Below are 44,915 nucleotides of genomic sequence, written 5' to 3'. Positions count from 1 at the left end.
GTTGAGGAACGTGCCGCGTGAGTCGCTGAGCGCCCCGCCGAGCATCGTGTGCTGGTACCAGCGGTCCGGGGCGGAGGTCTGTGCGGGTCGCGGCGGAGACGTCAGGTGCCGTCCTCGCCGGTGCGGCGGCGGGAGAAGTGGTACGCCGCCCCGACCGACCCCGCGATCAGCGCGGCACCGAGCCCGATCTCCTTGAGGTCGAACCCGGCGAGGCTGCCGCCCTCACCGGCGTGCACACCCCGGCCGGGGTAGAGCGGCACCGGGGTGGGCCCGACCGGACGCCCGCCGGCGATGGTCAGCCCCGTGGAGCCGCTCACGCCGTCACACGTGAACGTCACCTGGTACACCGCGCCGGGTTTGGCGTCCCAGTCGACGACGGCCGTCGCCTGGCTCTTGCCGGAAGGGATGGTGATGGTGTCGAAGACCGCAGAGGTGACGGTCGCCGAGCCCTTGCAGCCGCCGTTGTCGCGCTCGAGCAACAGCGTCACCTGTCCGCCCGCGGCGATTGTCGAGGGCAGAACGCTGAAGCCGAAGGGCGTGACCTCGCCCTTGGCCACGGCGGCCGGTGCGGAGAAGGCCAGGGCACTGAGGCCCAGCAGTGCGGCCGAAGCGACGCGTATCGCGCGCATGGTGAATCCTCCGGTCCCCGAGGAGCAGCTGCGGACCTTTTCCGCTTGCGCCAAAAATGCACCTCGATGACCGAAACGCTAGGAACAGGTGTACGTCCGCGCGATCGCAGTCGGGCGAATGGGGCACGGGTGTGGGCCGCTCAGGGGACGCCGACGGCGTGTCGGCCGCCGGACGTCCCCCGAACGCCCCCGTGGTGAGACGCCGTCAGCCCTTGGCGCCCGGGAAGAGCGCGAGGAAGGGTTCCGCGGTCGCCGTGATGCCCCGGCTGTAGGGGGCGTCGAAGTCCCAGATCAGGAAGAGCAGGAACGCGATCAGCGCGGAGAACAGCCCGGCGAGGATCAGCTCGCGGGGCGTACGCCTGATCTGGAGGGCGAAGACCATGCCGATCGTGATGACGGCCCCGCCCAGCAGGCCGAACCAGACCACGCCCGGCATGGTCGGCTCGATGGAGTCCGCGCGGGCGTTGCGGGCCTGGTCGACCGCGGCGACCTGGTCGACCAGCGGCTGGTAGGCCTGGGCCTCGAAGTCGCTCTTCGGCTGGTAGGAGGTGACGTCCGTGCGGAGCCGGTCGAGGAGTTCGGTGCCCCGCTCGGTGGTCCGGCCGTGGTCGGCCATCTCCTTCCACTCCACGGTGACGACGTGTCCGACATAGGCGTTGACATCGTCCCGAATGCTGTCACGGACGTCGGCCGGGTAGACCTGGACCCGCTCCGAGATCTCGTGCAGCGCCTGGGCCTCCGCCTGGACGTGGTCCTGGGCGCCGCTGCGCGCCTCCCAGACTCCCGCGATGGCCAGGCCCAGGACGATGGCGTACACCACTCCGATCCACATCGTCATGTACTCGATGACGTCGGGCGTCTCGCTGGGGTCCTCGTCCACGGCCGCCGTCTTGTGGCGGACGAGGGTGATGACCACGACCACGACACATGCGGCCGCCATCGCGAGGATGAGAACAAGCCATTCCGGCAAGGGATGCCTCCAGGATCGGCACTAGCGGGGCCGCAGAGCGGCCACGGCGACCACCGCGGGCGCGGTGATGAGCAGGACGTAGACGACCGGTGAGGTCGTGCTGTGGGTGGGCCGCCGGGGCGGCTGTGCGTGGTGGTAGGCCGGGTAGCTGATCCGGGTCGCGGAGGGGCCCGGGGCGGGCTTCGGCGACGGCTTCGGCTTCGGCGGGGTGGGCGTCGGGGTCGGGGTGGGCGTGGGTGTCGGGGTGGCCGGCGGCAGCGGAGCCGCGGGCCGGGGTGCGGGTGGCGGAGTCGATGGCGGCGGCTCGGGTTCCGGGGTGGGGGTCGGTTTCTTGGGTGGCGGTTTCGGCGTGGGCGTCGGTGTGGGCTCGGGCGTCGGAGTGGGGGTCGGGGTGGGGGTGGGGGTGCACGGAGGTTCGGGCGGCGGTGGGGGTGGTGGCGGAGGCGGTGGTGTCGGTTTCGGGCACACCGGGGGAGTGGGCCAGGTGAGGCTGCCCGCGACGGCCACCGCGACGGTGCCGTCCGGCCCGGTCGACGCGTACGCGCAGGCGTCCGCCGTGGCGACCTCGGCCGGCGCGCCGACGAAGGCCCACGTCAAGGTCAAGAGCGCCAACACCCGTATGGCGGAAGCGGTTTGAGACGATTCAGGACGATGCACGACGGAGATCATGAGGCCTGTCGCGCCGTCCTACGCGCGGGCGCGAAAGGATTGGTCCGAAGGAGGGACAAAGGGCGCCCCGATGTTTGAACCGCGGCCGCCCGCAGGAGTGGCTGGAGGGACGTATGTGCGATCCGGGGCGGGTGATGTCACAGCTCCCGGAAAGAAATTTGCGCCGCGATTGAACACACCCCCCGCTCCGCTGCGTACCCAATGCCGTGCGGCGGCGCAGCAGGGCGCTGCAACATCCTTGGGATTATGGGGAGTTGTTGACGATGAAGACCTCCTGGCGGAGTGCCTCACTCGTGGCGGGCGCCGCGGCGGTGCTGTTGCTGACGACGGCCTGCGGCCAGGAAAGCGGCACCTCGTCGGTGGGCAGCCAGAACGTCGGTGCCACGGCCCCGGCCGGCGGCTACGGCGGAGTCGGCGCCGGTATCGGCACCGGGACCAGCCCGAGCGCGAGTTCGACCGCTGCCGGCGGGTCGAATCTGGGGGCCCAGTCGGCGGCCGCCGGGAAGCTGCAGGTCTCCGAGAGCGCCGAACTGGGTGAGGTGCTGAACGACAGCGGCGGTCTCACCCTCTACCGCTTCGACGAGGACACCGCCGAGCCGCCGAAGTCGAACTGCAACGGCGAGTGCGCGACCACCTGGCCGCCGGTGCCCGCGGACGACGCCTCGGCCGGTGCCGGCATCGACAAGGCGCTCCTCGGCGAGGTGACCCGGGCCGACGGCACCAAGCAGCTGACCGTCGGCGGCTGGCCCGCCTACCGCTACGTGAAGGACACCAAGGCCGGCGACCTCACCGGCCAGGGCGTGGGCGGCAAGTGGTACGCGCTGGCCCCCGACGGCAAGAAGGCCAAGTCGGCCGACCTGGCCGGGCTCTCCACGCGCAACGACCCCACCCTGGGCGAGATCGTCGTCGACAAGAACGGCATGACGGTCTACCGCTTCGTCAAGGACAAGGCGTGGCCCGAGCCGGTCTCCAACTGCAACGGCGCCTGCCTGGAGAAGTGGCCGGTCGTCGCCCCCGTGTCGGCGAACGACACCAAGGGCGTACAGAAGAAGGGCCTGATGAGCTTCACCCGCTCGGACGGTGTCAAGCAGCAGACGGTCAACTGCTCGCCGATCTACACCTTCATCAACGACAAGGAGCCCGGCGACACCAACGGCCAGGGCGTGGGCGGCACGTGGTACGCCGTCCGTCCCAACGGCGACCTGGTGGGCGCGCCCAACAAGTAGCCCTACCAGCAGGCTCCGGCCGCCACGATCCACCGGTCCGACCCCTCCACGCCGCACGGAGGGGTCGGACCGGTTTGCCGTCATTCCCCCCGACTCGCACAACGGCACGTGCCGCGGGCAGTGACCGGGAACGGATGGTCAATTTCCGTTTCTGCTCGCTCCTTTGGCGGGCGATCAGTAGCCTCAGCTCGAACACCGGATCGTCTACGCCTTGGAGAGATAGATGGAGCGTCCCGCCTGGGCTCCCCGGAGCATCGACATCTCGGTGCCGAGCGTCGCGCGCATCTACGACTTCTACCTGGGCGGTTCGCACAACTTCGAGGCCGACCGGGCGGCGGCCCGCAAGGCGATGGAGTTCGCGCCGGGGCTGCCGAAGATCATGCAGGCGAACCGGGCGTTCATGAGGCGGGCGGTACGGTTCGCGGCCGCCGAGGGCATCACCCAGTTCCTCGACATCGGCTCCGGCATCCCCACCTTCGGCAACGTCCACGAGGTCGCCCAGAGCGCGAGCCCCGGGGCCCGCGTCGTCTACGTCGACCACGATCCGGTGGCCGTCGCGCACAGCCAGGCGGTCATCGCGGACAACCCGGACGCGGGCGTCGTCGCGGCCGACCTTCGCAAGCCCGAGGAGATCCTCGCGAGCCCCGAGGTCCAGCGACTGATCGACCTGAAGCGGCCGGTGGCGCTGCTCCTCGTTGCCATACTGCACTTCGTGGAAGACGCGGACGACCCCTGTGGTGCGGTGGCGCGGCTGCGCGACGCGCTCGCGCCCGGCAGCCTGCTGGTGCTGACGCATGCCGCGTACGAGGGAATCCCGCTGTCGCAGGAGCAGGTTCAGGGCGCGATGGACGTGTACGAGGACATCCGCAACCCGCTGATCATGCGCTCACGCGACGAGATCGCACGGTTCTTCGAGGGGTACGACATGGTGGAACCCGGACTGGTGGCGATGCCGCGGTGGCGGCCGGAGTCGGAGAACTGGGACCCCGACGACGAGGACCCGTGGGCCTTCTCCCAGTTCGCCGGCGTGGGGCGTACCGCGTGATCGCCGAGCCGGACGGGCCGGAGGACAGACTGCGCCGGTTCGCGACGATCTGGAGCCGGGCTGTCTTCCCGGTCACGTCGACCTCCTCCACCCGGCCGGAGTTCGAGGAGCAACTGCTGCCGCTGGCCCGCCGGTTGAGCGAGGCCCTCAGGGCCAGGACCCTCGACGCGGACGAGGGCCGGGCGGTGGGCGCCGCCCTGGTCGCCGCGCACTGCACCGACCCGGACGCCCTGACCCGCTCCCTGGACTGCGTCGACGCCTACCTGGTCCTGTACTGCGGCCAGGACGGCGACCCGGAGGACCTGCGCAGCCGGTCGGCGCGGCTCCAGCACGCCATGGCGGCCGGTTTCGCCGGAGCGCTGCGCGAGCGGACCCTGGCCGAGCAGGAGGCCATCGCCCAGGCCGCGCTCCAGGCCCAGGGCGTGGTCGCGCAGGCGCTGCACGCCAGCGAGGCCCGCTTCCGCGCGGTCTTCGAGGGCGCCGCCATAGGGATCGGGATGGCCGACCTGGAGGGCAACATCCTCCAGGTCAACGGCGCGCTGCTGCGGATGTTCGGGATCTCCGAGCAGACCATGCAGAGCCGGAACGTCCGGGAGTGGACGCACCCCGAGGACGCGCCCCAGACCTGGACGCTCTACGACGAGCTGGTGCGCGGCGAGCGCGAGCACTACCACCTGGAGAAGGCGTTCTACCGCCCCGACGGAACGGTCCTGTGGACCAACCTGACGGTCTCCCTGCTGCGCGACGCCGACGGCAACCCGCAGTACCAGCTGGCCCTCATGGAGGACACCACCGAGCGCCGCCTGCTCAACCTCCGGCTGCGCTACGAGGCCACGCACGACGCGCTCACCGGCCTGCCCAACCGCACCTTCTTCTTCGAGCGCCTGGAGAAGGCGCTCGGCGCGGGCGCGGGCCAGCGCTTCGGCCTGTGCTACCTCGACCTCGACGGCTTCAAGACCGTCAACGACAGCCTCGGCCACGCGGCCGGCGACCGGCTGCTCGTCGAGGTCGCCGACCGGCTCCAGGGCTGCGCGACGGCCCCCGGCGAGATGGTCGCGCGGCTCGGCGGCGACGAGTTCGTGGCCCTCACCACCGGCCCGGAGACCGAACGCGACGTCGACGAGCTGGCCTCCCGCATCATGAACGCCCTCATCGCGCCGATCAGCATCGACGGGCGCGAACTGACCGTGCGCGGCTCCATCGGCATCGTCGAGGGGCCGGCCGGGGAACGCAGTCCGGCGGAGGTGCTGCGCAGCGCCGACATCACGATGTACCGGGCCAAGTCGGCGGGCGGCAACCGCTTCGAGCTCGCCGACGAGGAGGCTGACGCCCGCGCCATCACCCGGCACGGCCTGACCACGGCGCTGCCGGCGGCGCTGGAGCGGAACGAGTTCTTCATCGAGTACCAGCCGCTGGTCCACCTCGGCGACGGCACCGTGCGCGGCGCCGAGGCGCTGGTGCGCTGGCTCCACCCGCAGCACGGCGTCCTCGGGCCCGACCGGTTCATCCCGCTCGCCGAGCACACCGGACTGATCGTGCCGCTCGGCCGCTGGGTCCTGGAGCAGTCGGTCCGCCAGGCCCGCGAGTGGCGAGAACGCTACGGCGATGCCGTGCCCCTGCGGATCAACGTCAACCTCTCGCCGTGCCAGCTCACCCACCCGGGACTGGTCCAGGAGACCGTCGACATCCTGGAGCGGGCGGGTGTCGCGCCGGAGACCCTCTGCCTGGAGGTCACCGAGTCGGCCCTCATCGGCGCCGACGACGACCTGCTCAAGCCGCTGCGCCGGCTCGCCGAGATGGGCGTCGACATCGCCCTGGACGACTTCGGCACCGGTTACTCGAACCTCGCGAACCTGCGCCGCCTGCCGGTCAGCATCCTCAAGCTGGACCGCTCCTTCACCCAGAGCATGCAGCAGTTCCCGGCCGACCCCGTGGACCTCAAGATCGTCGAGGGAATCGTCTCCCTCGCCCACAGCCTGAACCTCGCGGTGACGGTGGAGGGCGTGGAAACAGGGGCCCAGGCCGAGCAGCTGCGGATACTGGGCTGCGACACGGCCCAGGGCTGGTACTACGCCCGCCCGGGCCCGCCGGAGAAACTGCACGAGCTGGCACTGGTGGACGCGACGGGGTGACCTTCCCGGTGGGATGACCTCCCCGGTGGGGTGACCTCATCGTTCCAACAGCATCCGCTGCAGCTCCCTGGCCGCCCGCGGCGGAGCCACGTCGCTGCGGTGGGCCAGGGCGATCGTGCGGTGCAGGCCGGGGCGGGCCAGTGGCGTGACGTGGAGGTCCCGGCCCGACCGGGAGGCGACCATCCGGGGAACGACCGCGACACCGAGCCCCGCCCGCACAAACCCCAACACCGCGTCCATCTCACCGCCCTCCACAGCGAAGTCCGGCTCGAATCCCTCCGCGCGACAGGCGGCGACCGTCAGTTCCCGCAGGTCGTACCCGTGCCGGAACATCACCAGCCGCTCCCCCTCCAGGTCGGCGATCCGCACGGTGTGCGCCGCCCGCCCAGGCCGGGGCGCATCCGGCGAGGACACCACCACCAGGTCCTCCCGCAACAGCTCCACCGTGGTGAGCGCCGGCGACGGCGTGGGCAGCGGCAGCACCACCAGCGCCAGATCCAGCGCACCGCGCGCGAGCCCCCGTACGAGATCGTGGGAGCCGCCCTCCTCGATCAGCAGCCGGATCCCGGGATAGCGGTCGTGGAACGCGCGCAGCACGTCCGGCAGCAGCCCCGTGCACAGGCTCGGTGTCGCCCCCAGCCGGATCCGTCCGCTGCGCAGATTCACCAGCTCCAGCACCTCGTGCCGGGCCGTGTCCGCGTCCGCGAGGATGCGCCGGGCCAGCGGCAACAGCGCCTCCCCGGCGTCGGTGAGCGTGATGTTCCCCCGCGCCCGCAGAAACAGATCGGCCCCCAACTCCCGCTCCAGCGCCCGAATCTGCTGCGACAACGACGGCTGCGCGACATGCACCGTCTCGGCGGCACGGGTGAAGTGCCGGGTCTCGGCCACCGCCACGAAGTACTGGAGCTGCTGGAACTGCATCGCCCCAGCATAGGCTACGGCTATGGAAACGAGCCGGATCATGTCTTGGACCAATCAGGCGGTACGGCCGTAGCGTCTTGAACCATGGCTCTGGCAACGCGGACGGACCGACGGCCGTCCATGGCACGCACCGTGTGGGACAGCACCGTCGGCAAGAAGACGGTCATGGCCGTCAGCGGGCTGATCATGCTGCTCTACCTGGTCGTCCACATGATCGGGAACCTGAAGATCTTCTTCGGGCCGGGGGAGTTCAACCACTACGCGCACTGGCTGCGGACCGTCGGCGAGCCCTTCATGCACTACGAGTGGACGCTCTGGCTGATCCGGATCGCGCTGGTCGTCGCCGTGGTCGCGCACGCCACCTCCGCCTACCAGCTCAGCCGCCGCGACATCAGGGCGCGGCCCAGCAAGTACGTGCACAGGAAGCCGCGATCGAGCTACGCCACGCGCACCATGCGCTGGGGCGGGATCATCCTCGGCCTGTTCATCGTCTGGCACATCCTGGACCTGACCACCGGCACCGTGCACTCCGGCGGCTTCCAGGAGGGCCACCCGTACCAGAACGTCGTGGACACCTTCTCCACCTGGTACGGCAACGTCATCTACATCGTCGCGATGCTCGCCCTCGGCCTGCACGTCCGGCACGGCTTCTGGAGCGCCGCCCAGACCCTCGGCGTCGGCAGCCGCACCCGCGACCGAGCCCTCAAGGCCACGGCGAACGTCCTCGCGCTGCTGCTCACGGCCGGCTTCATCGCCGTACCCGTGGGCGTCATGACCGGAGTGGTGAGCTGAACATGACCTCATACGCGGACTACGCGACCGGGACGCCCGTCGAAGACGACAAGGCGCCCTCCGGACCCGTCAACGAGCGCTGGGACACACGCCGGTTCGAGGCCAAACTCGTCAACCCCGCCAACCGGCGCAAGCACACGGTGATCGTCGTCGGCACCGGCCTCGCCGGCGGCTCCGCGGGCGCCACACTCGCCGAACAGGGCTACCACGTCGTCCAGTTCTGCTACCAGGACTCCCCGCGCCGCGCCCACTCCATCGCCGCGCAGGGCGGTATCAACGCGGCCAAGAACTACCGCAACGACGGCGACTCCATCCACCGGCTCTTCTACGACACCGTCAAGGGCGGCGACTTCAGGGCCCGCGAGTCCAACGTCCACCGCCTGGCCCAGATCTCGGTCGAGATCATCGACCAGTGCGTGGCGCAGGGCGTGCCCTTCGCGCGGGAGTACGGCGGCCTGCTCGACACCCGGTCCTTCGGCGGGGTGCAGGTGTCCCGGACGTTCTACGCCCGCGGCCAGACGGGTCAGCAGCTGCTGCTGGGTGCGTATCAAGCGCTGTCGAGGCAGATCGCCGCCGGGAACATCGAGATGCACCCGCGCACCGAGATGCTCGACCTGATCGTCGTGGACGGGCGGGCGCGCGGGATCGTGGCCCGGGACCTGATCACCGGTCGCATCGACACCTACTTCGCGGACGCCGTCGTACTGGCGAGCGGCGGCTACGGCAACGTCTTCTACCTGTCGACGAACGCCATGAACTCCAACGCCACCGCCATCTGGCGGGCCCACCGGCGCGGTGCCTACTTCGCCAACCCCTGCTTCACGCAGATCCATCCGACCTGCATCCCGCGCACCGGCGACCACCAGTCCAAGCTCACCCTGATGAGCGAGTCGCTGCGCAACGACGGCCGGATCTGGGTGCCCAAGGCGCACGGGGACACGCGTCCGCCGGACAAGATCCCCGAGGACGAGCGCGACTACTACCTGGAGCGGATCTACCCGTCCTTCGGCAACCTGGTCCCGCGGGACATCGCCTCCCGCGCCGCGAAGAACGTCTGCGACGAGGGGAGGGGCGTCGGTCCCGGCGGGCAGGGGGTCTACCTCGACTTCGCCGACGCCATCAGGCGCATGGGCCGCAAGGCCGTCGAGGCCAAGTACGGCAACCTCTTCGACATGTACCAGCGGATCACCGACGAGGATCCGTACGAGGTGCCGATGCGGATCTACCCCGCCGTGCACTACACGATGGGCGGGTTGTGGGTCGACTACGACCTCCAGACCACCGTGCCGGGCCTGTTCGCGATCGGGGAGGCCAACTTCTCGGACCACGGCGCCAACCGGCTCGGCGCTTCGGCGCTGATGCAGGGACTCGCCGACGGCTACTTCGTCCTCCCGGCGACCATCAACGACTACCTCGCCCGCAACCCGCACCAGGACGCGGTGACCGACGAACACCCGGTCGTGCAGGAGGTGTTGGCCGAGACCGAGGACCGGATCAACCTGCTCCTCGCCGTCGACGGCGACCGTACGCCCGACTCCTTCCACCGCGAACTCGGTGAACTGATGTGGGAGTTCTGCGGGATGGCCCGTACGGACTCCGGACTGCGCAAGGCGCTGGAGCGCATCCCGCAGATCCGCGAGGAGTTCTGGCGGCGCATCAAGGTGCCCGGCACCGGCGAGGAGTTCAACCAGTCGCTGGAGAAGGCGAACCGCATCGTCGACTACCTGGAGCTCGCCGAGCTGATGTGCCTCGACGCGCTGCACCGCGCCGAGTCCTGCGGCGGCCACTTCCGCGAGGAGTCCCAGACCCCGGACGGCGAAGCGGCGCGCAGGGACGAGGAGTTCGGCTACGCGGCGGCCTGGGAGTTCACAAGTACCGGCTCCGCCCCCGTCCTGCACAAGGAAGACCTGGTCTTCGAGTACGTCCACCCCACCCAGCGGAGCTACGCATGAAGCTCACCCTGCGCGTCTGGCGGCAACGAAACGCCGACGCCGACGGCGCCATGTCCACCTACGAAGTGGACGGCATCTCCCAGGACATGTCGTTCCTCGAAATGCTCGACACCCTCAACGAGGAACTCATCCTGCGCGGTGAGGACCCGGTGGCCTTCGACCACGACTGCCGCGAGGGCATCTGCGGCGCGTGCTCCCTCGTCATCAACGGGGACGCGCACGGCCCGGAGCGGACCACCACCTGCCAGCTGCACATGCGGTCCTTCCAGGACGGCGAAACGATCGACGTCGAACCGTGGCGGGCGTCCGCCTTCCCGGTGATCAAGGACCTGGTGGTGGACCGGTCGGCGTTCGACCGGATCATCCAGGCCGGCGGCTACATCACCGCGCCCACCGGTGCCGCGCCCGAGGCGCACGCCACGCCGGTGCCCAAGCCCGACGCCGACTTCGCCTTCGAGCACGCCGAGTGCATCGGCTGCGGGGCCTGCGTGGCCGCATGCCCCAACGGGGCGGCGATGCTATTCACCTCGGCCAAGGTCAACCACCTGAACGTGCTGCCCCAGGGGGCGCCCGAGCGCGAGACCCGGGTGCTGGACATGGTGGCGCAGATGGACGAAGAGGGCTTCGGGGGCTGCACTTTGGCGGGGGAGTGCGCGACCGCGTGCCCGAAGGGGATCCCGCTGGTCTCCATCACCGGCATGAACAAGGAGTGGCTGCGGGCCACGCGCAAGGTCGCCAAGCGCTGACCACAGACGTTCGCCGTGACGTGCGGACGGGCGGGGCCGGGAGTGGTGCTCCCCGGCCCCGTCTCGTTCTTTCGCCGTCTGTACAGTGCGTCCATGATTTTCGGACGCAAGGGGCGGGAGCGGTTCCTGGAGGCCGTCACAGGTCTCGAGACCGCTGTGCGGGAACGCGACGGGCAGGGGGCTCAGCGCGCGATCCAGCAGATGTACGAGGGCTTCGACAAGGCGGGGGACCACGAACTCCACGCGGCGGGACCGCGGTTGGCCGTGCTGTTGCCGGAGATGCCGGCCGGGCCGCGCGCGATGACGGCCGTGGCGGTCGGCGCCTGCGTCGAGCGCGGGGCGGACGCGAGCCAGTGCGCGTCGTACGTCTTCGACGGGCTCGCCGGTGCGCTGGGCGCCGCCGCGGAGTTCTGCGAGCGCTGGGCGGCGACCGGCGGCGGAGACCTGCCCGACCACGACTCCGGCGACCCCGGGCCCGAGGTCCTCGAACGCGCCGGACAGACCGCGACCGCTGGTTGGTGGCTCCTGCCCCGCTGGGAGATGGCCACCGTCGCGATGCTCAACCGCCCCGAGGTCCGCACCGCACTCGGCTCCGGTCTGCGCACCCGGCTGCTGGAAGCCCTGCGCCCCGTCCAGGAGCTGTCCGGCCACGACTTCAAGTGCCTGCACTACGCCCTGCTCGTCCTGGACGACGAACCCCTCGTCGCCCTGCACCGCCCGACCGGCACCGGATACGCGCTGCGGATGACCGGCATAGGCGACAACTTCCAGCTGCACACCCTGCTCGCCGACGCCCTCGTGGGCGGCGGCCACGTCCCCGGCCACGCGCCCTCCGCCCAGGAGACCGCCGTATGCCGGGACGCGCCCGGCCAGGTGCCGACCACCGGGTCCTTCAACCTCGTGGGTCCGGACGGCGACTGGGTGTGGAACGAGGGCACGCCGTCGGACATCCCGGTCGTCGAAGGCGTACGCCTTCTCGTCCTGGACCCGCCGCCGTACCAGCGCGGCTGGCCCGCCGGACGGTTCTTCCCCGGCATGACCGGATCCCTCGTCCTGGAGCGGGTCCTCGACGCGAACGAGACGCGCGGATGGCTGGAACGCTGCGCTCCGGCGAAATGACGGCCACCTTCTGAGGGTTCGGGACGGGTGCGACAGCCCGGCCCGATCCGTTCAGCAACCGCACATCGGCTCTCCCCGCACCGGTCACGTGCATGTCAGTCGGCATCGGAAGAACAGGGGCGGCAGACCGCACTCCCCACGGTCTGCACCCGCTCCGCCGAACCGGCCCGCGACCAGGAGAGAGCCATGACCGGCGTTTCGACCCTCGACCGTCCCCCGCAGTCCACGGCACCCACCCGCTACACCGTCACCCTGGCCCGCGACGAGGACGACGTACGGGCCGCGCAGCGGCTGCGGCACGACGTGTTCGCCGGTGAGATGGGCGCCCTGCTCGCCAGCCCGGAACCGGGCCTCGACATCGACGGCTTCGACGCCTACTGCGACCACCTGCTGGTCCGCGACACCCTCACCGGCCAGGTCGTCGGCACCTACCGGCTGCTGCCCCCGGAGCGCGCCGCGGTCGCCGGACGCCTGTACTCCGAGGGCGAGTTCGACATCTCCCGGCTCGACGCCATCCGCCCCGGGCTCGTCGAGGTCGGCCGCTCCTGCGTGCACCCCGACCACCGCGACGGCGCGGTCATCGGCCTCATCTGGGCCGGCATCGCCCGCTACATGGTCGACCGCGGCCACGACTGGCTGGCCGGCTGCTGCTCGATCCCGCTCGCCGACGGCGGCGCCCTCGCAGCCGGCACCTGGGAGCGGGTACGGGCCAAGTACCTGGCTCCCGAAGAGTTCCGGGTACGGCCGCTGCTGCCCTGGGAGCCCGCGAACGGGACGCCCGCCGCCCACACGGAGCTGCCCCCGCTGCTCCGCGGCTACCTCCGCCTCGGCGCCTGGGTGTGCGGACAGCCCGCGCACGACCCGGACTTCGGGGTCGCCGACATGTACGTGCTGCTGTCGATGCGCCGGGTCAACGCGCGTTACCTGCGGCACTTCCTCTCGCTCGTCCCGGCCTGATGAGCGTCTGGCTGCCGAGCGCGCCCTGCACCCCCGGGGCCTGCATCGAGCGGACGCGATCCGCCACGGCCGTACCCCTGGCCGTGCTGCGGCTCGTCGCCGTCGTGGTGGTCCTGCTCGCCGGGATCTCCCTGATGCCGGTCGGCCGGTGGGTGCCGGCCGGCGCGGTCAGGTGGTGGTGCCGGGCGACGGTGCGGGCCGCCGGGCTCCGGCTCCGGATGTCCGGCACCGCCTCACCCACGGGCGGGCTGCTGCTGGTCGCCAACCACATCTCCTGGCTGGACATCCCGCTGCTCGCCGCCGTCCGCCCGGCCCGGATGCTCGCCAAGTCCGAGATCCGGGGGTGGCCGGTGGCGGGCGGGCTGACGGCGGGCAGCGGCGCGCTCTTCATCGACCGGGACCGGCTGCGCGCCCTCCCGGACACGGTCGCCCGCATCGCCGACGCTCTGCGCGCCGGCAGCGCGGTCGCGGTCTTCCCCGAGGGCAGCACGTGGTGCGGCCGGGCCCAGGGCCACTTCCGCCGGGCGGTCTTCCAGGCGGCCCTCGACGCGGACGTCCCGGTGCAGCCCGTACGCATCCGCTACCGGGTCGCCGGGGGAGCGGCGAGCACGGCCCCCGCCTTCATCGGCGAGGACTCCCTGCTGGCATCGGTGTGGCGGGTGGTGTCGGCGCGCGGTCTGGTCGCCGAGGTGGAGGTCGCGGAGCCGGTGGCAGCGGGCAGTCACACGGACCGCAGGGCGCTGGCGGCGACGGCGCAGGCACGGGCGTGGGGCGAGGGAGCGGCGGCCATCCACTCGACGGCTGACGCCTACCTGGCCGGGGGCACGGTTCTGACCGTCGGCGCTCATCTGGTCGGGGGCACCGGTGCGATCGCCGGCGCTCACCTGGTCGGGGGTACGGGCCCAGGCGTCGGCGCTCACCTGGCCGAGGGCATCTGCCCAGCCGTTGGCGCCCACCCCGCCGCGGACGCCCACCCGCCTGCCGACTCCCACCCGATCGACCCGCGCCCCGGACAAGGCCCCCGAGACGTCGTCCCTCCGCGTCGGCCGAGCCGCCCCCGGCTGCTCGCCCCTCAGCCGCCCGGCGTCAGCGCCCGTGTCAGATAGGGCGCCGTAGCGCTCCCCGCGACCCCCGCGACCTCCTCCGGCACCCCCGCCGCCACGATCCGTCCGCCCGCGTCCCCGCCGCCCGGCCCCAGGTCGACGACCCAGTCGGCGCCCGCCACGACCGTCATGTCGTGCTCGACGACGATGACGGTGTGGCCGGCGTCGACGAGGCCGTGGAGCTGGCGCAGCAGGACCTCGACGTCGGCCGGGTGGAGGCCGGTGGTGGGTTCGTCGAGGAGGTAGAGGGTGTGGGCGTGCCGCACCCGCTGGAGTTCGCTCGCGAGCTTGATGCGCTGGGCCTCGCCGCCGGACAGCTCCGTGGCGGGCTGGCCGAGTCGCAGATAGCCGAGACCGACATCGAGGAGGGCGGCGAGGCTGCGGGCGACGGACGGGGTGTCCGCGAAGAACTCCGCCGCCGACTCCACCGTCAGGTCGAGCACCTGCGCGATGTTCCGTCCCCGGTACGTCACTTCGAGCGTCTCGGCGTTGTAGCGGGCCCCGCCGCACTCCGGGCACGGCGCGTAGGTGCTCGGCAGGAACAGCAGCTCCACGCTGACGAACCCCTCGCCCTGACAGGTCTCGCAGCGCCCGCCCGCCACGTTGAAGGAGAACCGGCCGACCCCGAAGCCGCGTTCCCGAGCCCCGTCAGTGCCGGCGAACACCTTGCGCACGACGTCGAACAGCCCTGTGTAGGTGGCCAGGTTGGAGCGCGGGGTCCGCCCGATCGGCTTCTGGTCGACCGACACCAGTCGCCCGACGCCCTCCAACTCCTCGGTGATCTCCCCGACCAGCGTCGACTTGCCCGAACCCGACACCCCGGTCACCGCGGTGAACACCCCGAGCGGGAACTCGGCGGTCACTCCGCGCAGGTTGTGCCGGTTGACCGGACCGACCTTCAACTGCCCGCGGGGGGAACGGACGTGTCGTACCGGGGCAGCCGCGCGGTCGAAGAGGAAACGGGCCGTGGCCGACTCCGCCACCGAGGCCAGCCCGGCGACCGGCCCGCTGTACAGCACCCGCCCGCCGTGCTCGCCGGCGAGCGGACCCACGTCCACCAGCCAGTCGGCGCCGCGCACGACGTCAAGGTGGTGCTCGACCACGAACACGGAGTTGCCGGCCGCTTTGAGCCGCTCCAGCACGGTCAGCAGCGCCTCGGTGTCCGCCGGGTGCAGTCCCGCGGAGGGTTCGTCGAGGACGTACACGACGCCGAAGAGCCCGGACCTCAACTGCGTGGCGAGCCGCAGCCGTTGGAGTTCGCCCGCGGAGAGGGTGGGGGTCGCGCGGTCGAGGCTCAGATAGCCGAGGCCGAGGTCGACGACGGGCGCGATACGGGCGGTCAGGTCCTCACTCAGAACGCGTGCCGTCTCGGAACGGGCGTCGCCGTCGAGCAGCGCGGCCAGCTCCACCAGGGGCATCGCGGTCAGTTCGGCGATCGTACGGCCGTCGAAGGTGACCGCCAGCGCCTCGGGCCGCAGCCTGCTGCCGCCGCACACCGCGCAGGGCTCGGAGACCAGGAAGCTCTCCGCCTTCGCCCTGAGGGCCGGGCTCTTGGAGTCGGAGAAGGTCTTCAGCACATAGCGGCGGGCGCTCATGTACGTGCCCTGGTACGGGCGTTGGATGCGGTCCGCGTCCCGCACCGGGTGCACGGTGACCACCGGCTGCTCGTCGGTGAACAGGATCCACTCCCGCTCCTCGGCGGGCAGCTCGCGCCAGGGCCGGTCCACGTCGTACCCGAGCGCGTCCAGGATGTCCCGCAGGTTCTTGCCCTGCCAGGCGCCGGGCCACGCGGCGATCGCGCCCTCCCGGATCGACAGCGACGGGTCGGGGACCAGCGACCGCTCGGTCGTACGGTGGACCCGTCCCAGGCCGTGGCACTCGGGGCAGGCTCCGGCGGCGGTGTTCGCGGAGAAGGAGTCCGAGTCGAGCCGCTCGGCGCCCGGCGGGTAGTCGCCGGCCCGCGAGAAGAGCATCCGGAGTGAGTTGGAGAGATTGGTGACCGTGCCGACGGACGAGCGGGACGTCGGCGACGAGCGGCGCTGCTGGAGTGAGACCGCGGGCGGCAGCCCGGTGATCTCCCCGACCTTCGGCGCCCCGACCTGGTGGATCAGCCGCCGTGCGTAGGGTGCCACCGACTCGAAGTACCGCCGCTGCGCCTCGGCGTAGACCGTCCCGAAGGCGAGCGAGGACTTCCCCGACCCGGAGACGCCTGTGAACACGGTCAACACGTCCCGAGGGATGTCGACGTCCACCCCTTGAAGATTGTGTTCACGGGCATCGCGGACGCGGACGTACGGATCGTGCATGTCAGCGACTCTAGCCGGAGACGATCGCGGCCAGCCTCCGGTAGGAGTCCAGCAGGGCCTCGCGCTCATAGGTGCTGGTGGTGACCAGGATCTCCTGCGCGCCCGTCTCCTTCAGGACCGTCTCCAGCTCGTGGGCGACCTCGGCCTCGGTGCCCGCGATGTGGCCGACGAGCCCGGACTCGTAGAAGCCGCGCTCCTTCGCGGTCATCGTGAGGGTCTCGACGCGCTCCGCGGGCGGGAGGGGCGGGAAGCTGCCGTGGGTGCGGGAGTACGCCATCGACCAGGCCTCCGGGATCAGCAGCCGCCGCGCCTCTTCCTGCGTGGCGGCGACCGCGACCGTGCCCGAGATCACGACGTACGGTTCGGCGGCCCAGGGAGAGGGGCGGAAGTGGGTGCGGTAGTGGTCGATGCCGCGCTGCGTCTTCTCGCGGTTGCGGAGGTCCCCGATGACCATCGGCAGGCCCGCGCGGGCGGCGATCGCGGCGCCCTCGCCCATGGCCAGCACGAACGGCGGCACGGTCAGGCCCTCGGCGGGACGGGCCCGTACTCCCGTCGGCGAGGTGCCCCGGAACCAGCCCAGCAGCTCGTCGAGCTGGCCCGCGAAGTCGTCGGCGTCGTCCTTGCCACGGCCCAGCGCCTTGCGCACCCCGTCCGTGAAGCCGACCGAACGGCCGAGGCCCATGTCGATCCGGCCCGGGAAGAGCGACTCCAGCACGCCGAACTGCTCGGCGACGACCAGGGGTTGGTGGTTCGGCAGCATCACACCGCCGGTGCCGACCCGGATCCGCTCCGTGGCCGAGGCGACGGCCGCGGCCAGCACGGTCGGCGCGGAACCGGCGACGCCGGGCACCCCGTGGTGCTCCGAGACCCACAACCGGTGATAGCCGAGCCCCTCCAGCTCCCGCGCCAGCTCCACGGTGTCCCGCAGCGCCTCCGCGTGCGTGCCGCCCTCGCGGGTGCGGGAGCGGTCCAGGACGGAGAAGCGGGTGGCGGCGATCAGGGAGCTCACATCAGGTTCAACACCTGGCGCGCCCGGACATTCCCGTCGGGGACCGCCCGTCGTGGGTCGCAGAAAACCGGGTGACGGGTATCCGTACAGGTCAGCACAATGGCCGGGTGACCGTCCCGAACATCCTCCTCTCCGGCATCGTCGGCTCGACCGCGTACGGCCTCGCCCGCGAGGGCTCCGACGTGGACCGGCTCGGCATGTTCGCCGCGCCCACCGAGACCCTCCTCGGCCTGCACACGCCGAAGGAGTCCCACGTCACCACCGCGCCCGACCGCACCCTGCACGAGGCGGCGAAGTGGTGCCGGCTGGCCCTTGGCGGCAACCCGACGGTCATGGAGCTGGTGTGGCTGCCGGACGAGCTGTACGAGACGCGCACCCCGCTCGGCGACGAACTCATCGGTATCCGCGGCTCGTTCCTGAGCGCCCAGCGGGTCCGGGACGCCTATCTCGGGTACGCCACCCAGCAGTTCAGGCGACTTGAGGGCCGCGACCGGGACCGGCGCACCGCCAAGCACGCCCGGCACCTCAAGCGCCTGTGCCACCAGGGCCTGGAGCTGTACGCGACCGGCCGGCTCGGCGTGCGGGTCGAGGACCCCGAGGAGTACCACCGCTTCGGGGAGAGCGTCGCCGCCGACCCCACGGTCGCGCGGTCGCTGCTCGCCCACTACGAGACGGTCTTCGCCGAGACCCGGTCCGTGCTCCCGGAGCACCCGGACGAGGCGCCGGCCGAGGCCTGGCTGCGCCGCGTCCGCGCGCATTTCTATGCGACGGCGGCCGCGTGACCGTGCTCCTCGTGGTCGCACGCCTCGTCGATCCCGTACGTGTCCCAGGCCGGGAAAGGATCCTCAGCCGCGAAGCCTTCGCCGTCCCGCAGCAGACAGGCGGTGAGGTCCGCGCGGAGCGTCTCTGCCTCCAACTGCGTCCCGATGAACACCAGTTCCTGGGCGTACGGCGCCTCGGTGTCCCGCGCGGCGGACGGCTCGAAGCGGGCCACCGAACCGGCCTGTGACCACAGCCCGGTCACGTGCGGACGGCTGGCCAGGGTGAAGAACCCCTTCGAGCGCAGGATCCGCCCGTACCGGTCGCTGTCCAGCTCCTCGGTCACGAAGTCCCACAACCGGCCTGGGTGGAAGGGGAGTTCGGAACGGAAGACGGTGGAGGAGACGCCGTACTCCTCCGTCTCGGGGATGTGCTCGCCGTTCAGCTCCTGTACCCAGCCGGGCGCCTGCTGGGCGCGGTCGAGGTCGAACAGGCCGGTCCCCAGGACCTGTTGGAGTGCCACCTTGCCGTGCACGGCCTCGACGATCCGGGCGACCGGGTTGAGCCGGGTGAGAGCCGCCCGCAGCCGGGCGGTCTCCTCCGCGCTCACCAGGTCGAGCTTGTTGAGGACCAGGACGTCGGCGAACTCGATCTGGTCGACGAGGAGATCGCTGACCGTGCGCTCGTCGTCCTCGAAGGGCGCGAGGCCGCGCTCGGCGAGTTCGTCGCCGGACGCCAGCTCGGGAAGGAAGTTGGCCGCGTCCACGACGGTGACCATGGTGTCGAGCCGGGCCACCTCCCCGAGCGTGGCGCCGTCGTCGCGGGCGAAGGCGAACGTGGCGGCCACGGGCAGGGGTTCGGAGATGCCCGAGGACTCGATGAGCAGGTGGTCGAAACGGCCCTCGCGGGCCAGCCGGTCCACCTCCTCCAGGAGGTCGTCGCGCAGGGTGCAGCAGATGCAGCCGTTGGTCATCTCGACCAGGCGTTCCTCGGTCCGCGACAGCGCGGCCTCGCCGCCGCGCACCAGCGCCGCGTCGATGTTGACCTCGCTCATGTCGTTGACGATGACGGCGACCCGCAGGCCCTCGCGGTTGGTGAGGACATGGTTGAGCAGGGTCGTCTTGCCCGCCCCGAGGAAGCCGGAGAGAATGGTGACGGGCAGGCGGTCGTACGGCATCCGGTCCTCAGCCCTCGGGACGCAGCAGGCCGCGCTCGTACGCCTTGACCAGGTGCTGCGGGACGAGATACGGGACGCCGTCGATTGTGACCGGCACCAGCTGCGGGGTGCCGGCCTTCCACTGCGCGCGGCGGTGGCGGGTGTTGCTGCGGGACATCTTCCGCTTGGGGACAGCCATGGGGAGAACCTCCTCGGTGGTGGGCACCGAGGACGCTACATGAAAATGGATCCCATTAACAATTAACGGCGGCGCCGCGAACGCACCCGCTCCTCCCGGGGCGGCTCGATGAACTGCAGCTCCAGCGCGACCGGCGGCTCGGCGACGCCCGGCCCGCCGGCCGCCGCCCACTCCACGATCTCCTCCGTGCAGTCGTCGTCCATGGCGAAGCCGATCCAGGTGGCCCGCCCACCGGCCCGCCGGCCGGTCGCGGAGGGCTGGACGACGATGACGTTCGGCTGGTCGCAGGGGCCGAGGCAGTCCGTCGTCCGTACCTGGAAGCCGCTCTCGGCCGCGGCCGCCCGCAGCCGCTCCAGCTGCCAGGCGTGGTCGAAGCCGGGGTGCTTGCGGGGGTCGCCGCAGCAGCAGCCCCGGCACACCACCAGGGTGCAGGGGCGCTGCCGGGCGGCGCCGATGAGGGTGGAAGACATGGGAGAAGCATGCGGTGCGCAGCGATCGCCGGGTCACACCGGGGCTAGGGTCACGGTGTGACCGACAGCAGCAAGCGCCCGCTCGCCGTGTTCGACCTGGACAACACCCTCGCCGACACGGCCCACCGGCAGCGGTTCCTGGAGCGGAGGCCGCGGGACTGGGACGCGTTCTTCGCCGCCGCCCCGAAGGACCCGCCGATCCCGGAGGGCGTCGCGCTGGCGCGGGCGAGCGCCGAGGAGTGCGAGGTCGTCTACCTCACCGGACGGCCCGAGCGCTGCCGACGCGACACGCTGGCCTGGCTTGCCGCGCAAGGGCTGCCGGAGGGCCCTGTGCACATGCGGCGCAACGACGACCGGCGGCCCGCCCGGCGCACCAAGCTGGAGACCCTCAAGAAGCTCGCCCGCAACCGCGAGATCCGGGTGGTGGTGGACGACGACGAGCTGGTCTGCGCGGACGCCCAACGCGCCGGTTTCACCGTCGTACGGGCGCGCTGGACCGCCCCTTCCGCCGCGCTGAAGGTCGCGCAGGAGCGGGAGGGGCGGACCTGAGGCCGTCAGTCGGACTCGTCCAGGCGGAAGCCCACCTTGAGCCCCACCTGCCAGTGGGCGATGTCCCCGTCCTCGATCTGCCCCCGCACCTGTGTCACCTCGAACCAGTCCAGGTTGTGGAGGGTCTGCGAGGCCCTGCTGATGCCGTTGCGGATCGCCTGGTCGACGCCGTCGGGCGAGGTGCCGACGATCTCGGTCACCCGATAGGTGTGATTCGTCATGGATCCACCGTGCCCCAGGGGACGGCGGAGCGCGAGCCGTCGGTCATCGCGCCATGCTCAGCGACAGCGCGAACCGGCCCGCCTCGTCCGTCCACCAGTGGGCCAACTCCAGACCCGTGGCGGACAGTTCGGAGCGCACTCCCTCCTTGCGGAACTTCGCCGAGATCTCGGTGCGCAGTTCCTCGCCGGGCTCGAAGTCGACGGCCAGGTCGAGTGCCGGGAGCTTCACCGTCTGGTCCGTGCGGGAGCGCAGCCGCATCTCGATCCACTCGTTCTCCCGGTCCCACAGGGCCACGTGGTCGAAGGCGTCCGGGTCGAAGTCGGCGTGGAGTTCGCGGTTGACGACGGTCAGGACGTTCTTGTTGAACTCGGCCGTCACCCCGGCCGCGTCGTCGTACGCCCTCACCAGCACGTCCTCGTCCTTGACCAGGTCGGTGCCGAGGAGCAGCGCGTCGCCGGGGGAGAGCAGGGACCGTACGGAGGTGAGGAACGCGGCGCGTTCGACCGGCAGCAGGTTGCCGATCGTGCCGCCGAGGAACGCCACCAGACGGGGGCCCGGGGTCTCCGGGAGCGTCAGCGCGGCCGTGAAGTCGGCGATCAGCGCGTGCACGCTCAGCCCCGGCCGCTCGGCGATCAGCGCGTGTCCGGCCTGGGTGAGCGCGCTCTCGCTGACGTCCACCGGCACGTACGTGTGCAGTCCGGTGAGCGCGTCGATGAGGTGGCGGGTCTTCTCCGAGGAGCCGGAGCCCAGCTCGACCAGGGTGCGGGCGCCGGTCGCCGCGGCGATCTCGCCGGAGCGGGCGAGGAGGATCTCCCGCTCGGCGCGGGTGGGGTAGTACTCGGGCAACTCGGTGATCTGCTCGAAGAGTTCGCTGCCGTGGGCGTCGTAGAACCACTTCGGCGGCAGCGTCTTGGGCGTGTGGGTCAGGCCCTTGAGGACGTCGGCGCGCAGGGCGGCCTCGGTGGCGTCCTCGGGCAGGGTGCGGGTGAGAAGGAACGGACTCACGTGCGGGGCTCCTTCAGTGGCAGCTCGGCTGGATCCTTGAGCGGGGTGAGCAGGACGTCGGTGCGGCTCGCCGCGAGCAGCGTGCGGTCGGGGACCTCCTGCCAGTGCGGATCGTCGTCGTACGGCTCGGAGGCGACGACCGTGCCGCCGCCGGGCCGGGCGAGGTAGAAGAGGGTGTCTCCCCAGGTGGTCGCGGCGATCGACTCGCCGTTGGTGAGCAGCAGGTTGAGCCGGGAGGCGGGGGCGGCCGCGGCGACCTCCAGGACGGTGTCGGCCAGCGCCTGGCCCTCCTCGTCGCCGTTGCTGAGCCGGTGGAGGACCAGCGCCCACACGAACGCCGAGTCGTTGCGGGCCTCCATCGACAGCAGGTCCGTCGCGGGCAGGGCCGGGGCCAGCGGCGCGAGCGAGCGGGGCCAGCCGGCGACCGCGCCGTTGTGGCTGAACAGCCAGGGACCCGAGGCGTACGGTGCCGCCGCGGCCTCGGCGTCGGCTCCCGCGAGGGTCGCGTCCCGAACGGCGGCCAGGAGGGCCTCCGTTCGCACGACCCGGCCGAGGTCCGCGAAGGACAGGTCCGCCCAGATGGGCCCGGCCCGGCGGTAGCGCGCCGGGACCGGGTCACCCTCGGCGTACCAACCGACCCCGAAACCATCGGCGTTGACCGTGCCGTACTTCTGCCGCCGCGGCGCCCAGGACTGCCGGTACAGGCTGTGCGCGGGCTCCACGAGGAGCCGGCCGAGCGGCTCCTCGGGTCCCAGGTAGGCAAGGTGACGACACATCAGACGGCTCCCGAGCGGGCCGTACGGAAACCGGAGAAGATCTGCCGCCGGATCGGGTAGTCCCAGTTGCGGAAGGTGCCCCGGCAGGCCACCGCGTCCACGGCGAACGAACCGCCGCGCAGCACCTTGTGGTCGGGGCCGAAGAACACCTCGGAGTACTCCTTGTACGGGAACGCCCGGAAGCCCGGGTACGGCTCGAAGTCGCTCGCCGTCCACTCCCACACGTCACCGATCAACTGCCGTACGCCGAGCGGGGATTCGCCCTCCGGGTAGCTGCCCGCCGGGGCCGGGCGCAGATGGCGCTGGCCCAGGTTGGCGTGGACCGGCGCGGGGTCGGCGTCACCCCACGGGTAGCGCGTCGAGCGGCCCGAAGTGGGGTCGTGCCGGGCCGCCTTCTCCCACTCGGCCTCGGTGGGCAGCCGCCGTCCGGCCCAGCGGGCGTACGCGTCGGCCTCGTACCAGCACACGTGCACCACCGGCTCGTCGGGCGGCACGACCTCGGTGACGCCGAAGCGCCGCCGCAGCCACTGCTTGCCGTCCCGGCTCCAGAACAGCGGGGCGGATATGGAGTGTTGGCGGATGTGCGCCCACCCCGCCGGTGCCCACCAGCGCTCCTCGTCGTAGCCGCCGTCCGCGATGAACGCCTGGTACTCGGCGTTGGTGACCGGGGTCGTGTCGATGTAGAAGGCGTCCACCTCGCGCCGGTGCGCGGGGCGTTCGTTGTCCAGCGCCCACGGCTCGTCCGAGGTGCCCATCGTGAACGGGCCGCCGGGGACGAGGACTTCGGACGGACCGGTGAACAGCGGCGCCGGTTCCGGGTCGGGGGCGGTCAGGGCCTGGGGGCCCTTGCGGAGCTGATGGGTGATCAGCATCGTCTCGTCGTGCTGCTGTTCGTGCTGGGCGATCATCCCGAAGGCGAACCCGGCCTCGGTGAGCCGGGTGCCGTGGAAGGCCGCCTTCTCCAGCACGTCCAGGACCCGGCCGCGCACGTCCGCCGCGTACCGGCGGGCCTCGGCGGGCGGCAGCAGGGGCAGGGTGGGGCGCTCCGAGCGGGGGTGCTCGAAGGCGTCGTAGAGACTGTCGATCTCGGGCCGGATCGCCTCCTGCCCGGCGACGGCCCGCAGCAGCCACTGCTCCTCCTGGTTGCCGATGTGCGCGAGGTCCCACACGAGCGGCGACATCAGCGGCGAGTGCTGGGCGGTCAGGTCGGGCTCCTCGACGCAGGAGGTCAGCAGCGTCGTCCGGTCCCGGGCGGTGACCAGGGTGGTCAGGGCCCGCTCGCGGAGCTTGTCGGCGTCGGTCATGCGAGGGAGTCCTTCCTGAGCGGACCGTGTGCCCGGTCCAGCAGGTCGTCGGCGGGGCAGCGGCCCCGCATCACATAGCGGTCCAGGTAGGCGGCGACGGCGTCCGTGACCGCGCGGCCCGCGCCGAGCCGGGGGAGCGCCTCCAGGGCGGCCAGGAAGCACGCGATGGCCGCCTCGTGCAGCTCCGGGTCGCGCAGACCCTGGCGGGCCGCGTCGATCCACAGCGGGTTGTGCGGGGCGGGCAGCCCCAGGGCGCGCTCGGCCAGCGGCTTGGCCGCGCGGTAGGCGGTCTCGGCGGCCTGCGGGTCGTCGAAGAGCGCCGTCGTCACCGCGAGCGGCACGATCCAGCCGTCCTCGCCGGGCTGGGCGTCGATCATGCGCAGCTCCAGGTGGCCGCGCGGTCTGACCGGCGGGAACAGTGTCGAGACGTGGTAGTCGAGATCCTCCCGGGTCGGCTGCCGGGGCACCCCGGAGCGGACCCACTGCCGGAAGGTGAGGTCCTCGGGGACGTCCCAGGGCCCGCTGTCCCGTCGTACGCACATCACCGGAGCGTTCAGGACGTGCCGGGCCCAGGCGCTGCGGGGGTCGGTGTCCAGGGACGGGCCGCCCGCGCGGCCCTTGCCGATCTCCAGCCACAGCAGCTGGCGGGTGGAGAGCCAGCCGGTGGGCTCGCCGCCGGCGAAGGGAGAGTTGGCGAACGCGGCCACCAGGACCGCGCCCAGTTGGTGGGCCAGCCACCAGCGGCGCCCGAGCCCCAGGGGGCCGGGCTCCTCGTACCCGGCGTCCAGGCAGACCTGGACGGAGGCGGAGGTGCACATCATGGCCCGTCCCGCCGGGCCTGTGCGGTCGAGGCAGGCCTCCATGGCGTCGTAACGCGGCTCGTGGAGGAATCTGCGAGGCGGGTGCCAGGGGTCGTTCCCGATGCCGGCGAGGCCGAGTCCGTGCTCGGCGAGGGCCGCCCGGACGGCGGCGAGGTCGGCGGAGACGGTGGCGATGCACTCGGTCAGCGAGTCGGCGGGCTGCGAGCTGAGCTCCAGCTGGCCGCCGGGCTCGACGGTGAGGGCCGAGGCGAGGGGCAGGGTGCGTACCGCGGCGTAGGCGGCCGCGAGTCGTTCATGGGTCACGGGGAGCTGCGGCATCCGCAGCTCGTGTATCAGCCATTCCAGTTCGACGCCGAGACGACGAGGGGGCCCGGTCTTGAAGCAGATCCCGCGGACCAGAGCCTCCAGCTCGGCCTCGGGGACGGATGTGCGGGGCTCCGTACAGTCACTCGGTGTACAGCCACTGGGGGCATCGGACATGTCAGGGTCCTCCTTGGTGGCCCGAGGGCAACTCGTCCCACCCAAAACCCTCGCGTCGTTTCGCACAAGGGGGCACATCACCGCAATAGAGGCCGTGAATCTCCGTTCTCGTGGCGTTCGCGAGGCGTTTTCCGGGCCGGCGCGGCGCCGGAAACCCGGTTGCCCGACACCCCCAGGATCGCCCACGATTCCTTCATGAGCACAACGGGGGAGATCGCGGGGCGTGCGGTCGCGGCGCGTACGGGGGTCGCGCCATGAGCGCACGCCTGCGCGGTGTCGCGCGCGAGACGGAGCGGATCGTGGCGGACGGGGGGTACCGGTCGCCGTCGGGGCGTGACGTGTCCATCGCTACGGCGATACGGGCGGCGCGGGCCGGGACGCGGATGTACGGTCCGGGGCCCGTGGAGGTGGCGCCGGTTGCCGCCGTGGAGACGTTCTTCGAGGTCAGCGGCGAGAGCAGCCTGGAAGCGGCCCGTCGGATCGGCGGTGACGTGGCCGTGCTGAACTTCGCCTCGGCCCGCAACCCCGGTGGCGGATACCTCAACGGCGCCCAGGCCCAGGAAGAGGCCCTGTGCCGGGCCTCCGCACTGCACACCTGCCTGCTGGAGGCACGTGAGTTCTACGACCATCACCGCGCCCACCGCGACGCGTTCTACACGGACCGCGTCATCCACTCACCGGGCGTGCCCGTATTCCGGGACGACCATGCCCGCCTGCTGGACACACCGTTCCTCGTGAGCTTCCTGACCGCCGCCGCGCCGAACGCGGGGGTGGTGGTGCGTACGGCCCCGGAGCGGGCCGGTGAGCTGCCGTCCGCTGTCGCGACGCGGGCCGAGCGGGTCCTGGAGACGGCCGCCGCGCACGGCCACCGGCGCCTGGTGCTGGGTGCCTGGGGCTGCGGGGTCTTCCAGAACGACCCCGCGCAGGTGGCGGGCGCTTTCCGGGCGCTGCTGGGCCCCGGCGGGCGGTTCGCCGGGACCTTCGAGCAGGTGGTGTTCGGGGTGCTGGACCGGACGCCGGGTGCGGTGCTCCGGGAGGCGTTCGTACGGGCTTTTCCGGAGCGAACCCTTCAGCGGTGACCGGAGCCGCGCCGGTCAGCTCCAGCCGTACCGCTCGTGCAGCCGCTGCCTGACCAGGTTGAAGCGGCCCCGGTCCAGCGCGCACGCCTCCCGGCGCATGCCCTCCTCGTGGAGGCGCAGGATGCGGTCGACGTCCACCCAGGAGTCGCGGCCGGTGCGGTCCCAGGGGCCGCTGCCGATCGCCACCCACTCCCGGTCGCCGTCGTGCCGCTTGCTCGACAGCTGTACGGCGAGGAAGGTCCCGGCGGCCTCGCGGGCGACCACGAGCACGGGCCGGTCCTTGCCCCGGCCGTCGTTCTCCTCGAAGGGCACCCAGGTCCACACGATCTCGCCCGGGTCGGGGTCGCCGTCGTGCGCGGGGGAGTACTCGGTACGCACCTTGCCGACCTCGCGCGGGTCGGCCTCGGTGGTGGCGGTGGCGCCGTGGCGGCCGGGAACGTTCTCATCGGTAAACGCAGTCACGTGGGCACCTTAAGGCGTCCGCCGAACCGGGGAGGAGTACGGTCGGTCGGATGAACGAAACGGCGGGCGCGATCACCTTCGTGTGGCTCGGGATGGTGCTGGCGATCTCCTTCCTGGAGGCACCGCTGAAGTTCCGCGCACGGGGGTGACCCTTCAAGTGGGCCTGGGCATCGGGCGGCTGGTCTTCCGGGCCCTGAACCTGGTGGAGAGCGTCCTGGCCGCCGCGGTGGTCGTGCTGGTCGCCCTGGGTGACACATCGGGCGCGGTCATCGCGTGGACCGTCGCCCTGGTTGTGCTGCTCGTCGGTCAACTAGCCGTCGTCCGGCCCCGGTTGAACCGACGCTCCGACCGCGTCCTGGCCGGCGAGGACCTGCCCCGCTCGCGCGGTCACCTCGTCTACATCGCCTTCGAGATCGCGAAGGTAGTTGCCCTGATCGGCCTGGGTGTCGCCCAGCTTTGAACGCGGGCGGTCCGGGGCCCTTTTCTCCAAAGGCCCCGGACCGCTTGCTGTTTACTCCTGCACCGGCACCTTCTGGACGGGCGGCGTGGCCACCCCGTTCAGTGAAGTCCCGTTCGGGGTCTGCCCGTTCTGGTTCATCGACGCCAGCAGCTGACGGGCCAGGCCCAGCCCCGTGCCGCCCATGGTGAGCGCCTTGGCCAGCATGTCCGCCATGCCGTCCGCGCCGTTGAGGACCACCATGTTGTCGACGCTGCCGAACGCGGACGCGCCCGCCTTCACGATCTCCGGCCAGTTCTCGGCGAGTTGCTGGGCGACGACCGCCTCCTGGTTCTCGGCGAGCGCGGCGGCCCGGGCCTTGATGGCCTCCGCCTCCGCGAGCCCCTTCGCCCTGGCCGCCTCGGCCTCCGCGAGACCCTTGGCCTGGGCCGCGGCGGCCTCGGCCTCACCGGTGGCCCGGGTGGAGGCGGCGGTGGCCGCACCCCGTGCCTTGGTCGCCTCGGCCTCGGCACCCGCGGCCGCCTTGACCCGGGTCGCCTCGGCCGCCGCCGCGAGCTCGGTCTCCTTCGCCTTGGCCTCGGCACCGGAGATCCGGGCGTCGCGCTCGGCCTCGGCCAGCGTGCGCTTCTCGTACGCCTTGGCGTCCGCCGGCTTGCGGACGTCCGCCTGGAGCTGCTGCTCCCGCCGGTGCGCCTCGAGTTCGGCGACCCGCGTCTCCTGGACGACGACCTCCTGCCGGGCCCCGGCCTCGGCGAGCGGACCGGCCTGGCGCGCCTTCGCCGCCGCCTTGTCCCGCTCGGCCTGGTAGCCGGCCTGGAGGATCTCGCTGTCCCGGGTGGCCTCGGCCATCCGTGCGAACGACTGCTGCTCGGCCTCCGTGGCCAGCCGGTTCGCCTCGGCCTGCGCGATACGCGCGTCCCGCTGGACGGCCGCCGCGTGCGGCATCGCGAGGTTCTGGATGTAGCCGGTCGGGTCCTCGATCTCGTGGATCTGGAGCGAGTCGACGATCAGGCCGAGCTTCTCCATCTCCGTCCCGCAGGCGGCCCGGGTCTGTCCCGTGAGCTTCTCCCGGTCGCGGATCATGTCCTCGACGGTCAACCCGCCGACGATGGACCGCAGATGACCGGCGAACACGTTGTGCACCCGTTCCGACATCAGCTTCTGCTGGTCGAGGAAGCGACGCCCCGCGTTGGCGATCGACACGAAGTCGTCGCCCACCTTGAAGATGACCACGCCCCGCACCTTGAGCGGGATGCCCTGGTGGGTCACGCAGTCCACATGCAGTTCGGTCTCGTTCAGATCGAGCGAGAGCTTGCGCACCGCCTGGACCCCGGGCAGCACCAAGGTGCCGCGCCCGGTGACGATGCGGAATCCCATCCCCGCTTCGAGCCCCTCCGTCTTGTGGTTGGAGCCCGAGATGATCAGTGCCTCGTTGGGTTCCGCGACACGCCACATCAGTTTGAACAGACCGATCAGAACGGCGATGGCAGCGACTGCCACCCCCGCAACGACGCCGATGACCATCGGCATACGCCCCCTTTGCATGGTGCCCTTTCGGCACCGAACGAAGGGAGTGTGCGCCTCTGGGACGGCGGAATACAGGGACCCGCCAATCCTTGTCGAACTCTTGATACATACCGCTCTCACCTGCGCGTTGGCAGGCTCAGCTGTCGTATGCGGCCTGTACGTAGACGGTCCGCGGCGGCAGATACTCCACCACCATCACCACCGTCCCCCGCTCGATGCGCTCGGTCCCGGTGGCGGGGTAGGCCAGGAAGTGCTCGGCGCCTCCGCGCACCCGGACGATCACCTCACCGACGAGCCCCGGCCCCACCGTCCCCGAGACCCGCCCCATGAGCCCGACCATCGACGCATCGTCCATGGTCACAGGGTACGGGCCGGGATGCTCACACGGCCGGTGAATCCGCGGCGACGAACGGCCCCGGCCACCGCTCGTGCCAGCTCAGCTCCGCCTCCAGCTGCGCCGCGAGCGAGAGCAGCAGCGGCTCGCTGTTCGCCGGCCCGAGCAGCTGGGCCCCGACCGGCAGCCCTTCGCCGACGAACCCGGCGGGCACGTTCACCCCCGGCCAGCCCAGCACGTTCCACGGCCAGGCGTACGGACACGCGGCGATCATCGCGCGGTCCGTGGCGAACCCGCCGAGCTTCAGCATCGACCCGATGCGCGGCGGGGGCGCGGCCGTGGTGGGGGCCAGGATCACGTCGTACGACGAGAAGAACCCTCCGATACGGCGGTGCAGGACCGCCTCCGCGCGCCGGGCCGCCCGCAGCGGGACCCCGCCGAGGAGCCCACCGAGCCGGGCCGCGTCCCGGGTGCGCCGGTCGAGCAGGGCGGGGAAGGGTGCCTCGCGGACGCGTTCGGCGAGGCCGGCCGTGGCGCGCGGGATGAAGGTGAGCCCGATCTGGCCGTACGGCGGATCCGCCTCCTCGACGATGTGCCCCAAGTCGGCGATTCGGGAGGCGAGTTCGAGGACTCGCGCCCGCACCTCCGGCTGGAGCCGCGCGGGCAGGGCGGTGAACGGCGGCTTCAGGGCGAGTGCGATGCGCAGTCGGCCCGGGTCGCGGCCCACCGCGGCCGAGGCGTCGATCGCCGGCGGCCGGTGCGGGTCGAGGTCGTGGTTGCCGCTCGCCGCGTCGAGGAGGAGGGCCGCGTCGGCGACCGTACGGGCCAGGGTGCCGTTGACCGTGATGCCCTGGAAGGACTCGCCGCGCGGCCAGGTGGAGACGCGGCCCCGCTGCGGCTTGATGCCGACGAGGTGCGTCCAGGAGGCCGGGATCCGCACCGAGCCCGCGCCGTCCGAGCCGAGCGCGGCGGGCACCAGACCGGCGGCGACGGCGGCGGCCGAGCCGCCCGACGAACCGCCGGGCGTGTAGGCGGAGTTCCACGGATTGCGGGTGGCGCCGAAGGCCGGGCCCTCGGTGAACGGCCACTGCCCGAACTCGCAGGTGTTGGTCTTGCCGACGATCACGGCACCGGCCGCGCGCAGCCGCCGTACCGCCTCGCCGTCCCGGGCGACCGGCGGGAACTCCCCTTCACAGCCGAAGGCGGTGGGCTCGCCGGCCACGTCCATGTCGTCCTTGACGGCGACGGGCACGCCGAGCAGCGGTTTCCGTGCCCCGGTGGCCAGTTGGGCGTCCGCGGCCACGGCCTCGGCGAGGGCGGCCTCCGTGCGGACGATCCGGAAGGCGTTGAGGGAGCCCTGGGAGGACTCGATCCGCGCCAGGGCCCGCTCGACGAGCGCCAGTGAGGTGACCTCGCCGTCGGCCAGTGCCCGGGCGGTCTCCACCAGTCCTACGGAACGCTCGTACGTCATACGGGGACACCTCCGGGTCGACGCCTTCTACCGAACGGTAACCTCGGAAAGCGCTTGGTGGGAACGGCCGTTGTATGCAAGGGGATTGACGTGTTCCGGTCACCCCCTTACGGTCTGACCGACTTTCCGAACTCTGTTCGGCATGTCGGACGTCAGAGCCGCGTTCTTGTCCGAGGGAGAGCCGCCCGTGACCACACGATCCCCCCAGCCGTCCCGCCGTACCCTGCTGCGCGTGATGGCCGCGCTGCCGGCCTCGGCCGTGCTGCTCGGTGAACTCCCGGGCACGGCCCTCGCCGCCGCCCCGCCGAGCGGCTCCGCCACCCGGTACACGATCGTCCCGTTCCTCAACAGCGACGACGGCACGGTGAACGTCTACCAGTCCGACGACGCCACGGACTTCAGGCTCCTGAAGTCCTCCGCCTACACGCCGCCGAGCAACAGGATCCGCGACGCGAGCGTCTTCAAGCACACCGACGGCTACTACTACGTCACCTACACGACCCACACCTGGCAGGACGTCAGCACCACCATCGGCTTCGCGCGCAGCTCCGACCGCTCCAACTGGACCTTCCTGTACGACTACACGGTCCCGATCGCCAACCTGTCCCGCGCGTGGGCGCCGGAGTGGTTCGTCGACAGCGACGGCAGCGTCAACGTCATCGTGTCCTGCTCGCTCACCAGCGACGAGTGGATCTTCACGCCGTACCGGTTGAGGGCGACGAACTCCGCGCTGACGGCCTGGAGTTCACCGGTGGCCCTGTCCGGCATCGGCTCCAACCACATCGACACGTACATCGTGAAGAGCGGCTCGACGTACCACGCGTTCACCAAGAACGAGACGACGAAGTACATCGAGTACGCGACGGCCACCTCGCTGGGCGGCCCCTACACGATCTCCAGGACGGGCGACTGGGCCGGCTGGGGCAGCTACCGCGAGGGCCCGTCCGTGATCCAGCTCGACAACGGCGGCTGGCGGATCTTCTTCGACGGCTACGGCGACGGAAACTACTACTACAGCGACAGCTACGACACGTTCGCCACCTGGTCGGCGCCGACGGCCCTGCCGGTGGTCTCCGGCACGGCACGCCACTTCACGGTCATCAAGGAGACCGTGTCGGGCGGTCCTTCGCTCGCGAAGAACGTCACGCGCTCGTTCCAGTCGGCCAACTACACCACCCGCTACTGGCAGGCGCAGTCCTCCCTTCTCAACCTCCCGGTCGTGACCAGCTCCAGCACGTCCGCGGAGAAGACGGCCTCCACTTTCACGGTCGTCGCCGGACTCGCCGATTCCAACGGCTACTCCTTCCGCGACTCCTCCGGCAACTACCTGCGCCACTACGACTTCCGGGCCCGCTTCGACGCCAACGACGGCACGACGACCTTCGCCAGGGACGCGACCTTCATCGCCCGCACGGGTTCGTCGTCGGGCTCGATCCGCTGGGAGTCGTACAACTATCCCGGGTACTACCTGCGCCACTACAACTACCAACTACGGGTGGAGCGGACGGCCGCGACCGACCTCTTCCGCCAGGACAGTTCGTTTGTGCCGGTGACCGCCTGGGCTTGAGCTGCACCGCAGTTGACCTGGGGAGGAGCGTCGGTCGCCGCGGAGTAGTTCCCTCCAGTTCCCTGGATTTCCCGGGAGTTCCCGGCCAAGTGTGCAATAGATGTGCGACGATCTTGGTGTCCGGGCGGCCCATCTCGGCTGGCAGCGAGCCTTGGCCGGATGGGGAGTTCAGGGGGCGAGTGCCACCCGTGAGGGCGGGATGAAGCGTCGCGAAGAGGCGACGGGGCTTCTCCCCGACCGGCGCGCAATGGATCTCGAAGCATGGGTGCGGTCCCTGTGTGCGCTGGTTGTCGCGGGGGTCGCCGCCTATGCGTCGTACGTGCATCAGCGGGAGTTCGCCCGGCAAGGGGGAGCGGACACCGTGAGTGCGTCGCTGTGGCCGCTGTCCGTGGACGGCCTGCTGCTCTTGGCCACGGTCGGCCTTCTGAAGCACTCGGAATCGGCGACCCGTTGTGCACGCTGGGCTGTTCGTTCGGCCTTCCTGCTGGGGATCGTTGTCTCGCTGGCCGCGAACGTCGCCGCAGCGCCGGCTTTGCAATGGAAGCCGGTGCTGGTCGCGGGGTGGCCGCCAGTCGCACTGCTGCTCTCGGTCGAACTGCTGGTGCACCGGCCGGTAGAGAGAGGGAAGGACCGCGCAGCCCACATGGAGGAGGGGCAGGGAGCGGGTCCTGCGATCACTGTCGGCGGGCCTGGTGATCTCCTCTTGGAGAAAGCTCGCATGCTCGATGCCGAGGATTGGAAAGAGCATCGGCGCCCTGCATCGGCGGAAACGCTCCGCAAGGAGCTGCACATCAGCGCCGCTCGGTCACGACAGCTTGCTGCTCTCGTCAGGAACGGTTCGAGAGATTATGAGGGGTCCGCCGGGTTGCGAGAGATAGAGGGACAACGGCGTTCTGAATGAGTGACGAGTAGGTGCTAACAGCTTCTTCGTCTGCTGTTGGTACCGCGTCGCCTGGCCGCTGACCTGCGGAAATCCCTTGAAGGAGATAGTGGGGGCTTCCTGGTCCGCGAATGGTCCGGATCTTGGTTCCTTGGCCGCATCGGAGCGGGGGCTCGCCACGCCAGGGGCGGAGAAACTGTATGCCTCGGGTTGCTGTGGGGCGCTCGTCAGGGAGGTCGCATGTGCCATCCCGGCTGGCGCCTCGGACGGAACCCGGCGTACAGCCCGACTCGTCTGCTTTTAGGGCTCTGACCTGGACTTATGTTCTGGCCAGGGCCCTTTTCGATGCCTGGGGGCTTCCCGCTTCTACCTGCGAGTTCCCGGGAGTTCCCGCGCAAGTGTGCACGCGTTGTGCACTGGGAGGGGGCCGTGGCAGGTGGCGGTGGTTCCGATGACGCAGGACCCCGAGGCCCGCCCAAGTACGCCTGAGCGCAGCGGCGCGGATCTTGATGCCTGGATCCGGCCGTTCTGTGCCTTGGTGGTCGCCGGGGTGGCGGCGTACGCCTCGTATGTGCACCAGCGGGAGTTCGCGCTTCAGGGTGGAGCGGACCATGTCAGCGCGTCGTTGTGGCCGCTGTCCGTGGACGGTCTCCTGTTGCTGGCCACGGTCGGCTTGCTGAAGCCGTCGGGGACTCGTACACGCCGGGCGCGAGGCGCAGTGCGGTCGGCGTTTCTGCTCGGGATCGGGGTCTCGCTGGCCGCGAACATCGCGGCGGCGCCGGCTTTTGAGTGGAAGCCGGTGCTGGTGGCGGGCTGGCCGCCGGTCGCGCTGCTGCTGTCAGTGGAGCTCTTGGCCCATCGCCCTGCCGTAAGGAGGGGTAGTGAACCTGTAGCAGGTCCCGGTGGAGTGAACGGTGGACCGGGGCTTGGGGGCGATCCGCTGCTGGCGCAAGCTCGGGTTATCGACGCCCAACATCGGCGACTTCATCAGCGTCCTGCGTCAGCGGAGACGTTACGGAAAGAGCTCCATGTCGGTGCGAGCCGGTCGAGGCAGTTGGCCGAACTCGTCAGGGGCATCAGGAGGGGCAGTGCGGATGGCGAGTCGTCGCGCGATCGGGAAGGCGAGCGGAAGGGAGAACGGCGGCCCACTTGATCCTGAACGGGCTGTGCGCGCCCCGCTTGTCGGCGCATCGTGCTACTGCCTGTTGATGAGGCATGGACAATCTGTCCCGTCTTGTTGAAGGATGCCCTGTCATGGCGGATCACGTGCTTCTCGAAGCGGGCGACGACCTGGTGCGGCAGCTCTCCCATGAGCGCGAGACCGTCAAAGCGGTGCTTGAACTCGTGTGGAACGCCCTGGACGCGGACGCGACCAAGGTCGACGTGACGATCGAACGATCCTCGATGGACGGGGTGGAGAAGGTTGTCGTCAGCGACAACGGCGACGGCATCACCCCGGAGAAGGCGCGCACCGCGTTCAAGGACGTCGGCAACTCCGACAAGCGGGAGGGCGGCACGACCGCGCGATTGGGGCGACCACTCCACGGGAAAGCCGGTCGCGGGCGACTGCGGGCCTTCGCTCTCGGCGATTACACGCGCTGGACGAGCAGTGCCCTGGCAGTGGACGGCCGGCTCATGCGCACGACGATCGAGTCTCAGGTCCGTCGCCGTACGACGTGGCGCATCGACTCGCGGCTGGCAGAGGAAACAGCCGGTGCTGGTACGTCGGTCGAGCTGTGGGGAAAGCAGTCTCATCATCTCGATCGGCTGCTGGAGCCCAAGGCTGCGGCACAGATTACGGCGGCCCTTGCGCCCTACCTCCTCACCTGGACCGACGTCCACGTCACCTACGACGGTCAACTCATCGACCCACGCACCCAGATCGAGGACGAGGAACAGTCCGAGGAACTGAACTTCGAGTACGACGGGGAGTCCCACCTCTTCCAAGTCCGTCTGATCCACTGGCGAACCGGCTCGGAACGCACCATCGCGCTCTGCGACGCCGCGAGCGCCCCTGTCGAGACCATCGACGCAGCTGCCGAGCACTCCGACTTCGCCTACACCGCCTACGTGGTGTGGGAACCAATGCCCCTGCACCGCAACGAAGTTCACTTGATAACGCTGGGCGGTGACACACCCCTCGCCCCCTTGCTGCGTGTCGCACGCTCGTGGATCGCTTCCAGGTTCGAGGAGCGGCGCAGGCGGATGCGGCGCCAGCTCGTGGACCGCTGGATCGACGAAGGCGTCTACCCCTACCCTCCACGTGCCGAAGGAGGGCAGGCCCAGGCCGAGCAGGCCACCTTCGATCTCGTCGCCACGTCCATCAACCGACACATTCCGGGGGACAGGACCAAGAAGCGGCTCACGCTCTCCCTGCTGCAGAACTCCCTACGCCACAACCCCGACGAAATGGTCGAGATACTGGAGAAGGTGCTGCGGCTGAGCGAGAGCGACATCAGCCACCTGCACGGCCTCCTCCAGCAGACCAGCCTCTCCAACATCATCCGCGCTTCGTCCATCGTCACCTCACGGCTTCAGTTCCTGACCGCGCTCGAACACCTGGTCTTCGACGAGGAGACCTACGGCCTGGTCAAGGAACGAGCCCACCTGCACAAGATCCTCGAACGAGAGCTGTGGGTCTTCGGCGAGGAATTCAACCTGATGCGCAGCAGCGAGATCGGTCTGACGCGCCTGCTCGAACACCACCGGCGCGCCGTCGGCTGGGACCCCACACCAGACGGTCCGGTGGTGGCGCTCGACGGCGGCACGCGACGGGTGGATCTCGCGTTGTCCGCCGAGAGTCACGAACACGACCGAGTGCGGCATCTCGTGATCGAGCTCAAGGCACCGTCCGTCGACGCCGACCGCGAACAGGCCGACCAGGTCGACGACTACATGCAGGCAGTCCTCAACGACCCCCGCTTTGCCAATGTCGAGACCACGTGGGACTTCTACCTCGTCGTCCGCAAGATCAGCCCCAGGCTGCTGCCACGTGTCCGGCAGGCGGGCCAGCCGGAGGGCCTGTACAGCGAGCCCACCAGTTACGAGCACGCAAAGGTCCGGGTCTGGGTGAGGACGTGGTCCGAGATTCTGCGAGAGGCCAAGCAGCGCCTGGAGTTCGTCAAGAACGGCATCGACCACAATCCCTCACTTGAACAGGCCCTCCAGTACCTCCGGACCCGGCACGGGGACCTCATTCCTGACCGACTGCGCCATGCAGCGGGTGTTCCAGCGCCGCGTTCGGAAGCGGTGCATGATCCGGCTGTGTAGCCTCAGTGCCGATAGCGGCGTAGTCGACCTGGGTACCGCTCCCCGTAGCGGCCGGTGTCAGCAACCGCGACCCTCGGACCCAGCATGACGACCGGCAACGTGAGCACGGCGGCCCTGACACAGCCGCTCAGGATGTGCGCGAGACGGAGGATGCGAGGGTCGTAGTGGAAGGTGGCTGATCGCGGCCACCCGGACCACCCGGTCCTGAGGACCCGGGGTCCCGCCGCCCCCGCGCCGACGACTTCCATCTGCGTACACAGTGTGGGCGGGAACTGGTCGACGGGCGGTGCGTACCGTCTGTCGTCCGTGGGCGGTCGTAATTCCGCCGATGCAGGCTGGTCGTCGATCGGCCCCTCAGCGGGCACGAGATCAGCCAAGAACTCCCTGCGCCGGGCATCGCACGCGCCACTGACAATGCCCTGGCGGCGAGTTGGCCGGTGCAGAGCACAGGGTCGTCGCCGCACCGGTCGTGATGGTCCCCGCCGACCGGTGGACGCCCAGGTTGCGGTGAGTCAAGTCGGTCACGGCTCGGCTCAGGCCGGGAAGTGAGTTCGCCGCCGTCCGGCCACCGCGACGGCCGGCCACATCCCAATCTCGCCGACCAGCAGGCCGATGCCGCCGAAGATCAAGGGGAACAGACGCAGTGAGGCGAGGCGGCCGCCGACGAGCCGAGGAAGTACAGGCTACAGCTCGCAGAGCTTCACGTCGCATAGCGGGTTCGCTGCCGACTTGGCGGTCATGGCTTGGTAATGCGGAGGAAATGCCGGTGTTTTGGCATGACTCCGGGAAATGAGGCGTGCCGAACGTCGATATGACGGCCAACTCCCCTGCCCATCACCAGCTCTGAGTGGGCATCAGGTCGCCTCGGTGGACCCATGACTAGAGTCCACAGGATTATCACAGGAAGAAGGGGGTAGATCCCTGCCGCGTTCGGGCTGTGACACGCGGTTCTTATGGGGGGAGGAAATTCTCCCTGTTTCCGGCGCGATGACGGTGGCACGCTTCCGCGTAACGGAATGCGCCCTTGAGGCGCCCGGTTTGTATTGGTCTTGCGGCGATGACACGTCCGCTTCTCGCCGTACCACCGTGTGCGGCAGATCCCGACCGTGATGCGAAGGCGTAGGCATGTCGACTGAACTCCCTGAATCTGCTCCACCCCCCACCGGATCCAGCGAGGCCCCTCCGGCGCCCACCCGGCGGACCTTCATCGCCACCACCACGGTGGCCGGCGGTGCCGTGGTCGCGGGCGGCGTGATCGGAGGATCCCTTCTCGGCGGCTCGGAAGAAGCGGCCGGCGCCGAGGCGTCGCCGTCCAGCCGGGTGTCGCTCAAGGTGAACGGCGCCCGGCGGACGGTGACGGTGGACAACCGCACCTCGCTGCTGGACCTGCTGCGTGAGCACCTCGATCTCACGGGCACCAAGAAGGGCTGCAACGCGGGTGCGTGCGGGGCGTGCACGGTGCTGGTCGACGGTCGGCGGGTGAACTCCTGCCTGACTCTCGCGGTGCGGCTGGAGGGTGCCGAGGTCACCACGATCGAGGGCCTGGCCGACGGCGACGAACTGCACCCGCTCCAGCAGGCGTTCATCGACGAGGACGCCTATCAGTGCGGTTACTGCACGCCTGGCCAGATCATGTCCGGAGTCGGCTGCATCAAGGAGGGCCACACCGGCTCGCCGGAGGAGATCCGGGAGTGGATGAGCGGCAACATCTGCCGCTGCGGCTGCTACGTCAAGATCGTGCGCGCGGTCGAGCAGACCGCCGCGAGGAAGTGAGGGCCTGATGCATCCCTTCGCCTTCACCAAGGCATCCGACACGCGTGAGGCGCTCAACGCCGGTCGCAGTGGCGGCCGTTACATCGCCGGCGGCACCACCCTGGTCGACCTGATGCGCGAGACCGTCGAGCACCCCGAGACCCTGGTCGACATCAGCGGGCTGCCGCTGCGCGAGGTCCTGGTCACCAAGGAGGGCGCGCTGCGCATCGGAGCCCTCGTGCGGATGAGCGAGGCCGCCGCCCACCCCACGGTGCGTGCCGCCTACCCGGTGGTCTCCCAGGCCCTGGAGCTGAGCGCGTCGGCCCAGTTGCGCAACATGGCCACCATCGGCGGCAACATCATGCAGCGCACCCGCTGCACCTACTTCCGCGATGTGACCGCCGACTGCAACAAGCGTGAGCCGGGCTCGGGTTGTGCCGCGCTGCACGGCTTCAACCGGATGCACGCCATCCTCGGCACCTCCGACGCCTGCGTGGCCACGCACCCCTCCGACGTGGCCGTGGCCTTCGCCGCGCTGGAGGCGAGCGTGCATCTGCTGGGCCCGGACGGACGCGAGCGCAGCCTGCCGTTCGCCGACTTCCTGCTCCGGCCCGGCACCACCCCGAACCGCGAACAGGCCCTCCGTAAAGGTGAGTTGATCACCGCGGTCGAGATCCCGGCGCTTCCGCGTCCGCTGAAGTCCGGTTACCTGAAGGTCCGTGACCGGCAGTCCTACGAGTTCGCCCTCACCTCGGCGGCCGTCGCCCTGCACATCCGCGGGGGAGTGATCCGCGAGGCCAAGGTCGCCGCCGGAGGCGTGGGCACGGTTCCCTGGAAGCTGCCCGCCGTCGAGCGGGCCCTCATCGGCCGACGCCCCTCGGACGCGCTATGGACGGCCGCCGCCGAGCAGGCGGCGACGGGGGCCCGGCCGCTGTCGGGCAACCGCTTCAAAGTCGCACTGCTGCGACGAACCGTCGAGCGTCAGCTGCGTGTCGTGGGAGGTACGAAGTGAGTCCCCAGCCCCAGGCAGCCGTCGGCGCCCCGCTGTCCCGGGTGGACGGTCGGCTCAAGGTCACCGGCAAGGCGCAGTACGCCGCCGAGTTCAACGCCGAGGGGATGGTGCACGCCGTCATCGTCGACGCGAGCATCGGACGCGGCCGCATCACCGGCTTCGACACGGACGCCGCCGAAGCCGTCCCGGGCGTGCTCCGGGTGATCCACCACGGCAACGCGCCGACACTGCCGTACCGCGACAACTCCGGCGGGTCGAACAACCTGCCCGGCAACAAGGTGCGGGTCTTCCAGGACGACCGCGTCCTCTTCCACGGCTTCCCCGTCGCCGTCGTGGTGGGCACCACGCTGGAGGCCGCGCAGCACGGCGCGAGCCTGGTCAAGGTCAGCTACGACGCCCAGCGGCCCACCACCGACCTCGCCGAGGGGGAGCCGGTTGCGGGACGGCCGTACTCCCGCGGCGACGTCGAAGCCGGACTGCGCGACGCGGACGTGACGCTGGACCTGACCTACCACCTGGCGCGCAACCACCACAATCCGATGGAGATGCACGGCACGATCGCCCGCTGGGACGGCAATCGGCTCACCGTGTGGGACAAGACGCAGTGGGTGCCCGGCACCCAACTGGAACTGTCCACGGTGTTCGACGTGCCCCTGGACAACGTACGGGTCATCAACCCCTTCATTGGCGGCGCCTTCGGCAGCGGGCTACGCTGCTGGCCGCACACCGTGGTCGCCGCGCTCGCCGCGCGGGAGGTGGGCCGTCCGGTCAAACTGACCCTGACCCGCAGGCAGATGTACTTCGGCACCGGCTTCCGGCCCTCCTACGCCTACCGGATGCACATCGGCGCCGACCGCAACGGCCGCCTGGTCGCCTCGGACCAGATCATCGACGCCGAGACGTCGTCGTACGAGACGTTCAACGAGGCCGTCACGGGCCCCGGGGCGAGCCTTTACGCCACGCCCAGCGTCCGCCAGGCGTATCGGACCGTCCCGTTGGACGTGAACAGCCCGATCTGGATGCGCGGCCCCGGCGCCGCCACCGGCGTCTACGTCGTCGAGTCGGCGATGGACGAGATCGCCCACGAGCTCGGCATGGACCCGATCGAGCTGCGCCGCCGCAACGAGCCGACCCAGGACCCGCAGAGCAACGCGCCGTACTCGACGCGCCGGCTGGTGGAGTGCTACACGGTTGGCGCCCGCGAGTTCGGCTGGGATCGCCGTAACCCGCGGCCGCGTGCGCGACGTGACGGCGACTGGCTGATCGGCATGGGCGTGGCCTCGGGCGTCTACCACACCGGTGTCGCACCGGCCCAGTCCCGGGGCCGCCTGAACGCCGACGGCACGGCCGAGGTCGAGTGCGCCACCAGTGACATGGGCCCGGGCACGTACACCTCCCAGACGCAGGTCGCCGCCGACGCCCTCGGGCTCGGCATGCGCGCGGTCGACTTCCGGCTCGGCGACTCCCGGTACCCGCAGACCCCGCCGCACGGCGGCTCGATGACCATGGCGAGCATCGGCTCCGCCACCCTCGACGTCTGCAACCAGCTCCGCACCCAGGCGATCCGGCTCGCCGTCGAGGACGAGGACTCGCCGCTGTACGGGGTGGCCGCCGAGGACGTCGTGGTCCGCAACGGCCGACTCCACGTGCAGGGGAACCCGGCCCGCGGCGAGACGTACAAGCAGCTGCTGACCCGCAACGACCGGGACCGTCTGGAAGCGAGCACCTCCTTCTCCCCGCCCCGCGGCGAACAGCGCTCCATCAGCGCCTACAGCGCGACCTTCGCCGAGGTGGCGGTGGACTCGACGCTCGGCCTGGTGCGGGTGCGGCGGATGCTCTCCGTGTACGACGCGGGCCGCATCATCAGCCCGAAGCTCGCCGACAGCCAGGCTCTCGGCGGCATGGTGGGCGGTATCGGCCAGGCGCTGCTGGAGCACACGGTCACCGACCACCGTGACGGCCGGATCGTCAACGCCGACCTCGCTGGCTACCTGGTCCCGGTCAACGCCGACATCCCCGAGCTCCGGGCGATCTACCTCGAAGGGGAGGACCGGGACGCCAACGCACTCGGCGTCAAAGGCCTTGCCGAGCTGGTGATCTGCGGTGTGGCGCCCGCCATCGCGAACGCGGTCTTCAACGCCACGGGCCGCCGCGTGCGCGAACTGCCCATCACCGCCGAGGCGTTGCTCTGACGCTCCGCACTCCGGCCAGCGTCGGCCGGAGTGCGCACCCGAGCCGTCCGGAGGCGGGTCCCCCCGTCCCGTCGCCGGACCTTCAGGGCCGCCGCCGCGTGGGAGCGCACCCCCGTGACGCGGCGGCGGCCCGCCCATGACCCCCACCGCAAGAAGGACCTGTTCATGCTGAACATCGCGGACACACTGCACCGTTGGTGCCGCGAGGCCCGCCCCTTCGCCCTGGCCACCGTCGTGGATGTCCGCGGCAGCGCACCGCTGCCTGTCGGGACGTCGGTTGCGGTGGACCGGGACGGCAACGCGGTCGGCAGTATCTCCGGCGGCTGTGTCGAGGGAGCGGTCTACGATCTCTGTCGCCAGGTGCTCGAAGAGCAAGGCGCCCCGCAGCGCGCCTGGTTCGGCTACTCCGACGACGACGCCTTCGCCGTAGGACTGACCTGCGGCGGCGAACTCGACGTCCTCGTCCAGCGGTTCGACCCCGCGACGCAGCCGCACCTCGTCGTGGCCCTGGCCGACGTGGTGGAGGGACGGCCGGTCGCGGTCGCCCAGGTCGTCGAGGGCCCGGAGGAACTCGTCGGCGGGATGCTGTACGTCGACGCGGCGGGGGCCATCCGTCACGACATGCCAGCAGGGGCAGCGCGGCGGGAGGTCGGTGCCCAGGCGTGGGCGCTGCTGCGCGCCGGACGGACCGCCCGCGCGGAGGTGGGCGGGGACGCCGAGACCTGCCCGGAGCGGTTGTCCGTCCTGGTCCATGTGCACGCGTCCCGGCCCCGCATGCTGATCTTCGGGGCGGTCGACTTCGCCGCCGCGCTCAGCCGGGTCGGCAGCTTCCTCGGCTACCGGGTCACGGTCTGTGACGCCCGCCCCGTCTTCGCCACCGAGGCCCGTTTCCCGTACGCCGACGAGGTCGTCGTCGACTGGCCGCACCGGTACCTGGAACGAACCGAGGTCGACGCCCGGACCGCGATCTGCGTCCTCACCCACGACGCCAAGTTCGACATCCCCCTGCTGTCCCTGGCCCTCGATCTGCCGGTCGGCTACGTCGGAGCGATGGGATCCCGCCGCACCCACGAGGAGCGTCTGCGCAGGCTGCGGGAAGTCGGCGTCACGGACGAGCAGTTGGGCCGGCTGCGCTCGCCGATCGGGCTCGACCTCGGCGCCCGTACGCCCGAGGAGACCGCCGTCTCCATCACCGCGGAGATCATCGCCCACGCCAACCGGGGCACGGGCCTGCCGCTGACCCGGGGCAGCGGCCCCATCCACCGGGACTCGGTCGAGGAAGTCCTCTCCGACACCACCGGGCCGCGGCCCGCGTACGCGTCCCTGGGATAGCGGTCCTTTTCATCACCGGGGCCGGTACCGGGGTGGAACTCTGCACGTCGCGTTCGCCGTGGGCCTTCAAGCGGGGTTGCAGGTCGCAGCGCGGAGGTGTGAGGGCTCGCGGCCGGGCCGTTCGGTCGTATCGACATCCTCGTGAACGATACGAGTCCGCGAAGGCCCGAGTTCATGATGCACGGCCTGTAGTGACGCCGTCCAAGGCGTGGAGGAGGCTGAGCGACAGAACCAGCGAGGTCTGGGATACGAGGTGTCCGCGCACACACCGCCACCGCGCTCCGTTATTGACCGCCCTCGCGGAAGTGGGACGAGGCCGGCAGGTGTTGGTCGGCGGCCCAGGAGGCGAGGATGCGCAGGCGCTCGTGGGTGGGCGAGCCGGGCGCCGCGGTCCACACCGTGAGGTGCTGGTCGGGGTCGGTGTTCGCGGTCAACGTGTCCCAGTCCAGGACGAGTTCACCGACGACCGGGTGGTTGAGGGTCTTCGTGCCCACCGTACGGGCGGCCACCTTGTGGTCGCCCCACCACTTCGCGAACTCCTTGTCGCGCGTGGACAGTTCACCGACCAGCTCGATCAGCCGCGGGTCGTCGGGGTATTTGGCCGCCTCCATGCGCAGCTGTGCCACGGAGATCTGGGCGGAGGTTTCCCAATCGGCGTACAGGCTGCGCATCGACGGTTCGGTGAACTGGATCCGGGGGTAGTTGCGATGCTTTTCCGGGATGCGGGAGAAATCGATGACCAGGGCGGACGCCAGCGCGTTCCAGGCCAGGATGTCCCCGCGCCGGCCCTGCACGATCGCGGGCGTGGCGGTGAGGTCGTCCAGGACGCGCTGGAGCTGGGGCTGCACCTGCTGCCGGCCGCGGCGCCGCATGCGGACCGTGGTCTTGCCGGCGAGCTGGAAGAGATAGCCGCGCTCGTCGTCATCCAGATGGAGGACACGGGCAAGGGTCTCGAGGACGGGAGCGGATGCCTGCAGACGACCCTGTTCAAGTCTCGTGTAGTAGTCGGTGCTGATGGAGGCGAGCTGGGCGACTTCCTCACGGCGCAGTCCGGCAACCCGGCGGGGCCCGCCCGTCTCCGGCAGCCCGACGGTACGCGGGCTGAGCTCAGAACGGCGCTTCTTGAGGAATTCCCCCAGCTCGTTGAGGGTCACATTCTCGCTCATGCTTCCCAGCATGGCATTGATCGTGCCTCGATAAGGGGGGAGAGTTTTCTCCCAGGATGCGATTATCCTCGGATGGTTTTCTCCGCTTTTCGCGCGTGCCTTCGCGTGCAAGGCTCGACGATGAGCAGCCTCATCAGTCTCCCGAAGGGCTGCTGACCGAAGACCTTTCCCACCGAAAGAAGCATCCTCATGCGCGGAGCTGTCATCCACGCCCCCGGCGACGTCCGTTTCGAGGAGGTCGACGACGCGAAGATCGTGCGTCCGACCGACGCCGTCATCCGGACCGCCGTGACCTGCGTGTGCGGCTCGGACCTGTGGCCCTACCGCGGTGCCGAGCCCGTCGACCAGCCGCACCCGATGGGCCACGAGTACGTCGGTGTCGTCGAGGAGGTCGGCAGCGAGGTCACCCATGTGAAGCCGGGCCAGTTCGTCATCGGCTCGTTCGCCACGTCGGACAACACGTGTGTGAACTGCCGGGCCGGCTACCAGTCCAACTGTGTGAACCGCGAGTTCATGTCCACCTGCCAGGCCGAGTACGTACGCATTCCCAACGCCCACGGCACCCTGGTAGCCACTCCCGAACACCCGGGCGAGAACCTCTGGCCGAGCCTGCTGGCGCTGTCGGACGTGATGGGCACCGGCTGGTGGGCGGCGAAGGCCGCCGAGGTGCGGCCCGGCTCCACCGCGGTGGTCGTCGGGGACGGAGCGGTCGGCCTGTGCGGTGTCATCGCCGCGAAGGAGCTCGGTGCGGAGCGCATCATCGCGATGAGCCGGCACGCCTCCCGGCAGAAGCTCGCGCTGGAGTTCGGCGCCACCGACATCGTCACCGAGCGCGGCGAGGAAGGCATCGCCCGCGTCAAGGACCTCACCGACGGTGTCGGCGCCGACAGCGTGCTGGAGTGTGTCGGCACCGCGCAGTCGATGCAGCAGGCGCTGCACGCCACCCGCCCGGGCGGCAACGTCGGCTTCGTCGGCGTGCCCCATGATGTCGCCGTCGACGGTCAGGAGCTGTTCTTCTCCCACGTCGGCCTGCGCGGCGGCCCGGCCCCGGTGCGCGGCTATCTGCCCGACCTGATCGCGCGGGTCTTCGACGGCCG

General features: G+C 70.7%; 39 protein-coding genes and 2 pseudogenes. 22 read left to right on the top strand and 19 right to left on the bottom strand.

Annotated elements, in window-relative coordinates:
* Positions 1 to 101: 101 nt before the first annotated feature.
* The 3 genes from ABZ896_RS28835 to ABZ896_RS28825 all read right to left on the bottom strand — a co-directional run bounded on the left by ABZ896_RS28835 (position 102) and on the right by ABZ896_RS28825 (position 2,202).
* Complete coding sequence (locus ABZ896_RS28835) at positions 102 to 629, bottom strand: hypothetical protein (protein WP_360935312.1); 528 nt, start codon at positions 627 to 629, stop codon at positions 102 to 104.
* Positions 630 to 834: 205 nt separating this feature from the next.
* Entirely contained in the window at positions 835 to 1,599 is a 765-nt protein-coding gene (locus ABZ896_RS28830; RefSeq protein ID WP_360935309.1) for a hypothetical protein, read from the bottom strand.
* Positions 1,600 to 1,620: 21 nt separating this feature from the next.
* Positions 1,621 to 2,202 carry a hypothetical protein gene (locus ABZ896_RS28825; protein ID WP_360935306.1) on the bottom strand — a complete coding sequence of 194 codons (582 nt, stop codon included), beginning with the start codon at positions 2,200 to 2,202 and terminating at the stop codon, positions 1,621 to 1,623.
* A gap of 329 nt (positions 2,203 to 2,531) precedes the next feature.
* Here ABZ896_RS28825 and ABZ896_RS28820 point away from each other — a divergent pair, with 329 nt between their 5' ends.
* The 3 genes from ABZ896_RS28820 (at position 2,532) to ABZ896_RS28810 (ending at position 6,671) form a co-directional block, all read left to right on the top strand.
* Positions 2,532 to 3,494 (top strand): SCO0930 family lipoprotein, encoded by a 963-nt coding sequence (locus ABZ896_RS28820; RefSeq protein WP_360935303.1) that lies wholly within the window; start codon positions 2,532 to 2,534, stop codon positions 3,492 to 3,494.
* A gap of 223 nt (positions 3,495 to 3,717) precedes the next feature.
* On the top strand, positions 3,718 to 4,539 hold the full coding sequence (locus ABZ896_RS28815; protein ID WP_360935300.1) for an SAM-dependent methyltransferase: 822 nt from the start codon (positions 3,718 to 3,720) through the stop codon (positions 4,537 to 4,539).
* Positions 4,536 to 6,671: an EAL domain-containing protein gene (locus ABZ896_RS28810; RefSeq protein WP_360935297.1), complete on the top strand. Its 2,136-nt coding sequence runs from the start codon at positions 4,536 to 4,538 to the stop codon at positions 6,669 to 6,671. Before ABZ896_RS28815 ends, ABZ896_RS28810 begins: the two co-directional genes overlap by 4 nt.
* A gap of 36 nt (positions 6,672 to 6,707) precedes the next feature.
* On the opposite strand, the gene ABZ896_RS28805 is transcribed toward ABZ896_RS28810, so the two are convergent.
* Positions 6,708 to 7,592, bottom strand: coding sequence for a LysR substrate-binding domain-containing protein (locus tag ABZ896_RS28805; protein WP_360935294.1), 885 nt, complete (start codon positions 7,590 to 7,592; stop codon positions 6,708 to 6,710).
* A 120-nt stretch (positions 7,593 to 7,712) separates the two neighbouring features.
* On the opposite strand from ABZ896_RS28805, the gene ABZ896_RS28800 reads away from it, so the two are divergent.
* The 6 genes and pseudogenes from ABZ896_RS28800 to ABZ896_RS28775 all read left to right on the top strand — a co-directional run.
* The gene (locus ABZ896_RS28800) at positions 7,713 to 8,384 is read left to right on the top strand and encodes a succinate dehydrogenase (RefSeq protein WP_360935291.1); all 672 of its coding nucleotides are present in this window, start codon (positions 7,713 to 7,715) and stop codon (positions 8,382 to 8,384) included.
* Between the two features lie 2 nt (positions 8,385 to 8,386).
* Positions 8,387 to 10,336, top strand: a complete 1,950-nt coding sequence (locus ABZ896_RS28795) for a fumarate reductase/succinate dehydrogenase flavoprotein subunit (protein WP_360935288.1) — start codon at positions 8,387 to 8,389, stop codon at positions 10,334 to 10,336.
* Complete coding sequence (locus ABZ896_RS28790; protein WP_360935285.1) at positions 10,333 to 11,082, top strand: succinate dehydrogenase/fumarate reductase iron-sulfur subunit; 750 nt, start codon at positions 10,333 to 10,335, stop codon at positions 11,080 to 11,082. Before ABZ896_RS28795 ends, ABZ896_RS28790 begins: the two co-directional genes overlap by 4 nt.
* 93 nt (positions 11,083 to 11,175) lie before the next feature.
* Positions 11,176 to 12,201 carry a hypothetical protein gene (locus tag ABZ896_RS28785; protein ID WP_360935282.1) on the top strand — a complete coding sequence of 342 codons (1,026 nt, stop codon included), beginning with the start codon at positions 11,176 to 11,178 and terminating at the stop codon, positions 12,199 to 12,201.
* Between the two features lie 186 nt (positions 12,202 to 12,387).
* Complete coding sequence (locus ABZ896_RS28780) at positions 12,388 to 13,158, top strand: GNAT family N-acyltransferase (RefSeq protein WP_360935279.1); 771 nt, start codon at positions 12,388 to 12,390, stop codon at positions 13,156 to 13,158.
* Positions 13,158 to 13,916: pseudogene (locus ABZ896_RS28775) on the top strand (lysophospholipid acyltransferase family protein); the annotation flags it as partial. The gene ABZ896_RS28780 and the pseudogene ABZ896_RS28775, both read left to right, overlap by 1 nt.
* A gap of 314 nt (positions 13,917 to 14,230) precedes the next feature.
* On the opposite strand, the gene ABZ896_RS28770 reads toward ABZ896_RS28775, so the two are convergent.
* Positions 14,231 to 16,567 carry an excinuclease ABC subunit UvrA gene (locus tag ABZ896_RS28770; protein ID WP_360935276.1) on the bottom strand — a complete coding sequence of 779 codons (2,337 nt, stop codon included), beginning with the start codon at positions 16,565 to 16,567 and terminating at the stop codon, positions 14,231 to 14,233.
* A 10-nt stretch (positions 16,568 to 16,577) separates the two neighbouring features.
* Positions 16,578 to 17,576, bottom strand: coding sequence for an LLM class flavin-dependent oxidoreductase (locus ABZ896_RS28765; protein ID WP_360935273.1), 999 nt, complete (start codon positions 17,574 to 17,576; stop codon positions 16,578 to 16,580).
* Positions 17,577 to 17,683: 107 nt separating this feature from the next.
* Here ABZ896_RS28765 and ABZ896_RS28760 point away from each other — a divergent pair, with 107 nt between their 5' ends.
* Positions 17,684 to 18,358, top strand: coding sequence for a nucleotidyltransferase domain-containing protein (locus ABZ896_RS28760; RefSeq protein WP_360935270.1), 675 nt, complete (start codon positions 17,684 to 17,686; stop codon positions 18,356 to 18,358).
* On the opposite strand, the gene ABZ896_RS28755 is transcribed toward ABZ896_RS28760, so the two are convergent.
* From ABZ896_RS28755 to ABZ896_RS28745, 3 genes are all read right to left on the bottom strand, one after another.
* Positions 18,337 to 19,512 (bottom strand): GTP-binding protein, encoded by a 1,176-nt coding sequence (locus tag ABZ896_RS28755; RefSeq protein ID WP_360935267.1) that lies wholly within the window; start codon positions 19,510 to 19,512, stop codon positions 18,337 to 18,339. The genes ABZ896_RS28760 and ABZ896_RS28755 overlap by 22 nt on opposite strands.
* 7 nt (positions 19,513 to 19,519) lie before the next feature.
* Positions 19,520 to 19,690 carry a 50S ribosomal protein L32 gene (gene rpmF / locus ABZ896_RS28750; RefSeq protein ID WP_360935264.1) on the bottom strand — a complete coding sequence of 57 codons (171 nt, stop codon included), beginning with the start codon at positions 19,688 to 19,690 and terminating at the stop codon, positions 19,520 to 19,522.
* 62 nt (positions 19,691 to 19,752) lie between these two features.
* Entirely contained in the window at positions 19,753 to 20,160 is a 408-nt protein-coding gene (locus ABZ896_RS28745) for a (2Fe-2S) ferredoxin domain-containing protein (protein ID WP_360935261.1), read from the bottom strand.
* Between the two features lie 57 nt (positions 20,161 to 20,217).
* Here ABZ896_RS28745 and ABZ896_RS28740 point away from each other — a divergent pair, with 57 nt between their 5' ends.
* Positions 20,218 to 20,709 (top strand): HAD family acid phosphatase, encoded by a 492-nt coding sequence (locus ABZ896_RS28740; protein WP_360935258.1) that lies wholly within the window; start codon positions 20,218 to 20,220, stop codon positions 20,707 to 20,709.
* Between the two features lie 5 nt (positions 20,710 to 20,714).
* Here ABZ896_RS28740 and ABZ896_RS28735 read toward each other — a convergent pair whose 3' ends face one another.
* The 5 genes from ABZ896_RS28735 to egtA are packed head-to-tail and all read right to left on the bottom strand — an operon-like array spanning position 20,715 to position 25,317.
* The gene (locus ABZ896_RS28735) at positions 20,715 to 20,930 is read right to left on the bottom strand and encodes a dodecin (RefSeq protein WP_360935255.1); all 216 of its coding nucleotides are present in this window, start codon (positions 20,928 to 20,930) and stop codon (positions 20,715 to 20,717) included.
* Positions 20,931 to 20,973: 43 nt separating this feature from the next.
* The gene (egtD, locus tag ABZ896_RS28730) at positions 20,974 to 21,936 is read right to left on the bottom strand and encodes an L-histidine N(alpha)-methyltransferase (protein WP_360935251.1); all 963 of its coding nucleotides are present in this window, start codon (positions 21,934 to 21,936) and stop codon (positions 20,974 to 20,976) included.
* The gene (egtC, locus tag ABZ896_RS28725; protein ID WP_360935248.1) at positions 21,933 to 22,712 is read right to left on the bottom strand and encodes an ergothioneine biosynthesis protein EgtC; all 780 of its coding nucleotides are present in this window, start codon (positions 22,710 to 22,712) and stop codon (positions 21,933 to 21,935) included. Before egtC ends, egtD begins: the two co-directional genes overlap by 4 nt.
* Positions 22,712 to 24,016: an ergothioneine biosynthesis protein EgtB gene (gene egtB, locus ABZ896_RS28720; RefSeq protein ID WP_360935245.1), complete on the bottom strand. Its 1,305-nt coding sequence runs from the start codon at positions 24,014 to 24,016 to the stop codon at positions 22,712 to 22,714. The genes egtC and egtB overlap by 1 nt, the downstream gene beginning before the upstream one ends.
* A complete protein-coding gene (gene egtA, locus ABZ896_RS28715) occupies positions 24,013 to 25,317 on the bottom strand; it encodes an ergothioneine biosynthesis glutamate--cysteine ligase EgtA (RefSeq protein WP_360935242.1) in 1,305 nt (434 codons plus the stop codon). The genes egtB and egtA overlap by 4 nt, the downstream gene beginning before the upstream one ends.
* A 254-nt stretch (positions 25,318 to 25,571) precedes the next feature.
* Between egtA and ABZ896_RS28710 the strand changes: the two genes are divergently transcribed.
* Positions 25,572 to 26,396 (top strand): TIGR02452 family protein, encoded by an 825-nt coding sequence (locus ABZ896_RS28710; RefSeq protein WP_360935239.1) that lies wholly within the window; start codon positions 25,572 to 25,574, stop codon positions 26,394 to 26,396.
* A 15-nt stretch (positions 26,397 to 26,411) separates the two neighbouring features.
* Here the strand turns inward: ABZ896_RS28710 and ABZ896_RS28705 are convergent, their stop codons facing one another.
* Positions 26,412 to 26,858 (bottom strand): type II toxin-antitoxin system PemK/MazF family toxin, encoded by a 447-nt coding sequence (locus tag ABZ896_RS28705; protein ID WP_360935236.1) that lies wholly within the window; start codon positions 26,856 to 26,858, stop codon positions 26,412 to 26,414.
* Positions 26,859 to 26,908: 50 nt separating this feature from the next.
* Between ABZ896_RS28705 and ABZ896_RS28700 the strand changes: the two are divergent.
* A pseudogene (locus ABZ896_RS28700) lies at positions 26,909 to 27,318 on the top strand (hypothetical protein).
* A gap of 51 nt (positions 27,319 to 27,369) precedes the next feature.
* Here the strand turns inward: ABZ896_RS28700 and ABZ896_RS28695 are convergent.
* The 3 genes from ABZ896_RS28695 to ABZ896_RS28685 all read right to left on the bottom strand — a co-directional run bounded on the left by ABZ896_RS28695 (position 27,370) and on the right by ABZ896_RS28685 (position 30,647).
* Positions 27,370 to 28,845 (bottom strand): SPFH domain-containing protein, encoded by a 1,476-nt coding sequence (locus ABZ896_RS28695; RefSeq protein WP_360935233.1) that lies wholly within the window; start codon positions 28,843 to 28,845, stop codon positions 27,370 to 27,372.
* 133 nt (positions 28,846 to 28,978) lie between these two features.
* Complete coding sequence (locus ABZ896_RS28690; RefSeq protein WP_360935230.1) at positions 28,979 to 29,197, bottom strand: hypothetical protein; 219 nt, start codon at positions 29,195 to 29,197, stop codon at positions 28,979 to 28,981.
* Positions 29,198 to 29,222: 25 nt separating this feature from the next.
* Positions 29,223 to 30,647, bottom strand: coding sequence for an amidase (locus ABZ896_RS28685; protein ID WP_360935227.1), 1,425 nt, complete (start codon positions 30,645 to 30,647; stop codon positions 29,223 to 29,225).
* A gap of 187 nt (positions 30,648 to 30,834) precedes the next feature.
* On the opposite strand from ABZ896_RS28685, the gene ABZ896_RS28680 reads away from it, so the two are divergent.
* The 8 genes from ABZ896_RS28680 (at position 30,835) to ABZ896_RS28645 (ending at position 42,652) form a co-directional block, all read left to right on the top strand.
* Positions 30,835 to 32,214, top strand: coding sequence for a glycoside hydrolase family 43 protein (locus ABZ896_RS28680; RefSeq protein WP_360935224.1), 1,380 nt, complete (start codon positions 30,835 to 30,837; stop codon positions 32,212 to 32,214).
* 199 nt (positions 32,215 to 32,413) lie between these two features.
* Positions 32,414 to 33,115: a DUF2637 domain-containing protein gene (locus ABZ896_RS28675; protein WP_360935221.1), complete on the top strand. Its 702-nt coding sequence runs from the start codon at positions 32,414 to 32,416 to the stop codon at positions 33,113 to 33,115.
* Positions 33,116 to 33,545: 430 nt separating this feature from the next.
* On the top strand, positions 33,546 to 34,247 hold the full coding sequence (locus tag ABZ896_RS28670; protein WP_360935218.1) for a DUF2637 domain-containing protein: 702 nt from the start codon (positions 33,546 to 33,548) through the stop codon (positions 34,245 to 34,247).
* Positions 34,248 to 34,348: 101 nt separating this feature from the next.
* Positions 34,349 to 36,364: an ATP-binding protein gene (locus tag ABZ896_RS28665; protein WP_360935216.1), complete on the top strand. Its 2,016-nt coding sequence runs from the start codon at positions 34,349 to 34,351 to the stop codon at positions 36,362 to 36,364.
* Between the two features lie 1,125 nt (positions 36,365 to 37,489).
* Positions 37,490 to 38,137 (top strand): (2Fe-2S)-binding protein, encoded by a 648-nt coding sequence (locus ABZ896_RS28660; protein WP_360935213.1) that lies wholly within the window; start codon positions 37,490 to 37,492, stop codon positions 38,135 to 38,137.
* A gap of 7 nt (positions 38,138 to 38,144) precedes the next feature.
* Positions 38,145 to 39,128: a xanthine dehydrogenase family protein subunit M gene (locus ABZ896_RS28655; protein WP_360935210.1), complete on the top strand. Its 984-nt coding sequence runs from the start codon at positions 38,145 to 38,147 to the stop codon at positions 39,126 to 39,128.
* Positions 39,125 to 41,320: a xanthine dehydrogenase family protein molybdopterin-binding subunit gene (locus ABZ896_RS28650; protein WP_360935207.1), complete on the top strand. Its 2,196-nt coding sequence runs from the start codon at positions 39,125 to 39,127 to the stop codon at positions 41,318 to 41,320. Before ABZ896_RS28655 ends, ABZ896_RS28650 begins: the two co-directional genes overlap by 4 nt.
* Positions 41,321 to 41,485: 165 nt before the next feature.
* A complete protein-coding gene (locus ABZ896_RS28645) occupies positions 41,486 to 42,652 on the top strand; it encodes an XdhC/CoxI family protein (protein WP_360935315.1) in 1,167 nt (388 codons plus the stop codon).
* 284 nt (positions 42,653 to 42,936) lie between these two features.
* On the opposite strand, the gene ABZ896_RS28640 is transcribed toward ABZ896_RS28645, so the two are convergent.
* Positions 42,937 to 43,830: a helix-turn-helix transcriptional regulator gene (locus tag ABZ896_RS28640; protein ID WP_360935204.1), complete on the bottom strand. Its 894-nt coding sequence runs from the start codon at positions 43,828 to 43,830 to the stop codon at positions 42,937 to 42,939.
* Between the two features lie 177 nt (positions 43,831 to 44,007).
* Between ABZ896_RS28640 and ABZ896_RS28635 the strand changes: the two genes are divergently transcribed.
* Positions 44,008 to 44,915 (top strand): zinc-dependent alcohol dehydrogenase family protein (locus tag ABZ896_RS28635; RefSeq protein WP_360935201.1); only part of this gene is annotated, 908 nt, incomplete at its 3' end.

It is taken from the genome of Streptomyces sp. NPDC047072, assembly GCF_040643855.1.
Lineage (GTDB): Bacteria > Actinomycetota > Actinomycetes > Streptomycetales > Streptomycetaceae > Streptomyces.
Note: the sequence above shows the minus strand (reverse complement) of the source record. Positions and strands in the feature narration are given on the sequence as shown.

Coding starts and splice junctions, on each gene's coding strand:
- ABZ896_RS28755 (WP_360935267.1), bottom strand. CDS start 19,512: ATGCCGTACGACCGCCTGCCCGTCACCATTCTCTCCGGCTTCCTCGGG.
- egtC (WP_360935248.1), bottom strand. CDS start 22,712: ATGTGTCGTCACCTTGCCTACCTGGGACCCGAGGAGCCGCTCGGCCGG.
- ABZ896_RS28685 (WP_360935227.1), bottom strand. CDS start 30,647: ATGACGTACGAGCGTTCCGTAGGACTGGTGGAGACCGCCCGGGCACTG.
- ABZ896_RS28640 (WP_360935204.1), bottom strand. CDS start 43,830: ATGCTGGGAAGCATGAGCGAGAATGTGACCCTCAACGAGCTGGGGGAA.
- ABZ896_RS28645 (WP_360935315.1), top strand. CDS start 41,486: ATGCTGAACATCGCGGACACACTGCACCGTTGGTGCCGCGAGGCCCGC.
- ABZ896_RS28670 (WP_360935218.1), top strand. CDS start 33,546: ATGACGCAGGACCCCGAGGCCCGCCCAAGTACGCCTGAGCGCAGCGGC.
- egtA (WP_360935242.1), bottom strand. CDS start 25,317: ATGTCCGATGCCCCCAGTGGCTGTACACCGAGTGACTGTACGGAGCCC.
- ABZ896_RS28690 (WP_360935230.1), bottom strand. CDS start 29,197: ATGGACGATGCGTCGATGGTCGGGCTCATGGGGCGGGTCTCGGGGACG.
- ABZ896_RS28780 (WP_360935279.1), top strand. CDS start 12,388: ATGACCGGCGTTTCGACCCTCGACCGTCCCCCGCAGTCCACGGCACCC.
- ABZ896_RS28800 (WP_360935291.1), top strand. CDS start 7,713: ATGGCACGCACCGTGTGGGACAGCACCGTCGGCAAGAAGACGGTCATG.
- ABZ896_RS28835 (WP_360935312.1), bottom strand. CDS start 629: ATGCGCGCGATACGCGTCGCTTCGGCCGCACTGCTGGGCCTCAGTGCC.
- rpmF (WP_360935264.1), bottom strand. CDS start 19,690: ATGGCTGTCCCCAAGCGGAAGATGTCCCGCAGCAACACCCGCCACCGC.
- ABZ896_RS28655 (WP_360935210.1), top strand. CDS start 38,145: ATGCATCCCTTCGCCTTCACCAAGGCATCCGACACGCGTGAGGCGCTC.
- egtB (WP_360935245.1), bottom strand. CDS start 24,016: ATGACCGACGCCGACAAGCTCCGCGAGCGGGCCCTGACCACCCTGGTC.
- ABZ896_RS28735 (WP_360935255.1), bottom strand. CDS start 20,930: ATGACGAATCACACCTATCGGGTGACCGAGATCGTCGGCACCTCGCCC.
- ABZ896_RS28770 (WP_360935276.1), bottom strand. CDS start 16,567: ATGCACGATCCGTACGTCCGCGTCCGCGATGCCCGTGAACACAATCTT.
- ABZ896_RS28795 (WP_360935288.1), top strand. CDS start 8,387: ATGACCTCATACGCGGACTACGCGACCGGGACGCCCGTCGAAGACGAC.
- ABZ896_RS28805 (WP_360935294.1), bottom strand. CDS start 7,592: ATGCAGTTCCAGCAGCTCCAGTACTTCGTGGCGGTGGCCGAGACCCGG.
- ABZ896_RS28790 (WP_360935285.1), top strand. CDS start 10,333: ATGAAGCTCACCCTGCGCGTCTGGCGGCAACGAAACGCCGACGCCGAC.
- ABZ896_RS28710 (WP_360935239.1), top strand. CDS start 25,572: ATGAGCGCACGCCTGCGCGGTGTCGCGCGCGAGACGGAGCGGATCGTG.
- ABZ896_RS28675 (WP_360935221.1), top strand. CDS start 32,414: ATGAAGCGTCGCGAAGAGGCGACGGGGCTTCTCCCCGACCGGCGCGCA.
- ABZ896_RS28665 (WP_360935216.1), top strand. CDS start 34,349: ATGGCGGATCACGTGCTTCTCGAAGCGGGCGACGACCTGGTGCGGCAG.
- ABZ896_RS28815 (WP_360935300.1), top strand. CDS start 3,718: ATGGAGCGTCCCGCCTGGGCTCCCCGGAGCATCGACATCTCGGTGCCG.
- ABZ896_RS28695 (WP_360935233.1), bottom strand. CDS start 28,845: ATGCCGATGGTCATCGGCGTCGTTGCGGGGGTGGCAGTCGCTGCCATC.
- ABZ896_RS28745 (WP_360935261.1), bottom strand. CDS start 20,160: ATGTCTTCCACCCTCATCGGCGCCGCCCGGCAGCGCCCCTGCACCCTG.
- ABZ896_RS28660 (WP_360935213.1), top strand. CDS start 37,490: ATGTCGACTGAACTCCCTGAATCTGCTCCACCCCCCACCGGATCCAGC.
- ABZ896_RS28820 (WP_360935303.1), top strand. CDS start 2,532: ATGAAGACCTCCTGGCGGAGTGCCTCACTCGTGGCGGGCGCCGCGGCG.
- ABZ896_RS28785 (WP_360935282.1), top strand. CDS start 11,176: ATGATTTTCGGACGCAAGGGGCGGGAGCGGTTCCTGGAGGCCGTCACA.